This is a genomic window from Olleya namhaensis (genome assembly GCF_900114005.1).
Taxonomy (GTDB): Bacteria; Bacteroidota; Bacteroidia; order Flavobacteriales; family Flavobacteriaceae; genus Olleya; species Olleya namhaensis.
Map to the genome: position 1 here is coordinate 576,716 of NZ_FORM01000001.1, position 57,671 is coordinate 634,386.

At 33.0% G+C, this 57,671-nt stretch carries 57 protein-coding genes (1 of these 57 cut by a window edge); 39 read left to right on the top strand and 18 right to left on the bottom strand.

What is annotated here, in order from left to right:
• Positions 1–1,529 carry the 3' portion of a carboxypeptidase-like regulatory domain-containing protein gene (locus BMZ09_RS02505; protein WP_090837205.1) on the top strand. Its footprint begins 1,159 nt before the window's first position, so 1,529 of the gene's 2,688 nt are visible here — the last part of the coding sequence; its start codon lies off the left edge, out of view; it ends in the stop codon at positions 1,527–1,529.
• 393 nt (positions 1,530–1,922) lie between these two features.
• On the opposite strand, the gene BMZ09_RS02510 is transcribed toward BMZ09_RS02505, so the two are convergent.
• Positions 1,923–3,230 carry a phenylacetate--CoA ligase family protein gene (locus BMZ09_RS02510; protein WP_090837207.1) on the bottom strand — a complete coding sequence of 436 codons (1,308 nt, stop codon included), beginning with the start codon at positions 3,228–3,230 and terminating at the stop codon, positions 1,923–1,925.
• A 112-nt stretch (positions 3,231–3,342) separates the two neighbouring features.
• Between BMZ09_RS02510 and purD the strand changes: the two genes are divergently transcribed.
• Entirely contained in the window at positions 3,343–4,614 is a 1,272-nt protein-coding gene (gene purD, locus BMZ09_RS02515) for a phosphoribosylamine--glycine ligase (RefSeq protein ID WP_090837209.1), read from the top strand.
• A 3-nt stretch (positions 4,615–4,617) separates the two neighbouring features.
• Here purD and BMZ09_RS02520 read toward each other — a convergent pair whose 3' ends face one another.
• Entirely contained in the window at positions 4,618–4,845 is a 228-nt protein-coding gene (locus tag BMZ09_RS02520; RefSeq protein WP_090837210.1) for a DUF6341 family protein, read from the bottom strand.
• Positions 4,846–4,891: 46 nt separating this feature from the next.
• Between BMZ09_RS02520 and BMZ09_RS02525 the strand changes: the two genes are divergently transcribed.
• Positions 4,892–5,815, top strand: a complete 924-nt coding sequence (locus BMZ09_RS02525) for a DUF6427 family protein (RefSeq protein ID WP_090837213.1) — start codon at positions 4,892–4,894, stop codon at positions 5,813–5,815.
• On the opposite strand, the gene upp is transcribed toward BMZ09_RS02525, so the two are convergent.
• On the bottom strand, positions 5,804–6,463 hold the full coding sequence (gene upp, locus BMZ09_RS02530) for a uracil phosphoribosyltransferase (RefSeq protein ID WP_090837215.1): 660 nt from the start codon (positions 6,461–6,463) through the stop codon (positions 5,804–5,806). The genes BMZ09_RS02525 and upp overlap by 12 nt on opposite strands.
• Positions 6,464–6,574: 111 nt before the next feature.
• On the opposite strand from upp, the gene BMZ09_RS02535 reads away from it, so the two are divergent.
• Together BMZ09_RS02535 and BMZ09_RS02540 are read left to right on the top strand one after the other, a co-directional pair.
• On the top strand, positions 6,575–7,183 hold the full coding sequence (locus BMZ09_RS02535; protein ID WP_090837216.1) for a DUF4254 domain-containing protein: 609 nt from the start codon (positions 6,575–6,577) through the stop codon (positions 7,181–7,183).
• A gap of 36 nt (positions 7,184–7,219) precedes the next feature.
• Positions 7,220–8,245, top strand: coding sequence for a glycosyltransferase family 9 protein (locus tag BMZ09_RS02540; protein ID WP_245741077.1), 1,026 nt, complete (start codon positions 7,220–7,222; stop codon positions 8,243–8,245).
• Positions 8,246–8,869: 624 nt separating this feature from the next.
• Here BMZ09_RS02540 and BMZ09_RS02545 read toward each other — a convergent pair.
• Positions 8,870–9,925: a ferredoxin--NADP reductase gene (locus BMZ09_RS02545; RefSeq protein ID WP_090837219.1), complete on the bottom strand. Its 1,056-nt coding sequence runs from the start codon at positions 9,923–9,925 to the stop codon at positions 8,870–8,872.
• A 110-nt stretch (positions 9,926–10,035) separates the two neighbouring features.
• Here BMZ09_RS02545 and BMZ09_RS02550 point away from each other — a divergent pair, with 110 nt between their 5' ends.
• The 24 genes from BMZ09_RS02550 to BMZ09_RS02665 all read left to right on the top strand — a co-directional run bounded on the left by BMZ09_RS02550 (position 10,036) and on the right by BMZ09_RS02665 (position 31,294).
• A complete protein-coding gene (locus BMZ09_RS02550) occupies positions 10,036–10,374 on the top strand; it encodes a PadR family transcriptional regulator (protein WP_090837221.1) in 339 nt (112 codons plus the stop codon).
• Between the two features lies 1 nt (position 10,375).
• The gene (locus tag BMZ09_RS02555) at positions 10,376–10,999 is read left to right on the top strand and encodes a hypothetical protein (RefSeq protein WP_090837222.1); all 624 of its coding nucleotides are present in this window, start codon (positions 10,376–10,378) and stop codon (positions 10,997–10,999) included.
• A gap of 3 nt (positions 11,000–11,002) precedes the next feature.
• Positions 11,003–11,683 (top strand): hypothetical protein, encoded by a 681-nt coding sequence (locus BMZ09_RS02560; protein WP_090837224.1) that lies wholly within the window; start codon positions 11,003–11,005, stop codon positions 11,681–11,683.
• Positions 11,684–11,689: 6 nt separating this feature from the next.
• Positions 11,690–12,406 carry a hypothetical protein gene (locus BMZ09_RS02565; RefSeq protein ID WP_090837226.1) on the top strand — a complete coding sequence of 239 codons (717 nt, stop codon included), beginning with the start codon at positions 11,690–11,692 and terminating at the stop codon, positions 12,404–12,406.
• Positions 12,403–13,092: a hypothetical protein gene (locus BMZ09_RS02570; protein WP_090837227.1), complete on the top strand. Its 690-nt coding sequence runs from the start codon at positions 12,403–12,405 to the stop codon at positions 13,090–13,092. The genes BMZ09_RS02565 and BMZ09_RS02570 overlap by 4 nt, the downstream gene beginning before the upstream one ends.
• A gap of 53 nt (positions 13,093–13,145) precedes the next feature.
• Positions 13,146–14,624: a DUF5687 family protein gene (locus BMZ09_RS02575; RefSeq protein ID WP_090837229.1), complete on the top strand. Its 1,479-nt coding sequence runs from the start codon at positions 13,146–13,148 to the stop codon at positions 14,622–14,624.
• A gap of 37 nt (positions 14,625–14,661) precedes the next feature.
• On the top strand, positions 14,662–15,372 hold the full coding sequence (locus BMZ09_RS02580) for an ABC transporter ATP-binding protein (RefSeq protein WP_090837230.1): 711 nt from the start codon (positions 14,662–14,664) through the stop codon (positions 15,370–15,372).
• A gap of 123 nt (positions 15,373–15,495) precedes the next feature.
• Positions 15,496–18,042, top strand: a complete 2,547-nt coding sequence (porW, locus tag BMZ09_RS02585) for a type IX secretion system periplasmic lipoprotein PorW/SprE (RefSeq protein WP_090837232.1) — start codon at positions 15,496–15,498, stop codon at positions 18,040–18,042.
• 12 nt (positions 18,043–18,054) lie between these two features.
• Positions 18,055–18,441: a bactofilin family protein gene (locus tag BMZ09_RS02590; protein ID WP_090837233.1), complete on the top strand. Its 387-nt coding sequence runs from the start codon at positions 18,055–18,057 to the stop codon at positions 18,439–18,441.
• Positions 18,413–18,652, top strand: a complete 240-nt coding sequence (locus BMZ09_RS02595; protein ID WP_262496848.1) for an AtpZ/AtpI family protein — start codon at positions 18,413–18,415, stop codon at positions 18,650–18,652. Before BMZ09_RS02590 ends, BMZ09_RS02595 begins: the two co-directional genes overlap by 29 nt.
• Entirely contained in the window at positions 18,645–19,016 is a 372-nt protein-coding gene (locus tag BMZ09_RS02600) for a DUF6168 family protein (RefSeq protein WP_090837237.1), read from the top strand. The genes BMZ09_RS02595 and BMZ09_RS02600 overlap by 8 nt, the downstream gene beginning before the upstream one ends.
• A 183-nt stretch (positions 19,017–19,199) precedes the next feature.
• Complete coding sequence (gene atpB / locus BMZ09_RS02605; protein WP_394364786.1) at positions 19,200–20,267, top strand: F0F1 ATP synthase subunit A; 1,068 nt, start codon at positions 19,200–19,202, stop codon at positions 20,265–20,267.
• 40 nt (positions 20,268–20,307) lie between these two features.
• A complete protein-coding gene (atpE, locus tag BMZ09_RS02610) occupies positions 20,308–20,496 on the top strand; it encodes an ATP synthase F0 subunit C (RefSeq protein ID WP_090837241.1) in 189 nt (62 codons plus the stop codon).
• A 92-nt stretch (positions 20,497–20,588) separates the two neighbouring features.
• Positions 20,589–21,089, top strand: a complete 501-nt coding sequence (locus tag BMZ09_RS02615; protein WP_090837242.1) for a F0F1 ATP synthase subunit B — start codon at positions 20,589–20,591, stop codon at positions 21,087–21,089.
• A gap of 7 nt (positions 21,090–21,096) precedes the next feature.
• Positions 21,097–21,633 carry an ATP synthase F1 subunit delta gene (atpH, locus tag BMZ09_RS02620; protein WP_090837244.1) on the top strand — a complete coding sequence of 179 codons (537 nt, stop codon included), beginning with the start codon at positions 21,097–21,099 and terminating at the stop codon, positions 21,631–21,633.
• A gap of 42 nt (positions 21,634–21,675) precedes the next feature.
• Positions 21,676–23,256, top strand: coding sequence for a F0F1 ATP synthase subunit alpha (gene atpA, locus BMZ09_RS02625; RefSeq protein ID WP_090837245.1), 1,581 nt, complete (start codon positions 21,676–21,678; stop codon positions 23,254–23,256).
• 94 nt (positions 23,257–23,350) lie between these two features.
• A complete protein-coding gene (gene atpG / locus BMZ09_RS02630; protein ID WP_090837247.1) occupies positions 23,351–24,211 on the top strand; it encodes an ATP synthase F1 subunit gamma in 861 nt (286 codons plus the stop codon).
• 128 nt (positions 24,212–24,339) lie between these two features.
• Entirely contained in the window at positions 24,340–24,813 is a 474-nt protein-coding gene (locus BMZ09_RS02635; RefSeq protein WP_090837249.1) for a hypothetical protein, read from the top strand.
• Between the two features lie 64 nt (positions 24,814–24,877).
• Positions 24,878–26,305, top strand: coding sequence for an oligosaccharide flippase family protein (locus tag BMZ09_RS02640; protein WP_090837250.1), 1,428 nt, complete (start codon positions 24,878–24,880; stop codon positions 26,303–26,305).
• 35 nt (positions 26,306–26,340) lie between these two features.
• Positions 26,341–26,775, top strand: coding sequence for a dUTP diphosphatase (gene dut / locus BMZ09_RS02645; RefSeq protein WP_090837252.1), 435 nt, complete (start codon positions 26,341–26,343; stop codon positions 26,773–26,775).
• Positions 26,776–26,826: 51 nt separating this feature from the next.
• A complete protein-coding gene (locus BMZ09_RS02650) occupies positions 26,827–27,849 on the top strand; it encodes a sugar phosphate nucleotidyltransferase (RefSeq protein WP_090837254.1) in 1,023 nt (340 codons plus the stop codon).
• Positions 27,850–27,914: 65 nt separating this feature from the next.
• Positions 27,915–29,279: a tetratricopeptide repeat protein gene (locus BMZ09_RS02655; protein WP_090837256.1), complete on the top strand. Its 1,365-nt coding sequence runs from the start codon at positions 27,915–27,917 to the stop codon at positions 29,277–29,279.
• Complete coding sequence (locus BMZ09_RS02660; RefSeq protein WP_090837257.1) at positions 29,279–30,058, top strand: lipoprotein insertase outer membrane protein LolB1; 780 nt, start codon at positions 29,279–29,281, stop codon at positions 30,056–30,058. The genes BMZ09_RS02655 and BMZ09_RS02660 overlap by 1 nt, the downstream gene beginning before the upstream one ends.
• A gap of 3 nt (positions 30,059–30,061) precedes the next feature.
• Positions 30,062–31,294 (top strand): murein hydrolase activator EnvC family protein, encoded by a 1,233-nt coding sequence (locus tag BMZ09_RS02665; RefSeq protein WP_090837259.1) that lies wholly within the window; start codon positions 30,062–30,064, stop codon positions 31,292–31,294.
• A gap of 66 nt (positions 31,295–31,360) precedes the next feature.
• On the opposite strand, the gene BMZ09_RS02670 is transcribed toward BMZ09_RS02665, so the two are convergent.
• Both BMZ09_RS02670 and BMZ09_RS02675 read right to left on the bottom strand, forming a co-directional pair.
• Positions 31,361–31,870: an acyl-CoA thioesterase gene (locus BMZ09_RS02670; RefSeq protein WP_090837261.1), complete on the bottom strand. Its 510-nt coding sequence runs from the start codon at positions 31,868–31,870 to the stop codon at positions 31,361–31,363.
• A 136-nt stretch (positions 31,871–32,006) separates the two neighbouring features.
• Complete coding sequence (locus tag BMZ09_RS02675) at positions 32,007–32,942, bottom strand: HU domain-containing protein (protein WP_090837264.1); 936 nt, start codon at positions 32,940–32,942, stop codon at positions 32,007–32,009.
• 106 nt (positions 32,943–33,048) lie between these two features.
• Between BMZ09_RS02675 and dprA the strand changes: the two genes are divergently transcribed.
• Positions 33,049–34,152, top strand: a complete 1,104-nt coding sequence (gene dprA / locus BMZ09_RS02680) for a DNA-processing protein DprA (protein WP_090837265.1) — start codon at positions 33,049–33,051, stop codon at positions 34,150–34,152.
• Between the two features lie 9 nt (positions 34,153–34,161).
• Here dprA and trpS read toward each other — a convergent pair whose 3' ends face one another.
• A complete protein-coding gene (gene trpS / locus BMZ09_RS02685; RefSeq protein ID WP_090837266.1) occupies positions 34,162–35,130 on the bottom strand; it encodes a tryptophan--tRNA ligase in 969 nt (322 codons plus the stop codon).
• Between the two features lie 79 nt (positions 35,131–35,209).
• Between trpS and BMZ09_RS02690 the strand changes: the two genes are divergently transcribed.
• A complete protein-coding gene (locus tag BMZ09_RS02690) occupies positions 35,210–35,947 on the top strand; it encodes a lysophospholipid acyltransferase family protein (RefSeq protein WP_090837268.1) in 738 nt (245 codons plus the stop codon).
• A 64-nt stretch (positions 35,948–36,011) separates the two neighbouring features.
• Here the strand turns inward: BMZ09_RS02690 and BMZ09_RS02695 are convergent, their stop codons facing one another.
• The 4 genes from BMZ09_RS02695 to recA all read right to left on the bottom strand — a co-directional run bounded on the left by BMZ09_RS02695 (position 36,012) and on the right by recA (position 39,638).
• Complete coding sequence (locus BMZ09_RS02695; RefSeq protein ID WP_090837270.1) at positions 36,012–37,559, bottom strand: hypothetical protein; 1,548 nt, start codon at positions 37,557–37,559, stop codon at positions 36,012–36,014.
• Entirely contained in the window at positions 37,560–38,102 is a 543-nt protein-coding gene (locus tag BMZ09_RS02700; RefSeq protein ID WP_090837272.1) for an RNA polymerase sigma factor, read from the bottom strand.
• Between the two features lie 29 nt (positions 38,103–38,131).
• A complete protein-coding gene (locus tag BMZ09_RS02705; RefSeq protein ID WP_090837274.1) occupies positions 38,132–38,533 on the bottom strand; it encodes a hypothetical protein in 402 nt (133 codons plus the stop codon).
• Between the two features lie 100 nt (positions 38,534–38,633).
• Positions 38,634–39,638 (bottom strand): recombinase RecA, encoded by a 1,005-nt coding sequence (gene recA / locus BMZ09_RS02710; RefSeq protein WP_090837275.1) that lies wholly within the window; start codon positions 39,636–39,638, stop codon positions 38,634–38,636.
• 493 nt (positions 39,639–40,131) lie between these two features.
• Between recA and trhO the strand changes: the two genes are divergently transcribed.
• The 7 genes from trhO to BMZ09_RS02745 all read left to right on the top strand — a co-directional run bounded on the left by trhO (position 40,132) and on the right by BMZ09_RS02745 (position 47,749).
• On the top strand, positions 40,132–41,196 hold the full coding sequence (gene trhO, locus BMZ09_RS02715) for an oxygen-dependent tRNA uridine(34) hydroxylase TrhO (RefSeq protein WP_090837277.1): 1,065 nt from the start codon (positions 40,132–40,134) through the stop codon (positions 41,194–41,196).
• A gap of 186 nt (positions 41,197–41,382) precedes the next feature.
• Positions 41,383–42,705 (top strand): PSP1 domain-containing protein, encoded by a 1,323-nt coding sequence (locus BMZ09_RS02720; protein WP_090837278.1) that lies wholly within the window; start codon positions 41,383–41,385, stop codon positions 42,703–42,705.
• Positions 42,692–43,174 carry a gliding motility lipoprotein GldH gene (locus BMZ09_RS02725; protein ID WP_090837280.1) on the top strand — a complete coding sequence of 161 codons (483 nt, stop codon included), beginning with the start codon at positions 42,692–42,694 and terminating at the stop codon, positions 43,172–43,174. The genes BMZ09_RS02720 and BMZ09_RS02725 overlap by 14 nt, the downstream gene beginning before the upstream one ends.
• Before the next feature lie 65 nt (positions 43,175–43,239).
• Complete coding sequence (locus tag BMZ09_RS02730) at positions 43,240–45,591, top strand: penicillin-binding protein 1A (protein WP_090837281.1); 2,352 nt, start codon at positions 43,240–43,242, stop codon at positions 45,589–45,591.
• 89 nt (positions 45,592–45,680) lie between these two features.
• Positions 45,681–46,382, top strand: a complete 702-nt coding sequence (locus tag BMZ09_RS02735) for a CoA transferase subunit A (protein WP_090837387.1) — start codon at positions 45,681–45,683, stop codon at positions 46,380–46,382.
• Between the two features lie 47 nt (positions 46,383–46,429).
• Entirely contained in the window at positions 46,430–47,083 is a 654-nt protein-coding gene (locus BMZ09_RS02740; RefSeq protein WP_090837282.1) for a CoA transferase subunit B, read from the top strand.
• A gap of 42 nt (positions 47,084–47,125) precedes the next feature.
• Positions 47,126–47,749, top strand: a complete 624-nt coding sequence (locus BMZ09_RS02745; RefSeq protein WP_090837283.1) for a hypothetical protein — start codon at positions 47,126–47,128, stop codon at positions 47,747–47,749.
• A gap of 261 nt (positions 47,750–48,010) precedes the next feature.
• On the opposite strand, the gene BMZ09_RS02750 is transcribed toward BMZ09_RS02745, so the two are convergent.
• Complete coding sequence (locus tag BMZ09_RS02750) at positions 48,011–49,699, bottom strand: ABC transporter ATP-binding protein (RefSeq protein ID WP_090837284.1); 1,689 nt, start codon at positions 49,697–49,699, stop codon at positions 48,011–48,013.
• Between the two features lie 180 nt (positions 49,700–49,879).
• Here BMZ09_RS02750 and BMZ09_RS16035 point away from each other — a divergent pair, with 180 nt between their 5' ends.
• On the top strand, positions 49,880–52,540 hold the full coding sequence (locus BMZ09_RS16035) for a GEVED domain-containing protein (protein ID WP_143067779.1): 2,661 nt from the start codon (positions 49,880–49,882) through the stop codon (positions 52,538–52,540).
• An 87-nt stretch (positions 52,541–52,627) separates the two neighbouring features.
• Here BMZ09_RS16035 and BMZ09_RS02770 read toward each other — a convergent pair whose 3' ends face one another.
• From BMZ09_RS02770 to hemB, 6 genes are all read right to left on the bottom strand, one after another.
• Complete coding sequence (locus BMZ09_RS02770) at positions 52,628–53,341, bottom strand: 3'-5' exonuclease (RefSeq protein ID WP_090837285.1); 714 nt, start codon at positions 53,339–53,341, stop codon at positions 52,628–52,630.
• Between the two features lie 5 nt (positions 53,342–53,346).
• Positions 53,347–54,510 carry a serine hydrolase domain-containing protein gene (locus BMZ09_RS02775; RefSeq protein ID WP_090837286.1) on the bottom strand — a complete coding sequence of 388 codons (1,164 nt, stop codon included), beginning with the start codon at positions 54,508–54,510 and terminating at the stop codon, positions 53,347–53,349.
• A 52-nt stretch (positions 54,511–54,562) separates the two neighbouring features.
• Positions 54,563–55,000: a DUF4442 domain-containing protein gene (locus tag BMZ09_RS02780; RefSeq protein ID WP_245741078.1), complete on the bottom strand. Its 438-nt coding sequence runs from the start codon at positions 54,998–55,000 to the stop codon at positions 54,563–54,565.
• 80 nt (positions 55,001–55,080) lie between these two features.
• A complete protein-coding gene (locus BMZ09_RS02785) occupies positions 55,081–55,554 on the bottom strand; it encodes a methylated-DNA--[protein]-cysteine S-methyltransferase (protein WP_090837288.1) in 474 nt (157 codons plus the stop codon).
• A gap of 2 nt (positions 55,555–55,556) precedes the next feature.
• Entirely contained in the window at positions 55,557–56,630 is a 1,074-nt protein-coding gene (locus BMZ09_RS02790) for a CNNM domain-containing protein (protein WP_090837289.1), read from the bottom strand.
• A 30-nt stretch (positions 56,631–56,660) separates the two neighbouring features.
• Complete coding sequence (hemB, locus tag BMZ09_RS02795; RefSeq protein ID WP_090837290.1) at positions 56,661–57,650, bottom strand: porphobilinogen synthase; 990 nt, start codon at positions 57,648–57,650, stop codon at positions 56,661–56,663.
• Between the last annotated feature and the right edge of the window lie 21 nt (positions 57,651–57,671).

Sequence of the window (57,671 nt, forward strand, 5' to 3'; positions counted from 1 at the left end):
CTTTAGAGTATAAGCCAACCGTAAAAGAAGACCTAAATGTAAGCACGGTAGTAAAAGTGACTAATAACAAAGGTTTAGGGGTAATAAATACTATTAATCCATCACAGGATAATACCATTAGCACCACTAACAATGTTACAGGATTAAATCTAAAGCAAAATCTAAGTTATAGCAGGAAGCTATCTAAAACGCACACTGCAACGTTGCAAAGTACATATAGTTATCAAAACGATCAGCCTATAACTAATTGGTTGACGGACCAACAAATATTACAGGGTTTAATACCCTTGCAAACGGATATAAATTATAATATAAAGCAGACTAAAACAGTAAATACCAATAGTGTCAATACTATTTTAAAAGACTATTGGGTGCTAAATAATTTTAATCACGTTTACATGTCTTTGGGTATAAATGCAGCATTTAATAGTTTTAATACTACAGATTTACAACAGCTTAGTGATGGGACTATTAATAATTTTGAAACTGCCGGTTTTAATAATCGGTTGCATTATAATTTAATAGATACGTATTTAGGCTTGGAGTACAAGTTTCAAATAGGGATTGCGACATTTAAGCCTGCAGCATATCTTCATTTTTATAACTGGCAACTCAATGCCTTTTCCAATCGTAATGCTAACTCTAAAACGTTGTTATTACCGCAATTTACAAGTAAAATAGAATTTAGTAATTCTGAGAAAATAAGTGTAAAATACAAGCTAGATGCTACTTTTCCTGCTGTTAACAGGATCGCTAATAATTTTGTGTTAAACAATTTTAATAGCGTCTATAAAGGGGATGCTAATTTAAGCAACACATTATTCCATTCGGCAAGTATTAGTTATCATAGATTTAGTTTGTTTAGAGGGTTAAATTATAACCTAAGTACAACGTATAATAAGCGTATAAAAAGCATAAAAAACACAATACAATTACAGGGTATCGAGCAGTTTAGTACATCTGTTATGTTTGATCAGCCAGAGCAAACTGTTAATGTATCCGGTCGTATTTCTAAAAGTATTAAAAAGCTAAAGCTGAAATTTAATTCTAGATGGAGTTATAATGATTACTATCAAATTGTAAATCAAAATACTAGTTTAAATAGTTCTAAAGATTTTAATAATACGCTAAGCTTAGAAACCAATTTTAAAAACCATCCCAATATTGAGGTTGGTTATAAGTATGTCACTAGTAATTATAAATCTAGAGGAAATCTTACTCAATTTTTAAACACCAGTTTTTTTACCAATTTAGAATATGATTTTTTAAACAACTTTATTTTTAAAGCAGACTACAGCTTAGATACCTTTAATAACAAAACAACAAACAACACCAATCAATTTGATATGGCTAATGCCAGCTTGTTTTATCAAACCGAAGATAGTCCGTGGGGTTTTGAGCTTAGTGCTACTAATATTTTTGATGTTAAATTTAGACAAACCAATAACTTTAGTGACTTTTTGATTCAGGATAGTCAATCTTTTATTTTACCAAGAATTATCATGTTTAAAGTAGCTTACAAATTGTAGGAAAAACACAGTAATTACGGTTGTAAACACTTAAAAAACACCAAAGTGCGGTTTTTACCACAGCAAGAATTGAGCGAAACAGCATGTTTTCGACAAAAGGCATAAAAAAACCGATTAATTTATTAGCTATCTGTAAGAAAAAACATAGTTTAGCTTTGTCAATTAGAAACTCGTTTGATTTAGTCATTAAAAAACCAATTTTTGACGCATTTTAATTTTAACTAGCGCTAGTATTTTAATTTTTGGTTGACACACTGTGTTTATTTGATGTTTGATATCAAATTAAATACTGGTTAGACATGCTTTTATAGTACTTATGTATCATGTAAATACAGTTCAATAGCCCTAGAAGTATATTATCTGCTTGTGTTTTTATTTTCAATACCTAAGGGCTTAAAATCCAGACCTAAACTGTTTCAGTTTACCACTAACTTCCCGTTCTAAAACAGCTTTCTGTGCAAAAATCAAATTTAAATTAGGTTCCAAATACTTATCTACAGCTAATTGTACTGCTTTTTGCTGCGTTTTACTTAAGGCTTCGGTAGCAACATAATCAATTTTAAAGGTATCAATTTCAATTTGTTCAATTATAAACTCTTTTACATTAGCTTCTTTGGTCATGACGGTTTTAGTCACATAATAAAAGGTTAAGCCTGCTGCAATTTTTCCGCTTGGAAGCGAAATAAAGTCACTTGTACGTCCTGTTAAAGATTCTAAAATTGGATGCTGTAACGTGCTTTTTGCGGACAGTTGCCCTAAATCGCCTAGCTCGTATCTTATAAAGGGATGTGCACGGTTGTATAAGTCTGTAATTACTATTTTTCCGGGTTGACCAAAAGGTACTGGTTGATTGTTGTTATCTAATATTTCGATGTATAAATGGTTAGAGTTAACCATCCAATTGTCGTTTTTGTCTTCAAAAGCAATTAACCCTAATTCGGCTGCACCGTATTCGTTAACAATACTAATATTAAACTGTTTTTCTAACAATTTTTTGTCGTCTTCAAATAACATTTCAGAAGTGACAATACAAACTTTTAAAGTGGGACAAACGTCTTTTAAAATAATGTTTTTACGTTCTAGATATTTCGCAAATTGTACAATAGCACTTGTGTAACCGTTAATGTAATTAAACTTAGTACGCATAAATTTGTGCAGTACTTTGTCTAAAGCAGCATCGCTCAAATCAAATACTGAAAACCGAAACCGATTCCCTAACCAATCCTTTAACCGTTCTTTATAATATGCTTTTGTGTCTAACGGAATGCCATAAAAACGCGCCTGTTTAGAGGTGTTTAAGTCAATATTAAACCAACTATAGCGTTGCATAAACGTCACCCAAGTCATGGCATGTGCAAAATTATCTTTAGCAAATTCAAACGGGGTTCCGGAAGAGCCTGATGTTTTATGTTTGTGTACCGTTTTTACAGTGTATTTGTCAGACAAACGATCAGCCAAAGGCTGCTGTAAGTCGGTTTTAGTCAACACAGGTAATGTATGCCAATCTGAAGTGTTTATATCGCCACATAATACCTTGTAAAAAGGGGTGTGCTCTAAATGAAACGCAACAATAGCCTGCAACTGTTTGCTTAAATAGTTGGCATAATCAGCTTTGGTAAACCCATCAATAATAGCCTGTGTTTTTTTAGCTTCATTAACAGGGAATCCTTTTAACCGTAAAGACCATTCAAATTGTTTCAATGCAATATATTTTTTGTAAAATAAAGAAATAAAAAACTATTGGATTTAAAGTCAATCAAATTCTTTTAAATAATTATTTTTGTGGAAACAACAACAACACAACATTACTACGATGAATATTTTAATTTTAGGATCAGGAGGAAGAGAACACACAATTGCATGGAAGCTTAAACAAAGCCCAAAATGTAACTCACTTTTTGTAGCACCAGGAAACTCTGGAACAGCACAAATTGCAAAAAATGTCCCTGTTAGTGTAACCGATTTTCAAGCGATAAAAGATGTGGTATTAAACAACAATATTACCATGGTAGTGGTTGGTCCTGAAGATCCTTTAGTATTAGGTATTCATGATTTTTTCTTGGCAGATAAAGCACTTAAAAATGTGGCAGTTATTGGACCACAACAAGCAGCTGCAACTTTAGAAGGTAGTAAAGAGTTTGCAAAGGAGTTTTTATACAGACACAATATCCCGACAGCCGCTTACCAAAGTTTTAATAAAGAAACTGTGGAAGATGGGTATGCGTTTTTAGAAACTTTAAGTCCTCCTTTTGTATTAAAGGCAGATGGTTTGGCAGCAGGTAAAGGGGTTGTTATTTTAAATGATTTAATTGAGGCTAAAGCCGAATTAAAAAGTATGCTTGTAGATGCTAAGTTTGGCGAAGCAAGTACTAAAGTTGTTATTGAAGAATTTTTAGACGGGATAGAATTAAGTTGTTTTGTACTAACAGATGGTAAAAACTATAAAGTATTACCAACAGCTAAAGACTATAAACGTATCGGAGAAGGTGATACAGGTTTAAATACAGGAGGAATGGGAGCAGTGTCTCCAGTGCCTTTTGCTAACCAAGCGTTTTTAGATAAAGTAGAAGAGCAAGTGGTTAAACCAACGATTGCTGGTTTGCAAAAAGACAATTTACCATACAAAGGGTTTGTGTTTATTGGATTGATAAAAGTAGGTGATGAGCCTAAGGTTATCGAGTATAATGTGCGTTTGGGTGATCCTGAAACAGAAGTCGTTTTGCCAAGACTTAAAAATGATTTAGTTGAGGTTTTTCAAGCTATTGCTAATCAAACGTTAGATCAAATTACTATTGAGGTAGACCCAAGAGCAGCAACTACAATTATGCTAGTGTCTGGTGGTTATCCGGAAGCGTATCAAAAAGGAAAAGTAATTACAGGAGTAGAAAACGTAACCGATTCTATTGTGTTTCATGCAGGAGCACAAAATAAAGATGGCGCTATTGTAACCTCTGGAGGTCGTGTTATGGCTGTAACTAGTTATGGAAACACGTACGAAGAGGCCATAAAAAAATCTTACCAAAGCATAGATAAACTTAGCTTTGATAAGATGTATTATAGAAAAGATATAGGGTTTGACCTATAAGTTTTATAGATATGAGTGTGAAGAGATACTTTTGTCTTCTTCATTATTAGCTGCGTAACCTTTTAATTGGATCATCCAATATACAAAAGCTACAAATCCGATAGTGATAAAAATCCAAGACATAAAGTTTGCTGCCCACCAGTTTTCTAATTCTAATGCTTTTAGCATGTCAAAAGGAGCAAATAATACGTCAACAAATAGGCTTTGTATAGCTTCAAAAAAATCTTTCATAATTATATAATAGTATATTTATAATACAAAAATACAAAAAGAGTTAATGATTACAACTATTTTTAGCAAATCCAAACCAATTAATTTTTTAATTGTTTTTAGTATTACACTAATTGCTTGTTTATTGTTGCCTTTTAAGTACCCAAATGTAGTAGGTCAGGAACCTGTTATTTGGATTTTAGGAGGGATTTTTTTAATCGCTTTTTTGTCAATTTTAGTGCTTGATTTTATAGTATCTAAAAACCTATTATCACAACAAAATAACTACGAAATTTTACTATTTGCTTTGTTTTTTCTAGCTATACCTCAGGTGTTTTCGGATTACAAAATCATGGTATCTAACTTTTTTATATTGTTAGCCTTGAGGCGTTTAATTAGTGTTAGGTCTAAGAAAGAAGTTATTAAAAAATTGTTTGACACAGGTTTGTTAATTGGTGTTGCGACGTTGTTTTATTTTTGGGCAATTGTATTTTTTCCATTAATATTTATCGCATTATTATTGTTTTCTGAAACCACAGTAAAACACTATTTGGTTCCGTTTATAGGTTTGGCAGCAGTTGCTGTTTTGGCTATTTGCTATTCTATAATTTTTTATGATGATTATTTTTTAGCACTACACATTAACCCAGCAGTTAATTTTGATTTTAGTAATTATAACTCACTTCAGTTTATAACTGTTATAACCATGTTGCTTTCTTTTGGGATATGGTCGTCTTTATTTTATCTAAAAGATATTAGAAAAAAAATGCGAAGCTTCAGGCCATCTTATAAATTACTATTTTTTTCATGCATGTTTGCTGCAGCAATAACGGTATTTGCACCTCAAAAAAATGGTAGCGAATTTTTGTTCCTATTTGCACCATTAGCAGTTATTATTACCAACTACATAGAAACAATTGAGGAAAAATGGTTTAAAGAAGTCTTTTTAGGACTACTAATTATTATTCCAGTCGTGTTATTAGTGTTGTAATTTTGCACCAAACGCTAAGTCTCCAGCATCTCCTAAACCAGGAACAATATAGCCTTTGTTATTTAAGCTTTGATCTATTGCAGCAATCCATAGATTAGTGTCTTCTGGTAGATTTTCTTCTAAAAACGCGACACCAGGCTCTGCACCAATAGCAGCTACAATATGGACATTTTTTGGTTTTCCAAAAGGCTCTAATGCTTTATAAGTTGCAATTAAAGATTGTCCGGTAGCCAACATGGGATCTGCAAGAATTAGTGTTTTTCCTGTTAAATCAGGACACGCTAGATACTCAACAACAATTTCAAAACTTTCTGGACTGTCTAAATGATGTCTGTATGCAGATATAAAAGCATTTTCTGATTTGTCAAAATAGTTAAGTAGTCCATTGTGTAATGGGACGCCTGCTCTAAGTATAGAACATAAAACAACATCATTTTTTGGAGTTTCTGTTGTTATAGTTGCTAAAGGAGTAGTAATAGATCTCGTTTCAAATTCTAAAGCTTTGCTTAATTCATAACCCAAAACTTCACCAATACGTTCAATGTTTCGTCTAAAACGCATGCTGTCATTTTGGACAGAAACATCTCTGATTTCAGCAATAAATTGATTTAAAATAGAATTTTCTTTTGATAAATTATGAATATGCATGACTATTGGATCTTTAAAAAGTAAAGTTACTCTATTATTTAAAAAGCCAAAACACGTACCAACTAAAATTCATTTTAATTTATGTAATTTTACAGTCTTAAAAATTAGAGGATGTTTACAGATAAAGCAAATACCATATTTCAGGACGTTATAAAAAAGTACCATATTATTAATACAGTGGACCAACCGTTTACTAATATTTACGATAAAAGCACACATTTATTAGAGCACCTTTTATACCGTAAATGTTGGATAGATACTGTACAATGGCATTACGAGGATATAATTCGTGATCCACAAATAGATCCAGTTGCAGCCTTAACGTTAAAGCGTAAAATTGATGCTTCTAACCAAGATCGTACGGATATGGTGGAGTATATTGATAGTTATTTTTTAGAACAATATAAAAACGTAACACCTAAAAGTGATGCGACTATTAATACAGAAAGTCCGGCTTGGGGAGTTGATAGATTATCAATTTTAGCTTTAAAAGTATACCATATGGAAGAAGAAGCAACAAGAACCGATGCTTCTGAGACACATAAAGCAGCTTGTCAAATAAAATTTGATATTTTATTAGAGCAACGTGTAGATTTAAGTACTGCAATTGATACGTTATTAACGGATATCCAAAATGGAGACAAGTACATGAAAGTGTATAAACAAATGAAAATGTATAATGACGACGAGCTTAATCCTGTATTAAGAAATCAAAAATAATAAGACACACTTGTCTTTTATATAAGACGTTTCTAGATGTCAAAAACACTAAAACATATTTTAGTCATTCGTCTCTCAGCAATGGGAGACGTTGCTATGACTGTACCTGTGTTACGCGCTTTTAATAAGCAATATCCTGGTGTTAAATTAACAGTTTTAACACGTCCTTTTTTTGCACCTTTTTTTAGAGATTTAAAAAATGTTGAGGTGTTTGCTATAGATTTAAAAGACCAACATAAAGGTGTTTTGGGACTTTTTAAATTGTCAAAAGCAATACGTAAGCTAAAGGTGGATGCTGTTGCGGACTTGCACAATGTGTTAAGAACAAAAATATTAAAGTTGTTTTTAATAGGGAAAACTGTAAAACAGTTGGATAAAGGTCGTAACGAGAAAAAAGCATTAGTTTCTGGTGATTTATTTGCGCCTTTAAAAAGCACTCACCAACGTTATGCGGATGTTTTTGAGGCTTTAGGGTTTAAATTGGACTTAAGTAACCCTGAGTTTTCTGATAAGAAAGCCATTCCGAAAACTATTTTAGAAGCTGTTGATACGCAAAACAGGAAACAATGGATTGGTATTGCGCCTTTTGCTCAATACGCCTCTAAAATGTATCCTTTGGAGCAAATGAAGACTGTTATTGCGGAATTACAGAAAGATTACATTATTTTTCTATTTGGAGGCAAGGCTGATAAAGCACAGCTAGATACATTGCTGGTAGATAATAAAAGCGTTATTAATGTCGCTGGACAATATGGATTAAACCAAGAGTTGGATTTAATCTCTAATTTGGACGTTATGATTAGTATGGATTCTGGTAACGCGCATTTAGCAGCTATGCTAGGTGTAAACGTGGTTACTATTTGGGGGGTAACACATCCGTATGCTGGTTTTGGTGCGTTTAACCAACCAAATGCTAATAATGTAGTGCCAGATATAGAAGCCTATCCAAAATTGCCAACTTCTATTTATGGTAATAAATATCCCGAAGACTATAAAACGGTAGCGGGGACGATACAACCGTTGCAAATTATAGACCGAGTAAAAGCGGTGTTAAAAGCATAAAAAAAGCCTCAATTTACATTGAGGCTTTCTGATTTTAACTACTAATATGAAATTAATATTATCCCTTAAACTAACAAATTTTAGCGTTATAATCTGTTACAAATGTAGCCGATGTTCTGCTTATCGTCTTTATTGAAGGTCGGTTTTAAAGTGCTTTCGATTAAAAGCTATTAAAAGGGGTGAATAACTGTTTTTTGATTGTTTTCTATTCAAAAAGAAATTACTATCACGATTTAAACACTTATTGAATGCTAATTCAATACTAGATTGTCTAGTATAAATTGAAATGTTATATAAAGTCCTTGCCTGCGTAATTACGTTTTTTTTATTGATCTTATATATTGGTTTGCATTGCTAATATTGAAGTAGAGGATAAAATAATGGTCAAGTGGACGGAATTTTTTTATTGTAAATATAGGACACAAAAAAAAGCCTCAATATAAATTGAGGCTTCTGATTTTAACTACTAATATAAAATTAATATTATCCCTTAAACTAACAAATTTTAGTGTTATAATCTGATACAAATCTATGGGATTGACTACTTATTCTATTTTTTGAAGGTCGGTTTTAAAGTGCTTTCGATTAAAATCATTTAAAATCGACTAACTGCACAACTATGTATTATACGTCGTCATAATCCACAGTTAAAGCAGGTGTTGTAGGATGTGCTTGACAAGTAAGTATTAAGCCTTCTGCAACTTCTGCATCTGTTAATATGTTGTTTTGTCTCATAACTGCTTTACCATCTACAACTCTAGCAATACAACTACTACATACACCGCCTTGGCAAGAATATGGTGCATCTAAGTCTTGTTTTAATGCAGCTTCAAGTATGGTTTGTTTTTGCGACATGATAAACGTTTCAGACTCATCATCTACAGTAACCGTAATTTCAGAGTTGCCTTCACTTGTGTTTACAGTCTCAGTTGTTGCTTGTGTAGCGGCTGTAAATAATTCAAAATGAATACTGCTTTTGGCAATATCATTTTCAATTAACACCTCTTTTGCAGTGTTAATCATAGCTTCTGGTCCACAAAGGTAAAAGTTATCTATGGTAACATGTTTGTATTTGTTTTTAACAATTAAGTTAACTGTACTTTTTTCGATACGTCCAAATAAGGCATTCTCTTCTTGAGATTGGCTGTATAAAAACTGAATGTAAAAACGATCTACATATTTATGGTGTAGGGCTAATAATTCTTCTAAAAATATGGTGTCATTTTGTGTTTTGTTACCATATACCAGTACAAAGTGACTTTTAGGTTCTTGTTCTAAAACTGTTTTTGCAATACTTAATATTGGTGTAATACCACTTCCGGCAGCAAAGGCTGCAATGGTGCGTTCTTCTGTAGGTTTTGGTTCAAAAACAAAACGACCTTGAGGTTTTGCAACGTCTAAAGTGTCTCCAACTTTTAAACTGTTGTTAGCGTAAGTACTAAAGGTTCCGTTTGGTACTGCTTTAACCGCAACGGTAAGTTTTCCGCTTGACGGAGAAGAACATAATGAGTAATCACGTCTTACTTCTGCATCGTTAATTTTAGTTTTTAGTGTAATATATTGTCCAGCTTTAAACGCGTAGTCTTGTTTTAAGTGGTCTGGTACATTAAAAGTCAAAGTAACACATTGGTCTGTTTGACGTGTGATATCCGAAATAGTTAGTGTATTAAATTGAGACATGGTTTTAATTTTTATGTAAAAATAATGAAGCTTTACCGTTTTGCCCGCTGTTTAGAAAAAAATTAATACATAAGTTTATTATGCATAAGAAAATTATGTATGTTTGTAATATGGCAAATTCAAAATTATATAAGGGTAGTCTGACCACTATTATTTTAAAGCTTTTAAATGAAAGCGAAAAAATGTATGGTTACGAAATGACGCAAAAAGTGAAAGCAATTACTAAAGGTGAACTTAATATTACCGAAGGTGCTCTGTATCCTGCGTTACATAAGTTAGAGGCCGAAGGGTTGTTGGATGTCGAAGTTAAAAAAGTAGATAACCGTTTGCGTAAATACTACAAACTTACCGAAAAAGGTAATAAAGAAACGGTTAGTAAATTGGAAGAACTTAAGGATTATATTAAAACGATGGAGACCTTTATGAGTCCTAAATTTAGTTTAGATTAATATGAAGTTAAGTCAAGAAAACATACAGTTTATAGATAATTACCTGATTAAACTTAAGGTGAAATTTGTAGATGTTAGATTAGAACTTATTGATCATTTAGCATCAGGATTTGAAGCGTCAAATAAAGAAGAGCAATTAGTAGACTATCTTAAGTCTAAAATTGATTTTATAAAAGACTTTGAAAAGAAACGTCAAAAAACAATCCATTGGAGTTATCAAAGAGAAATGTGGCGACGTTTAGCGATGTTTTTTTATAAGCCTAATTATCTTCCCTTTACTATAGCATTTGGATTTGCAGTGTATTGGATGCAGCAATTGCAGCTAAATACAGCATTTACTTTAATACTTATAGTTAGTCTGTCAATTATACATTTTTGGGCGCTTATAACGGGTTATTCTCATCATAAAACCTTTAAAAAGTTGCAAATGGCACAGCCTTTATATTCAATAATGGCTTTACCTTCTTTATTTTTATACACTATGGGAGTAGCTAAACCATGGTTAGAAAACCAATATTTTTTTATCGCCTTTTGGTTTTTAGCAATTTTATTTAACATAGCTGGAGGCATCGAGTTACGTAACAAAAAGAATAAGATTTTAGAGTATTCAAAAACTATTATCTAAATAATGAAGTTAACCAAAGACCAAATACAATACATAGATACCTACGTTGAAAAAAGCGGTATAGAATGGTTTGATTTAAAAATCGAATTAGTTGACCACTTGGTTGATGCTGCTGCTCAAATTTTAGAAGACAATCCAAAGTTGCCTTTTGAGGATGCAGTAACAAAAGCGAAAATAGCTTTTGGGACAAAAGGCTTCAGACCGTTAATAACTAATAGAACTAAGCAAATTGAAAAATCTTTTTATAAAAGGGTTTTTAAGTACCTAATATCCTTTTTTAGTTTGCCTAAAATTATTATTACAGCAGCTTTAATGTATGTATTAATCACCCTTTTTAATGTTGTTGAGGTTAAAGTATACTTTTTTAATAGTTTAGTAGGTGTATTATTTGCTTTTACTATTCTTTCATTTTGGTGGTCTTATAGGCGTAAAACAATAGATAATAAAAAACATTTGTCATTAAGTTATATGCAATCCGTTTCGCAGTTTGTAAATATGTTGACTCAGTTATTTAGTTTTTCTCTTACACTTTTTAAATCAAGTTTTGTTGAAGGTCAAGGCATACTTTGGTTTATTGTTTTATGGGTGATTTCTTTTCTGTTTTGTATTGCGTCAGAAGTTGTGTCAAGACAAATTTATAAAGACCAAAAAGCACTGTATTATCAATATAAAATAGCAGCATAATTTTTAATGAAGTTAACCAAAGAGCAAATACAATACATCGATAATTACCTTATTAAAAATGAGGTAAAATACTGGGATGTACGATTAGAATTGTTAGATCATATTGCATTGTCAGTAGAGGATTATATGAATATTAACGGGATGTCTTTTGATAAAGCCTTACTGGTAACCCACCAAGCGTTTGGTAACCAAACTAAAGTACATGGTATTTATCATGGTAAGTTAATGAAACAAGGTTTGTATGCCGACAACCAGGGCTTTAAGGATTTTGAAAAACAAAAGCAAAAAGACATTGGTAAAAAGTATAGACGGTTACATTGGCAAGGGTTAAAACAACTAATTAAATCGCCAAAGTTTTTACTAGAGTATCTATTATTTTGTGTGATGTTTTACCTCTGTTTTATTTTAAATATTAAGGCAACTTTGATCTTAGGATTTATAATTTTAACAATACCTACTTTTTATAGTGGTTACCATTCGGCTATAAGTAAAATGGCAAGACGATCTTTAAATATTGTATTATCTATTGGGATAATTGGATTACCATGGAATATTTACAATTTGGTATTGTTATCATTTAATGGTTTTTATGATGATCAAGCCAGTAAACCCTATTACATTTTATTTATACTAACCATTGTGTGCTATCCATTAGTGCGATCAGGTTTGAAAGTATATTTAGAAATTTTTAATGATTATAAGCAACAGTATAATTTAATATGAAGTTAACCCCACCTCAAATAGAAAACCTATATGCCTTTACAAGGCAACATTACGTGGAGCATTACGATTTACAAACCGAATTAGTAGATCACTTAGCTAACGATATTGAGTCTGTTTGGCAAACGCAAACCAGCTTGTCTTTTGAAGATGCTAGAGATAAAGCTTTCAAAAAATTTGGAGTCTTTGGCTTTATGGACGTGTTAGAACGTCGTCAAAAAGCAATGAATAAACGCTACTTTAAATACTTATGGACAGAACTTAAGCAATGGTTTACGTTTCCTAAATTAATTACTACGCTAGCTTTATTTTTTGGTATTTATTTAGGGTTGTCTACCATTTTTGCAAAATCGTTTTTAATTGGTCTTTTTGTAATAATATGTGTTTTTACAATCTATAAAAGCACACAGTTAAACAGACAATTTAAACAGCGTAAAGCATTGTCCAATAAAAAATGGATGTTAGAAGAAATAATATTTAAACAAGCAGGTGGATCTGCCATAATACTGTTAACCCAATTACCACAATGGTATAATTTTTCGGACAACATTTTTGATAATCCGTACATTGTTTTTGCTGTCTCTATTTTCTCTACACTGTTTTGTTTGTGGATGTATATTAGTTTTGAGGTTATACCAAACAAAGCAGAACAACTTTTAAATGAAACCTATCCAGAATTTTGTTTGTAACATTTTTACACATTTGTATACTTATCTATTAAACCAACCAAACATTAACCACTATGATTAGTAAATTTTTAAGTCTAGAATGGAAATCTTTTATACGGTCTTCCAACTTTGGTAAAGGCTTAGCTATAAAAATATTGATGGGGTTTTTTGCCTTATATTTTATAGCTGTCTTTTTGTCTTTAGGTGTTTTTATTTATCCAGCGCTTAAAAATACGTTTCCAGACAAAGATCCTTTTGTGGTGGTCAATACATTATTGTTTTTCTGGTTTTTAGCAGATTTAATGCTACGCTTCTTCTTGCAAAAACTTCCAGTTATGAGCGTAAAACCTTTATTAACCGTGCCAATTAAAAGGCGTACAGTGGTTAATTATGTTTTAGGTAAGTCTGCGTTATCTTTTTTTAACTTTCTGCCTTTATTTGCAATTGTGCCATTTAGTATTGTTTTAATAACTAAGGATTACGATGTTACTAGAGTTATTACATGGTTGTTAGCGATGCTATTACTAACGTTGATTAATAATTTTTTAAATTTTATTATTGAAAGTTTCTCGGCAGATACAGAGTTTTCGTTCCTTCCAATCATACTTTTTGCAGGAGCATTATTTGGGTTAAACCATTTTAATATTGTCAATTTTGCTGACTTATTATCATCAGCCATGTTAGCTATTACTAATAATCCTTTGTATTTATTGGTGCTTTTGGCGATATTAATTGGGCTATTTGTTTTTAATCATAAAATACTGATCAAAAAATTATACTTAGACAATTCACTTAAAACAAAAATAAAAGAAGTCACGACTTCAGATTTAGGTTGGACTAAACGTTTCGGAGAGGTTGCACCATTTATGCAATTAGATTTAAAACTAATCTGGCGTAATAAACGTCCAAGGTCTGCAGTGTTTATTTTGGTAATTGGACTTTTGTATGGATTGTTTTTTTACCCACAACCAATGTACAGAGATATGCCAATAATGTATGGTTTTATTGGTGTGTTTGTAACAGGGATATTTTTAATCAACTTTGGGCAATTTATTCCTGCATGGGATAGTGGTTATTACAAAATGTTAATGAGCCAGAACATCAAGTATGAGCAGTATTTAAAATCTAAATATACCTTAATGATGTTAAGCGTTATTATCATGTTTGTGTTAAGTATACCGTATGTGTATTTTGGATGGAAAATCTTAGTTGCACATTTTGCAGCAGCCGTCTATAATATTGGTATTAATACTTACGTAATTATGCTTGGTGGGTCTTTTAACCGAAAAAAAATAGACCTAAACCAACGCGCAGCTTTTAACTACCAAGGGACTGGAGCAGTACAATGGATTATTGGTATTCCGTTGTTATTAATTCCGCTAGCCATTTTTGGATCGTTAACCTATTTTGTAGGTTTTTATGCAGGTATTTCTGCACTAATAGCTTTAGGATTAATAGGTATTATATTTCATCAAAAAACAATGCGCTTTATTACCAAAAAGTACTTGGCTTCTAAATATGAGATGGTCAAAGCTTTTAATGAAGACAATTAATCAATTCAATTAAATCAACCTTTACAACTACTACATCATGATAACAACAACAAATCTTTCAAAAAAATATAGCGGAAAAGAAGTATTAAATATTTCTAGTTTAGACATTCCTAAAGGTCAAAGTTTTGGGCTTGTAGGTAATAATGGAGCAGGAAAAACAACCTATTTTAGTTTGCTTTTAGATTTAATAAGACCAACAACAGGAGATATTAAAAACAATGGTATTTTAGTAAGTCAAAGTGAAGACTGGAAACCGTTTACTTCTGCATTTATAGACGAAAGTTTTTTGATAGGCTATTTAACCCCAGAAGAATACTTTTATTTTATCGGTGATTTACGTGGTCAAAACAAGCAAGATGTAGATAATTTAGTGGCTCAGTTTGCAGATTTCTTTCATGGCGAAATTCTTGGTCAGAAAAAATATCTTCGTGATTTAAGTAAAGGAAACCAAAAAAAGGCAGGTATTGTTGCTGCGCTTATAGGTAATCCTGAAGTGATTATTTTAGACGAACCTTTTGCTAATTTAGATCCAACAACACAAATTAGACTAAAGGAAATTATTAAAGATTTAGCGGAGACAAAAGGAGTAACAGTGTTGGTATCTAGTCATGATTTAATGCATGTTACAGATGTGTGCGAGCGTATTGTTGTGTTAGATAAGGGGCACGTAATTAAGGATATACAAACTAGTGAGGCTACTTTAAAAGAATTAGAAGCACACTTTTCGGGTGCGGTAGACGTGGCTTAAAAGTAAGTTTCAGTTCATTTTTTCGAAAAAAGTAAAAAAGATGCTTATTTTTACGGACTTGCAGTCTGTATTAATACTATTTTCTGCATTAATTAGTTATGTATTACACAAAATACAACCGCATTGAAGATAGCATTAAAAATTTGTATAGTTTCGGGATTAATCTTAGCAACAGTCACTAGTTGTTCAAGAAAAAAAAACAGCTTCATAAATCGTAGTTTTCATGCAGTTACTGCAGAATATAACGCTTTGTTTAATGGTTTTGAAGCCTTAAAACAAGGTCGAGATAATCTAAACAACGACTACAAGGACAACTATTGGGAGATTTTACCGGTAGAGCGTATGCAAGTTAGTGAAGAGATTGTATTACCTGGTCAATCAAAAAATCAAGATTTTACAAAAGCAGAAGAAAAAGCGGTAAAAGCAATTCAGAAACACGGAATGAATATTCAGGGTAAAGAATATAACCCGCAAATTGACGAAGCTTATTTATTGTTAGGAGAAGCAAGATATTTTGATCAACGTTTTGTGCCAGCATTAGAAGCTTTTAATTACATCCTTTACAAATATCCAGCGTCAGATAAGATTAACACTGCAAAGGTATGGAGAGAAAAAACCAACATGCGTTTAGAAAATGACGAGTTGGCTATTACAAATCTTAAACGTCTTATCGAGCAAGAAGAGTTAGAAGGACAAGAATTAGCAGATGCGACTTCAATCTTAGCACAAGCTTATATTAACACAAAATCTTTAGACAGCGCATTAACCCAAATTAAAATTGCATCAAAAGCAACTAAAGTTAATGACGAAAAAGGACGTTTCAACTTTATAAAAGGACAACTTTACAATGTGCTAACTTATAAAGACAGTGCTAACCTTGCATTTGATGAGGTTATTGACTTAAACCGAAAAATTCCACGTCGTTACTTAATGGCGGCTCAAATAGAAAAAGCAAAAAACTTTGATTACGATAAAGGTGATAAAATAGCATTTTTAAAGCACTTAAGTAAGTTAGAAAAAGATAGAGAAAATCGTCCATATTTAGATAAGATTTATCATCAAATTGGCGAGTATCATTTAGCTAATAAATCAGATTCTTTAGCGGTTGCGTATTACAATAAGTCTTTAAGAGAAAAATCTAAGGATAGAATTTTAGTTGCTAAAAACTATGAGACTTTAGGCGATTTTTACTTTGACAGAAACAACTACAAATTTGCAGGTGCGTACTTTGATAGTACAATGACAAGCATGGTAGAAAACAGTAAGCCATTCCGTACTATTAAGCGTAAACGCGAAAACTTAGATGATGTTATTTATTACGAAGGTATTGCTGAGGTTAATGACAGTATTCTTAGACTAGTAAAAATGCCGGAAGCAGAACGTTTAGCGTTTTTTACAGACTACACCAATACATTAAAACAGCGCTTAGAAGCAGCAAAAGAAAAATTAGAAATAGAAGCACGTAAAAGTGGATTAGCAACAAATGACAATTTGTTTAATAATACAATCACACCAAGAGGTGGTTTGCCAGGAGCGGGTTCTAACTTTTACTTTTATAATCCAAGTACTGTTGCATATGGTAAAAACGAATTTTCACGTATTTGGGGAGAACGTAAAAACGAAGACAATTGGAGATGGTTTTCTGCCAGAGCAGGAGGATTTGCTAATCAATCGGATTTAGATGTCTCTGCATTGGAGGATGAAGATAATGTGTTATTAAATCCTGACTTTTATATGTCGCAACTACCTTCAACAGAAAAAGAGTTAGACAGCATTAAAAAAGATCGTAATTATGCGTATTACCAATTAGGGTTAATCTATAAAGAGAAGTTTAAAGAGTATAACTTGTCTAAAAGTAAATTTTTAAACTTATTAGATAGTAATCCAGAAGAGAAATTAGTCTTGCCATCAAAATATAATTTGTTTAAGATTTACGAGATCTTAGGACAAAATGATGAGGCTTCTATCGCCAAAGCAGACATTATTGCTAATCATGCAAATTCTAGATATGCTGAGATTTTGAAAAACCCAGAATTAGCAGCAACAAGAGATGATAGTAGTCCGGAAAGTTTATATGAAGACACTTATAAGTTATTAGAAGGACAAGAATACCAGCAAGTCATTACGCGTTCTAAAAAGTACATGTCCTTTTTTGATGGTGATGGTATGGTTCCTAAATTTGCATTGCTTAAAGCAACTGCAGAGGGAAGATTAAACGGATATCAAGCCTATGTTGATGGGCTTAACGATGTTGCTTTAACATTTGCTAATACAGAAGAAGCCATTCAGGCGCAATCTATTATAGCTAGCTTAAAATCGGTTAGTGATAAAACGTTTAAGCCAGATACTGAGTCTACTAAGTTTAAAGTTGTGTTTCAGTTTAGTAACAATGAGTTAGAAGCTATTAGTAGCTTCAAAGAGATTTTGGATGAGGTAACGCAAAAAATTACGTATTATAATATGTCAACGTCTGTAGATATATTTAATGCAGAAACAACATTTGTTGTTGTGCATGGTTTAAAAAGTGTTGAAGGCGCAAAAGGCTTTGCAGATATATTGAAAGCAGAGGATAAGTATAAAATTAGCAGACCTTATTTTGGAATTTCGTCTGATAACTATAAGACGCTTCAAATACATAAAAATCTAAACGAATATTTAGCAATTAAATAATTTCCCTTTAAAATGAAAAACAAGCAGCAAGAGCAGTTTTCTATTCAAAATATAATAGCAAAAGGCACAAAAATAGTAGGAGACTTTTTTAGTGATGGTGATATAAGAGTTGACGGTACAATAGAAGGTAATATAGAAACTTCTGGAAAAGTTGTTATTGGTAAAGAAGGAGAAATAATAGGAAAATTAAAGTGTAGTAATGCGTATTTTGAAGGTAAACTTACCGGTACTTTAGAGCTTACAGAAACACTTACGTTAAAATCTACAGCGTATATCGAAGGGGATGTAATTACTCAGAAATTAGCGGTAGAGCCTGGGGCAACTTTTAATGTGTCTTGCGTTATGAAAACCACTGTAAAAGATCTAAATAGTGGCTCGAAAACCAAAAAAACAGCTTAATCCTTATATTAGGTTTACTTCAATAGCATTCCAAATGGGAATTACCATTTGGCTAGGAAGTCTATTGGGTAGTTGGTTGGATACTAATTATGGTAGCGACAATCAATTTTATTTTAAAACAATAACATTAATAGCTGTGTTTATAGCCATGTATGCGGTAATCAAACAAGTTATAAAAATCACTAACAATCAAAAAAACAAAAATGAATAAACGTATTTTATATGTCGTTGCTTCAATACTTGTAATATTAGTAGTAGCCTATAATCTTCAAAGCTACTTAACGGACGATAACGTACCGTACTCTTTACAAAAGCTTTATATCTTTCATGGTATTGCTGTTTTAATAGTCTATTTAGGTATCGAGATTATACACGATAAAATGCCTAATCAAATAGGGACAGCTTATCTTACATTGATGTTTTTGAAAATAGGAACTTTTATATTATTATTTAAAAGCACCATCTTTTCAATCAAAGATTTGACCTTAACAGATCGTTTAGGCTTAGTAATACCGTTTTTTTTGTTTTTAATAGTAGAAACAGCTTGTATTGCCAAATTATTAAAAAGCAAGTAAGTGTGTGAAGTATAGTGTTATAGCGATAAGGTTGGACATAAAAAAAATCTAATTAAAAAAAGCGTTTACCTTTTTAAATTATTACTTACATTTGCACAAAATTTACAGACCATAAATTTATTAGTTACAAAAAGTATGATGTTGGCAAAAAAATCTATCAATTTTATAACAATATTAGTTCTAATGTTATTTTCAGTCTCTTCTTATGGAGACGATACTAAACAAGAACCAGGGAATCAAGTGAACACTGCTCAAGAAATTAAGGAGTATATCAAACATCACTTAAAAGATTCTCACGATTTTCACTTTTTCACTCATAATGAGTCTGGAACGCATTATAGTTTTCCATTACCAGTTATCGTTTGGACTAAAGATGGTTTAAAAACATTTATGTCTTCTGCTTTTCATCATGATGATAGTGGAAGCGAAATTGTAACTAAAGGAGATACACGTTTAGTAAAACTACACAGTAAAATATACGAGTTGGATGCAGGAGCAACAACAGTAGCTTTTGATGAGAAACATCATCCAACAAATGCACATAAAGTTATAGATTTTTCAATCACAAAATCTGTAGTTGGAATGTTATTAACTGGAGTTTTAATGTTATTAGGTTTTAGTGCATTAGCAAGAGGGTATAAAAAAGGACATTCAGTACCAAAAGGTATTAGTAGAGTTTTAGAGCCTTTAGTAATATATGTAAGAGATGATATTGCAAAGCCAAATATTGGAGAGAAAAAATACCGTAAATTCATGGGGTTTTTACTAACTGTATTTTTCTTTATCTGGATCTTAAACTTATTAGGATTAACACCAATAGGATTTAATGTTACAGGTCAGATCGCAGTAACAGCATGTTTAGCAATTTTTACAGCAGTTATATATTTATTTAGTGCAAGTAAAGATTTTTGGAAGCACACATTATGGATGCCAGGTGTACCTGTAATTTTACGTCCAATATTAGCAGTAATAGAGTTAGTAGGTTTTATTTTAATTAAACCTTTCTCATTATTAGTTCGTTTATTTGCAAACATGACAGCAGGTCACTTTGTTGTAATGAGCTTAATAGCATTAATGATAACAATGAAAGAATCATTTGGAGCTGTTGGATCAACAGGGATGTCTTTAGTGTTAGCATTATTTATTTCGGTTATTGAAATTTTAGTAGCCTTTTTACAAGCGTTTATTTTCACGATGTTATCATCGTTATTTATAGGAATGGCAGTCGAAGAACACGACGATCATCACTAACAAGAATTTGTTTAATTAATATTTATAAAACCAAATTAGTATGTACAATTTAATTGGAGCAGGGTTAATCGTAATCGGTGGAGGAATCGGATTAGGTCAAATTGGAGGAAAAGCAATGGAAGGTATTGCTCGTCAACCTGAAGCAGCTGGAAAAATCCAAACTGCAATGATCATTATCGGAGCCTTATTAGAAGGTTTAGCATTCGGTGCGTTAATCTTAGGAGCATAATCCTAAAACAAAAAGAAACAGCTTTCTGCAACGGTTGGTTGCAGAAACTGTTTTAAATTAAACAAAAAGACAATTATAGTAATCTATATAGTATGGAAACTTTATTAAACGATTTTTCAGTAGGCTTGTTTGTAATGCAAGGTGTTATCTTATTAATATTAATTATATTAATGAGAAAATTTGCATGGAAGCCTATTCTAGACGCTTTACAAACTCGTGAAGACGGTATACAAAATGCATTAGACTCAGCTGAAAATGCTAAGTTAGAAATGCAAAATCTTCAAGCAGATAACGAGAAGTTATTAAAAGAAGCACGTGCAGAACGTGAGTCTATGCTTAAAGAAGCAAGAGAATTAAAGAATAAAATGATTGAAGACGCTAAAACGGAAGCTCAAGCACAAGCAAACAATATGATTGCTCAAGCACAAGCTGCTATTGAAAGCGAAAAGAAAGCAGCTATGGCAGAATTAAAAGGTCATGTTGCAGGTTTATCTTTACAAATTGCAGAAAAAGTAGTAGGTCAAGAATTATCTAACAAAGACAAACAACTACAATTAGTAGAGTCTATGTTAAATGATGCTAAATTAAACTAGTCAAAACATGGCAGGAGAAAGAGCAGCAATACGTTACGCAAAAGCGGTTTTAAGTTTAGCTACAGATAATAATATAGCTGAGGCTGTAAATACTGACATGGAGCTAATAAATAATACAGTAGCGCAAAGTAAAGACTTAAAAGACATGCTTTACAGTCCTGTAATTAGTGCAAGTATTAAAAAATCAGCGTTATTAGAAATTTTTAAAGGTATTAACCAGGCAACGGTTAATTTAATAGATACCTTAATTACTAATAAGCGTGTAGACCTATTACCACATGTAGCCTCAAAGTTTATAACTTTGTTTGAGCAACAAAAAGGTAGTCAAATTGCAACCGTTACTACAGCAGTGCCTTTAACAGAAGCTTTAGAAGCTAAAGTTTTAGCAAAAGTTAAGGAGCTTACAGGTAAAGAGGCAGCAATTAAAAATATAGTAGATGAAAGCATTTTAGGTGGTTTTATTCTAAGAGTTGGAGATACACAGTATAATGCTAGTATCGCTGACCAATTAAGCAAGTTAAAAAGAGAATTTACAATAAACTAAGACTTACCCTGAGTTTGTCGAAGGGTCTAAATATCAATAAAGATGGCAGAAGTAAAACCAGCTGAAGTATCAGCAATCTTAAAACAACAACTTTCAGGTTTTGAAGCTAGCGCTTCATTAGACGAGGTTGGAACAGTATTAACAGTAGGTGATGGTATTGTACGAGCTTACGGATTAGCTAACGCACAATATGGTGAATTAGTAGAATTCGACGGTGGATTAGAAGGTATCGTACTTAACCTTGAAGAAGATAATGTAGGTATTGTACTTTTAGGAACTTCAGTAGGAGTTAGAGAAGGATCTACAGTAAAACGTACTAATCGTATCGCATCTGTTAAAGTAGGTGAAGGTATTGTTGGACGTGTTGTAGATACACTAGGTAACCCAATTGATGGTAAAGGACCAATTACTGGAACAACTTATGAGATGCCTCTAGAGCGTAAAGCACCAGGAGTTATCTACAGAGAGCCAGTAACAGAGCCATTACAAACAGGAATTAAAGCTATTGATGCTATGATCCCAGTTGGTAGAGGGCAACGTGAGTTAGTTATTGGTGACAGACAAACAGGTAAAACTGCAGTTTGTATTGATGCTATCTTAAATCAAAAAGAATTTTACGATGCAGGAGAACCTGTATATTGTATATATGTTGCAATTGGTCAAAAGGCTGCAACAGTAGCACTTATTGCTAAAACATTAGAAGAAAAAGGAGCATTAGCGTATACTACGATAGTAGCAGCTAACGCATCAGATCCAGCAGCAATGCAGGTATATGCACCGTTTACAGGAGCATCTATTGGAGAATATTTTAGAGATACTGGTAGACCAGCTTTAATTGTATTTGATGATTTATCAAAGCAAGCAGTTGCTTACCGTGAGGTATCTTTATTATTAAGACGTCCACCGGGACGTGAGGCGTATCCTGGAGATGTATTTTATTTACACTCAAGATTATTAGAACGTTCTGCAAAAATCATTAATAATGATGCAATTGCAAGAGAGATGAATGATTTACCAGATTCATTAAAACCAATCGTAAAAGGTGGTGGTTCTCTTACTGCTTTGCCAATTATTGAAACACAAGCAGGAGACGTTTCGGCATATATCCCTACTAACGTAATTTCTATTACAGATGGGCAAATTTTCTTAGATGGAGATTTATTTAACTCTGGTGTTCGTCCAGCAATTAACGTAGGTATTTCTGTATCTCGTGTTGGAGGTAATGCACAGATTAAATCAATGAAAAAGGTGTCTGGTACTTTAAAACTTGATCAAGCACAATACCGTGAGCTTGAAGCTTTCGCTAAGTTTGGTTCAGATTTAGATGCAGTTACTTTAAATGTAATCAACAAAGGAAAACGTAATGTTGAGATTTTAAAGCAAGCACAAAACGATCCTTTTAAAGTTGAAGATCAAGTAGCAATTATTTATGCCGGTTCTAAAAACTTATTAAAAGATGTTCCTGTTGAAAAAGTTAAAGAATTTCAACGTGATTATTTAGAGTTTTTAAATGCTAAACATAGAAATATATTAGATAGTTTAAAAGCTGGAAAATTAACGGATGAAGTTACAGATGTGTTAACAGTTGTTGCTAAAGAATTATCTGCTAAGTATAGAGCATAGTATTCTTCCTATCTCTTTTTAAAGAGAAACGAGAGTTTGTAAAGTATAACATTTTAAAAAGTCCTTTTTTAGGAAAGGACTTAGGATAATAAAAATGGCTAATTTAAAAGAAATACGTAACAGAATAGCTTCAGTATCTTCAACGATGCAGATTACTAGTGCCATGAAAATGGTATCTGCTGCTAAATTGAAAAAAGCTCAAGATGCTATTACAGCAATGCGACCTTATTCGGACAAGTTAACTGAGCTTTTACAAAGTTTAAGTGCAACTTTAGATGAAGATGCAGGAAGTAAATTTGCTGAACAACGCGACGTTAATAATGTATTAATTGTATCTATAACTTCTAATAGAGGTTTATGTGGTGCTTTTAATTCTAACATTATTAAGCAAACACAAAACTTGATTTCTAATGTGTATGCAGGTAAAAAAGTATCTGTTTTAGCAATAGGAAAAAAGTCTAACGATGCATTTTCTAAAAAGGGACTTGTTATCGAAAATCAAAGCAGAATATTTGATGATTTAACATTCAATAACGTTGCTGATATTGCAGAGATGTTAATGAATAAATTTAATGAAGGCGAATTTGATAAAATTGAAATCGTTTACAATAAATTTAAAAATGCAGCAACTCAAATAGTAATGACTGAGCAGTTTTTACCAATTATTCCAATGGAAGGTGAAGTTGATGCTAATTCTGATTATATCTTTGAGCCATCTAAGCTAGAAATTATTGAGGAGTTAATACCAAAGTCACTTAAGACTCAATTATACAAAGGTATAAGAGATAGTTTTGCTTCAGAGCATGGTGCGCGTATGACAGCAATGCACAAGGCAACAGATAATGCTACTGAGTTAAGAGATCAACTTAAGTTAACTTACAACAAAGCACGTCAAGCCTCTATTACTAATGAGATCCTTGAGATTGTTGGTGGTGCAGAAGCATTAAATAACTAAGATAATAGGAGCACATAGTATACTAAGTGTTTTATTTTATAATTTTATTAAAACCTTATTCAATTTGAATAGGGTTTTTTTATGGAATACGTTTTGATTAAGTACCTTTATACTAAATACAATTTATCATGCAATTTTTTAAATATTTAAGTGTTTCTGTTTTAGCTAGTTTGTTTTTTGTACAGTGTAGTTCTGCTCAAAAATTAGAGCAAGACGCACCCTTTAAAACTAGTAAGGCGTATTACCAAAAATGGATTGCAGGTATTCAAGGTGGTGGTTCTGGTATAAATGTATTTATTCCTGTGACAACAGCATTAAACTCTGTAAAATTAGATAGCTTATATTTTAGAGGACAAAAAGTAATATTGCAATCACAACCAAGTAATGGTAGTTTGTTTATGGGACGTATAATTACAGAAACCAATCAAAGGGAAGATTTTAAAGCTAGTACTACAGAAATGCCTTTTGAGTTAAATGATAATCAAGCAGTAATTAGTTATATAGAAAATGGTATAACCAAGTATTTTAAAATAGATAATATTGTTGAAAAGCAAATGGAACAATATCCAAGTGCGCCACCAAGAAACCGTAATAAGCAATAACTAGTATTTAGCCTTTATTTTCTTGGTTTCAAACAGACTCTTTTAATTCAAATTATAAAACACATTGAGCGTTCTAAAAAAGTTTTTTAAAGACACAATAATTTATGGTTTAGCTACGGTTTTACCTCGTCTGATGAATATCCTTTTGGTCAGACTACACACAGGTAAATTAGAAACAGTTAGCTATTCAGATACGACAGAGTTTTATGTCTATGCCTCTTTTTTTAATGTATTGTTAACTTATGGGATGGAGACCGCTTTTTTTAGATTTTTTAGTAAATCTCAAGAGAAGGATAAAATTTTTTCGACTACATTTATTAGTTTAATAGTCACTACAGTTACGTTTCTTGTTGTGGTATTGTGTTTTAGTTCTCAGTTAGCAAATTGGTTAGATTTAAATCAAACGTATTTTAATTTATTAATTGGTATTTTGGTTTTAGATGTATTGGTAGTCGCACCGTTTGCTTACTTACGTGCAACAGGACGACCAATGCGCTTTGCAGCTGTTAAGCTTAGTAATATTGTGATTTTTGTAGTGCTAAATTATTTTTTCTTTTGGGCTATACCCAAGTTTGGTATAAACTTCCCTAATTATGAGCCATCCAATTTAGTACAGTATATTTTTATTTCTAATTTGGCGGCTAGTGCAGTTACTTTGTTATTACTTATACCTTATTTTTTTAAAGTAAAATTACAGTTTAGTAAAACTATATTTAAGCAACTACTTGGTTATGGATGGCCTATTATGGTTGCAGGTTTAGCCTATGTGGTTAACGAAAATTTTGACAAATGGATTATTCCTCACTTACTAGATAAGGATATTAATGGTGCTTATAGTGGTTGTTATAAAATAGCAGTATTTATGACCATTTTTATACAAGCTTTCCGTTTAGGAGCAGAACCTTTTTTCTTTTCTCATGCCAAGGAGAAAAACGCAAAACAGACCTATGCGTTAATAATGAAGTATTTTGTAATTGCAGGTAGTCTAATGTTAGTATTTATAATTGCTTATTTAGACATTTTTAAAGCGTGGTTGGTAAAAGATTCAAGTTATTGGGAAGCGATGCAGATTGTTCCTATCGTATTGCTTGCCAATTTATGTTTAGGTATTTATTTTAACTTAGGTATTTGGTATAAGTTGACGGATAAGACTAGGTACGGTATGTATTTGTCAATTATTGGTGCAATTGTAACCATCAGTTTCAATTTAATTTTGATACCAAAATTTGGTTTTATGGCAGCAGCTTGGGTAACATTGGCGGCGTATGGAACTATGATGGTTTTGTCTTATCTTTTAGGTCAAAAGCACTATCCAGTACCTTATAATCTAAAACAGATTCTTGGCTATTTATCCATTGCAATAGTATTGTCTCTAGTTGCTTTAAGTACCGACGCTAATTATTATATAAATACTATATTAGTTTTAGTATTTTTGGGACTAATAGCGCTTTTTGAAAAAAAAGAAATAATACGATTATTAAAAAGTAATTAAACGGTTCTGTACTACAGAGCAAATTCAATATTATTATGCAAATTAAAATAATAAATAAGTCCAGTCATGCATTGCCACACTATGAAACCATAGCGTCTGCAGGATTAGATTTAAGAGCCAATATAACAGAAGCAATACAATTGCAACCATTAGAACGTACAATCGTTAAAACAGGCTTATTTATAGAGTTACCAATAGGTTTTGAGGCACAAGTTAGACCAAGAAGTGGTCTAGCAGCAAAAAACGGAGTAACAGTATTAAATGCACCTGGAACTGTGGATGCTGATTACAGAGGAGAGATTGGTGTGATTCTTGTTAATCTATCTAATACAATGTTTACTATTCAAAATGGAGAACGCATCGCACAACTTGTAATTGCTAAACATGAGCGTGCAGAATGGCTAGAAGTAGAAACATTATCTGAGACCTCTAGGGGTGAAGGTGGCTTTGGAAGTACAGGAGTAAAGTAGATTGAATAACACAATAAAAAATAACTGCTTTAGCAGTAAATAAGATATATTATGAAAATAATAGTACCTATGGCAGGACGAGGATCTCGTCTAAGACCACATAGTTTAACAGTGCCAAAACCATTAATTCCAGTAGCAGGACAACCAATTGTACACCGTTTGGTAAAAGATATTGCTAAAGTTTTAAATCAACCAATTACAGAGATTGCTTTTGTTTTAGGCGATCCAGCTTGGTTTGGAGAGGATGTTGTGGCTAGTTTAAAAGCGTTAGCAACAGGTTTAGGTGCCAAAGCATCTATTTACAGACAAGACCAACCTTTAGGGACAGGTCATGCAATAATGTGTGCAAAGGACTCATTATCTGGTCCAGCAGTAATTGCATATGCAGATACGTTAATTAGGGCTGATTTTAATTTAGATCCAGACGCGGATGCAGTTATCTGGGCTAAACAAGTAGAGCAGCCAGAAGCCTATGGTGTTGTTAAATTAAATGATCAAAAAGAAATTATAGAACTGGTAGAAAAACCAGAACAGTTTGTTAGCGATTTAGCAGTTATCGGTATTTATTATTTTAAAGAGGTAAGCCAACTTAAGGACCAACTTCAAATCGTGTTAGATAATAATATTATACATGGTGGAGAATACCAAATTAACGATGGTATTAAAGGTATGATGGCTGAAGGTAAAGTCTTTAAAACAGGAGTAGTTAGTGAGTGGATGGATTGTGGTAATAAAGCCATAACCTTAGAAACTAACCAACGTATGTTAGGATTTTTGAAAGCAGATGGAGAAGAGCAATTAATAGCATCTACTGTTAATAATACAAATTCAACAATTATAGAACCGTGTTATATTGGCGAAAACGTAGTGCTTAAAAACACAACAATTGGACCATTTGTATCTGTTGGAAATAACTGTGTTATAGAGGATTCAACAGTTAAAAATAGCCTAATACAAAACCATACTACTATAAAAAACGCTAATTTAGACGAAGCTATGATTGGTAATCATGTTAAGTTTGATGGTAAATTCACTAAAATTAGTATTGGAGATTACTCAGTATTAGAATCATAATAATGTAATACTACAGACTATTACGTAAACCACGTCATTAAGAGCATAGCGAAGAATCTTTAAAAATGAAAAGACAATTTTACATAGTACTTATTTGCTTCGGGACACTTTTGTTTCCGCAAGTTAGTAGTGCGCAAGAGGATTTAAATGCTAAACCTGATGACGATTTAGGTGATGTGTCTGATGCATATCAAGAACATTTTTTTGAAGCTTTAAAACAAAAAGGGATTGAGAATTACCAACGCGCAGTAGATAATTTACTGGAGTGTATAGAGATGGACGATTCTGATGCTATTTTGTATTTTGAATTAGGTAAAAATTATAATAACTTAAAAAACTTTGGTGCAGCAGAAGATGCGCTTAAGATTGCTGTCAGTAAAATTCCGGATAACGAGTGGTTTCTGGATGAGTTATACTCGACTTACATTCAGCAAAAAGAATACAAAAAAGCCATTAAAACGGTTAAGCAATTAGTTAAATATCATCCTAGTTATAGAGAAGATTTAGCTAATATCTATATGCAAACCGGCGATTTTAAAGAAGCCTTAAAAGTACTTGACGAGTTAGATGAGGAGTTAGGTATTACTAAAGATCGTGATATTTTAAGAAACAGAATTTATAATGCTACGGGTCAAAAAAAGGATCAAATAGAAAATCTAGAAGAACGTGTGGATAAGCATCCAGATTCTGAAGACACTTATTTAAGGTTAATATATCGCTATAGTGAAAGTGGCGAACTTAAAAAAGCATTTGAAACTGCTAAAAAACTTTTGGAAGTTAATCCAAAGTCAGAGTTAGTGCATTTAGCGCTTTATAAATTTTATCTTCAGGAAGGTAGCAATGATAAAGCAATCAAATCCATGAAAATAGCTTTACAAAGCAGTCAGATCAATCCAGAATCTAAAATTAAGGTGTTGGCTGATTTTGTCAAATTTGTGGCTAAAAACCAACAATACGAACAGGACTTGGTAGATGTAACATCTATGTTGACTAAAATTGAATCTAGTGGTAAGACTTTAGTCGAATTAGCGCAGTATTATTTACTTAAAGGTGAAAAGCAAAAAGCACTTAATTTTTACGAAGAAGCACTTCAAAAGGAAGAAGAAAATTTTGGTATTTTACGAAACATTATACTGTTGCATATAGATTTACAACAGTTTACCCAAGCAGAACAAAAAAGTGCTGAAGGATTAGAGATATTTCCATCGCAACCTGTTTTGTATCTAGCTAATGGTGTTGCTTTAAATTATTTAAACCGTCCAAAGGATGCTATTAATAGCCTAGAAATGGGATTAGATTATATTATTGAAGACACAAAAATGGAAATAGATTTTTATAAGCAATTAGCTAAAGCCTATACCGCAAACAACAATTTATCTAAAGCAAAAACGTTTACAGATAAAGCTAACAAATTAGAAGGATCAAATTAATGGCATTAAAAACCCGCATATCTTTTGTAATACTGCTTATAGCCGTAATATTTACTGGCTGTAAAGGGGTTAAAACAGTAGTGTCTAATGGAGAGATAAATACTAAATTAACCGCTAAACAACTTATTAAAAATAGCACCAAAGCAGGTATTGATTTTACAACGTTATTAGCAAGACTAAAAATAGAGGTTATCCAAAAAGGAAAATCGCAAAATCATACCGTTAGTCTTAAAATAGAAAAAGATAAAAAAATATTAATTACGTCTACACCTGTTAGTATTGTTAGGGCGTTAATTTCACCAACTAGAGTAGCGTTTTATAACAAATGGGACAACACTTATTTTGATGGCGATTTTGCTTATTTAAGTGATCTTTTAGGTACAGATTTAGATTTTGATAAAGTACAAAATATGTTATTAGGTCAATCTCTTTTTGATTTAAACGATGATAAATACGACCTATCTGCAAACGATAAATCGTATATACTACAACCTAAAAAACAACGCGAGTTGTTTGAGTTATTTTTATTTGTAAACCCAAGTCATTTTAAAATGGACTCTCAAGAAATAGCGCAACCTCAAGAAAAGCGTATTTTACATATTGATTACTTAACGTATCAAGAAGTAGATAAAAAAACAATACCTGAACAAACCAAAATACTAGCTATAGAAGACCAAGAACAACTAGAGATTAATCTTGAGTTAAAATCGGTTAAGCTAAACGAGAAGATTCGTTTTCCGTTTACTATTCCTTCTGGTTATAAAAAAATAGAGTTGTAATTTATGAAGCTTCGTTTACTCCTTTTGCCAGTTTTCTGTTTTATAGTGCTTGGCAGTACTTCCGCTTTAGCGCAAAAAAATAAAATAGATCAACTAGAAGCACAGCGTTTAGAGATTAAAAACCAGATTAAACAAATTAATAATTTGTTGTTTTCAAATCAATCAAAACAGAAAAGTCAGACGTCTTTAATAGAGGATGTTAATTACAAATTAAGCGTTAGACGTAACCTAATTAAAGTCACAAACCAACAAGCTAATTTAATTACACGGTCTATAAATACCAATCAAAAAAAGATTTCTAGTTTAAGAGATGAGCTGACTATTTTAAAGGATAATTACGCAAAAACAATCCGTAATACTTACAAAAATAAAAGCAATCAAAGTCGTGTGATGTTTTTACTATCGTCTAATAATTTTAGACAAGCCTACAAACGTTTACAGTACATGAATCAGTACTCTAAATACCAAAAGGAACAAGGCGAGAATATTAAAGAGAAGACGTTAAAATTGCAGTCATTAAATCTAGAATTAGGCCAGCAAAAAGCGGACAAAGACAAACTTATTGCAGAAAACAGAGAGGTGCAAAAAGCATTGGAAGTAGATATGAAGCAGCATGAAACTATCATGGCTTCTATTAAAAAGGACCTAAATAAATATACCGCACAAATTAAAGAAAAGCAAAAAGAGGCTAGAGAGATTGATCGTGAGATTGACCGTATTATTAAAGAAGCTATTGCTAATTCTAACAAAAAAGCAGGCGCAAAAAACACTACAGCTAAATCGTCCACAACATTTGCTTTAACACCTGAGGCTAAAATTTTGGCAGCAGATTTTTTAAGTAATAAAGGAAAGTTAGTTTGGCCTGTAGAGAAAGGTCTGGTTAAAGTAAGGTATGGTGTGCAGCGTCATCCTACAGATGCATCACTATCAATAAATAGTACTGGTGTGCGTATTGCTACCGAAGAAAATGCAATTGTAAGAACGGTATTTAAAGGCGAAGTTTTAAAAATTATAGTTCAGAAAAGAGGAAATCCAACGGTTTTAATTAAGCATGGTAATTACATTACGGCGTATCATAACCTAAAGAAAATATCTGTTAAACCCGGTGATAAAGTGGTTTCTAAACAAGAGATAGGAGAGGTGTTTACCAATGGAGATGGCGAAACTATTTTATGGTTTAGTTTATATAAAAACGACAAATCTGTAAATCCTGCAGAATGGATTTATAAGATGTAACAGGATTGTATTTTACAACATATTAAACAATAAAAAACCCAATGCATTGCATTGGGTTTTTAGTTTCTATTCAAACAAAGCTTTAAGCTCTGTAGCATCGTTAGGTTTTATTTTTCCTGCTAATAGTAAACTTAATTGTTTACGTCTTAAAGCAGCAGCGTATCGTTCTTTTTCTAAATCTGTTTCAGGTATTAACTCTGGTACAGCAACAGGTGTTCCGGTTTCGTCCACAGCAACAAACGTATAAATAGCTTCGTTGGCTTTAGATCTATTTCCAGACTCTCTGTCTTCTACCCATACATCAATATATATTTCCATAGAGCTTTTAAAGGCTCTAGAGACTTTAGCGTCTACAGTTACAACACTTCCTAAAGGGACAGCTTTGTTAAATGCGACGTGGTTTACAGAAGCGGTTACAACAATACGTCTAGAGTGTCGTCTAGCGCTAATACTAGCAGCACGATCCATTCTAGCTAGCAACTCGCCACCAAAAAGGTTGTTTAAAGGATTAGTTTCACTAGGTAAAACTAAATCGGTCATTACTGTTCTAGAGTGTTCGGCAGTTCTTGCGTTCATCATAATTTTTTCTTTTCAGCCACAAAGGTAAGCGGATTTAAATATCTAGATTGCAGATTTTACAATTTATTAAGAAATAAAAAACCTCAAAGATTTAAAAATCTTTGAGGTTTTTTATATAAAATAAGGGCTTCGTTTAGTCTATTGCTTTAATAAGCAACCAAGCATCTTTGTTTTGTTCTTTTCTAATACTGTTTAAAGCTTTAAAAGCATCTTCTCTAGACGTATAACTGGCATAAGCTACTTGGTGTAGTCCATGTCTGTTTTTACCTATCTTACGTGCTTTAAATCCTTCGTCTTGTAATTGTACTACTTTTTTATCAGAGTTTTCTTCTTCTCTAAATGCACCAGCTACAATATGGTAATTACCACTTTGCTTGTTTACATGTAATGTTATAGCAGGTAATGGATTGCTAATTACAAAAGTAGCTTCTTGTATTTTGCTGTCTAATTGCGCGTTAGCTTCTTCTTGCGCCATTTGATTATGTTGGTCTACACTATTAATATGGTTGTTAAAGCCAAAACCAAATAACCCTAAAGCAACAACTGCTACAGCTGCATATTTTAAATATGATCTGTTATTACGTTTTTCTGGAGTTACAGTAAGTGGTATAACTTTTTCAATAGCTTCTACTTCTTCTTTGTAAACTTCTCTAGTAACTGCAGGAGATACAAATTGAGATAAACCAAAAGCATCCGTTAAATAATTAAGATGGTATGATGGGCTAAACTCTATTTTACCTGCTTCATTAAATACTAAATCACCAATGTTTTCAAAACTTAATGTTTCACCTTCCGTTAAATAAGACTTTAAAGACTTAACACGTTTAGATAAGTTTTGTAAAGCAGTTTCAAAAGGTATTTTTTCGACATCTGCTATATAACGTACTAACACCCCATCGTTAGTTTGTATTTGTTCGTTAAAAGACAAGGTTTTTTTTGGTGGATAAAACGCATTGGTATTATCATGTACTTGCGCAGATTGACGTTGTGTTAAAAACGACCCAAATTCTGGAATCGTAACACAGTCATATCTGTATAATAAATCGCTTATGTAATGTTCTAATTGCATAGAAACAAAGTTAGAAAATTTTGAAAACCAATAAAATTTTGACGGTATTAGTTATTAACAGAGTTAAATTTCTTTTCTTGTAGATTCAAAATCAGTGCAATAAACAATGAATGACGATCAATTACGGTATAATTTAGCCCTACAACACGTTTCTAAAATAGGAGATACAACAGCAAAAAAGCTAATTAACCATTGCGGAAGTGCAGAAGGTGTCTTTAAAGAAAAAAAACAAAACCTATTAAAAATTGATGGTATAGGCGAAATTATTTTAAGTGAACTCTACCAATCTAATCATTTGGAAGCAGCAGATAATGAGTTAAAGTTTATTAAGGATGAAAACATAAAACATCATCATTTTACAGACGAAACCTATCCTGAAAATTTAAAGCATTGTATTGATAGTCCATTAGTATTATTTGAAAGTGGAAACATTAATTTAAATAACAAACATATTATAAGTATTGTTGGTGCAAGAAAAATAACAACATCGGGGATTGCTTTTTGCGAAAAACTAGTAGAAGAATTGGCTATTTATAAGCCTATTATTGTTTCTGGTTTTGCTTACGGTACGGATATAACAGCGCACAAAGCTGCGGTAAAAAATAATTTACAAACTATAGGCTGTTTAGCACATGGTTTAAATCAAATTTATCCTAAAGTGCATAAAAAGTATGTCGCAGAAGTAGAAAATAACGGTGGTTTTTTTACTGATTTTTGGAGTAGTGATAATTTTGACCGGAATAATTTTTTAAAACGAAACCGCATTATAGCCGGAATAAGTCAGGCAACTATTGTTATTGAGTCTGCCGAAAAAGGCGGGAGTCTAGTTACTGCAGACATTGCAAACTCTTATAATAGAGACGTTTTTGCTGTGCCAGGACGTGTTACAGATAGTCAAAGTATTGGTTGTAATAACTTAATAAAACAGCAACGTGCCCATTTGTTGTCTACACCATTAGATGTCCCTTATATCTTAAATTGGCAATTAGAAAACTTGCAAAAAGCACCAGTGCAAAAACAGTTGTTTATCGCGTTGGAACCTGATGAAAAATTGGTTTACAATTATCTAAAAGATAAAGAAAAGGAACTGTTGGATACTATTGCTATTAATTGCAAAATGCCAACGTATAAATTAGCTGGCATTTTACTTAATATGGAATTAAAAGGAGTGATTAGACCACTTCCTGGTAAATTGTTTGAGGTTATTTAGGTCCTAAAATTAATACCCAAGTTTTTCTCTTACTCTAACTAAAACGTCGTTAGCTACTTTTTTAGCTTTTTCAGCCCCTTTTGCTAAGGCGTCATCTATTTCGTTTAAATTAGACATGTAATGGTTGTAGCGTTCACGCTCAGTTTCAAAAGTAACCAAGATTAATTCGTATAACGCTTGTTTAGCATGTCCATAGCCGTAATTACCGTTTTCGTAATTAGCTTTCATAGTTGCTATTTCGCTCTCAGAAGCTAATAATTTATATAAAGCAAAACAGTTACATGTAGACCAATCTTTTGGATCTTCTAGAGCTGTACTATCCGTTTCGATAGACATTATTTGTTTTCGTAATTTTTTTTCTGGTAAAAAGATATTAATAGTGTTTCCTTTACTTTTACTCATTTTAGCACCATCCGTACCAGGAATAAGCATGTTGCTTTCTTGAATTTTACCTTCTGGGATTACAAAAGTTTCTCCTAATTTGGCATGAAATCTTGATGCAACATCACGTGTCATTTCTATGTGCTGTAATTGGTCTTTTCCAACAGGAATTATATTTGCATCATATAATAAGATATCTGCAGCCATTAGCATTGGATAGGTAAACAATCCAACGTTTACATCTTCTAAACGGTCCGCTTTGTCTTTAAAACTATGTGCTAAAGTCAAACGTTGAAAAGGAAAAAAGCAACTTAAATACCAAGATAATTCAGTAGTTTGAGGAATATCACTTTGTCTATAAAACACTGTTTTTTCTATATCTAATCCTAATGCAAGCCAGGTTGCAGCAGTAGAGTAGGTGTTGTTTCTAAGTGTTTCAGCGTCTTTAATTTGAGTTAAAGAATGCATGTCTGCAATAAATAAAAACGATTCGTTTTTAGCATCATTAGATAATGCTATTGCAGGACGTAACGCGCCCATGATGTTTCCAAAATGTGGTGTTCCTGTGCTTTGTATTCCTGTAAGTATTCTTGGCATAATTATAAATATGTTCTAAGTAGCAAAGGTAATTTTTTTAGTAGAATACCTCAATTAATTTAGTTAGTTTTGACGTATAATGATTGTATTTAAATATATTTTTTGGACATTATACCGTATTTGGTTCTACATCTTAGTAGCATTACCAATTATTATCATGTTCCCGTTTTTGTTAGTTTCTATTTTAAAAGAATCTTGGTATCCTTATTTTTTTAAGTTAGCACGTATTTGGGCTAGATTTATTTTAATTGGTATGGGGTTTGTTACAAAGACTGAATATCTTCAGAAACCAGAAGCTAATAAAAGTTATATGTTTATAGCGAATCATACCTCTATGGTAGATATTATGTTGATGCTGGTTACCGCCAAAAATCCATTTGTATTTGTTGGTAAAGCAGAGTTGTCTAAAATACCATTGTTTGGGTTTTTCTATAAAAGAACCTGTATTTTAGTAGATCGCAGCAGTGCGCAAAGTAGACAAGCTGTATTTTTAAGAGCTCAAAAACGTTTAAAACAAGGATTGAGTATTTGTATTTTTCCTGAAGGTCTTGTTCCTGATGAGGAGATTTTATTAGGCGAATTTAAAGACGGTGCTTTCCGTTTAGCGATAAACCACAATACGCCAATAGTACCAATTACTTTTGCTGATAATAAAAAACGTTTTTCATATACTTTTTTTAGCGGAGGACCAGGTGTTATGCGAGCAAAGATGCATCATTTTATTCCAACAGAAGCTTTAGCCAAAGAGGATACTAGAGCTTTAAACGATAAGTCTAGACAAGTTATTTTAGAGCAACTAAAAGCGTTTCAAAAATAGAAAAGCCACTCTTGGCACAGAGCAGCTTTTCAATATACTTCCCTAAATATAGGGCACTTAAAAATTAAAATCTATAATTTAACCCGGTATATAAACCAATAATGTAAGGGTTAAAGTCGCCTGAGGTATTGTTAAATGTATTTAACTGATATTTAAATGTTGGCTCTACATTAAAAATCACTGTATCACTAAACCTAAAATTTAGTCCAATTCCTATATTGGTACTAAAACTAACGGGATTGATGTTGTTGGCTTCTCCAATTTTAACATTTGATCCATTTAATTCAGAAACCACTTGATTGTCATTTAAAACAAAAGTACTTAATCCGCCTATTAGATGTAATCCAAAACGCTTGTCAAGTAATTTATATTCTAATTCTAACGGAATCTCGTAATAGCTCATGCGCTGACTTATAGCCGCATTAAGGCTTCTACTTACTTCCATTGTGTTTACGTTGCTTGCGCTAATCATACTTAATTGTTGTCCAGAAGGTATGGAAACGAAATTAACATTTTTTAAATTTGATTCGTTACCTATTGAGGTTATGCTGTTTGACGAACTAAATTTTTCGTAAACAATAATGTCGTCCGTATCATAACTAAGGTTAAGACGGTTAACACCTGATCTAATAGTTAGTTTTTTGTTTAAGGCATACCCAACTTTAACACCATAACTAGAATTGATTTCACCAGATTTGTTATTGTCGTTAAATTGTTCATCTAAGTGGGACCCTTCTCCCATAATGTTATAATACACAGGAGCAATATTGGCGTTAACAACCCATTTATTGCTATTTTTTTCTTCGTTATCAACGTCGTCTTCCTTTGCAATGTTTTCTGCAATAGCATCTTCAATAGATGGTTTTTGTGTTTTTAATGTATCGGTAATTGTTTGTGTTGGAGTTTCGGATACAGTAGTGTTTGATACAATACTTTCTTTGTTGTTAAGTAGTGTCTTAGTTGTATTTTGAGTTATAACCGTGTTGCTTTGGTTTTCTGTTTTTGTTGTGTTTTCACGAATAACTGTAGTTGGTTTTGTTGAATTTTTTACCGTTGTTGCGTAAGTGTTTTTTGCTTCACTTTGTGTCGACGGGTTTGAGTGTTGTGCAGCCTTTAAGCTATTGTTGTTGTTATAAGAAGATTTTTTAACCGCACGACTACTTACGCTATTAGTATTATTGCTAACTTTTTGATCTGTTGGTAATTTATTTTTGTCTGTAGATTTGGGTGTTGTTATTGTTTTTGAAACTGCAGTTTTATAAGTTTTTGAGTCGTCTTGACTAGTTTTTATTTTGTCGTCAAGAGTAGTATTTAGCGTTTGATCTATTTCTTCTTTACTCTTTGTTTTGTTTAATTTTTCAGTATTTACTACAGTTGGTGTAATTGTATTTTGGTCTGTATCAAAAATACTTTTTCCAATAAACATTAGTAATAATGCGCTGGCAGCAATACCCGATAATTTTAACCAAAATGGAAGGATAAACACTGGTTTGTCTTCCTGTTCTTCGTTTAATTCAGATTGAATTTTTTGCCAGACTTTTGGGTCTGGTTTAACATCAAAGTCTTTAAACTTTTCCTGAAATAGTCTATCTATGTTCTTCTTGTTACTCATTTATAGTGATTGAGAGTTTAATCCCATTTTGTGTGCTAATATTTTCTCTTTTAATAATTGTCTAGCTCTTGCCAAGTTGGATTTTGTGGTTCCGGTGGTTATGGATAGTAGTTCTGCGATTTCTTTATGAGAATAACCATCTAAAACATAAAGGTTAAATACTAGCCGGTATCTATCTGGTAATTCTTGTATGTATTGCAATAGATAATCAATACTAACAGCATCATCATCTATATCTATTTCTTCGTCTACTATAGCTTCTTCGTTAATTATTTCAAAAACCTTTTGACTTCTATAACGTTGTAAAGCGGTGTTAATAGTGATTCGTTTCAGCCAACCTTCAAAGCTACCTTTGTTTTTATATTGTTTTATTTTTTTGAAAATAGTAATAAATGCATCCTGCAAATTATCTTCAGCTTCGGCATAGGAGCTTGAATACTTTAAGCTAACCGAAAATAATTTGCTTGAAAAAAGCTTATATAAATCGCTTTGTGCTTTAGTATCATTGGACTTGCAGTTGTGTATGAGTTGGTCTAAACCCAATTTTGGATATCGTATTAATTAGTATTTTATTATTGTACAGGTATTTCCATGGTTAAATAAATATCATTTCCTTCATCATCTTCTCCTTGCCAAAATTTAAAAACATAGGTTTCGGAATTGTTAACTACAAAATTAAACGACTTTTCCATTTCTAAATCAACCGTTTCGCAGCTGGTATTATCAAGCACAGAGTTAATAACTGCAACAGTTCTAGTATTGCCATCCTTGACATAATATAAGTCGTAAAAGGAGTGACACGTTGTTGGTTTTGTGTAATTTAAGTCTATTTGATAAGTTTGTCCTTCTTGGAAGTATTCAGGCATGGAGGCGCTATCTATTGGTAGGGTCTCCAGGTGCATATTTTGCTCTTGGTCATCTAAGCTACAGGACAAGACAATTAACATTGTCAAAGCGGTTAAAAGCTTTTTCATTTTTTGTAAACTAAATATTTGTTATTAAATAGATGCTTAAATTATTAAAAGGTTGCGTCTTAAACCAAAAAAAATCCCGATATAATCGGGATTTTTAATTTTAGATACTTTCTTTAATAGCTATTTTAATTTTTTCTTCCAGCTCGTCAAACAGTTCTGGATTGTCTTTTATAATTAGTTTAACAGCATCACGTCCTTGACCTAATTTGGTCTCTCCGTAACTAAACCATGAACCACTTTTTTTAATGATTTCTTTTTCTACAGCAACATCTAATATTTCACCTACTTTACTAACACCTTCTCCATACATGATGTCAAATTCTGCCATTCTAAAAGGTGGAGCAACTTTGTTTTTTACAACTTTTACTCTAGTTTTATTACCTAATACAGCTCCGTTACTATCCTTGATTTGTGTAGATCTTCTAATATCTAATCTTACAGAAGCATAAAACTTTAAAGCGTTACCACCCGTTGTTGTTTCTGGATTACCAAACATTACACCAATTTTTTCACGTAATTGGTTAATAAATATTACTGTACAATTAGTTTTGCTAATAGAGGCAGTTAACTTTCTTAAGGCTTGAGACATTAAACGTGCGTGTAATCCCATTTTAGAGTCTCCCATTTCGCCTTCAATCTCTGCTTTTGGAGTTAATGCAGCAACAGAATCGACTACAACAATATCAATTGCACCCGATCTAATTAAATTGTCAGCAATTTCTAAAGCTTGCTCTCCGTTATCAGGCTGAGAAATAATAAGATTATCAATATCAACACCTAATTTTTCAGCATAAAATCTATCAAAAGCATGTTCTGCATCAATAAATGCAGCAATACCTCCAGCTTTTTGTGCTTCTGCAATGGCATGAAGCGTTAATGTTGTTTTTCCAGAAGATTCTGGACCATATATTTCTATAACTCTACCTCTTGGGTAACCACCAACTCCTAATGCAATATCTAAACCTAAAGATCCCGATGGGATAGCCTCTACATCAACAACAGCAGCATCACTCATTTTCATTACCGTACCTTTTCCGTAGGCTTTGTCTAATTTGTCTAAGGTTAATTGTAATGCTTTTAGCTTTGCTTCTTTTTCTTTACTCATACGTCAAGTTTTATTAAAAAAATTTTTCTATGCTAAAATACTACTTTTTTAAAGAATTTTAATTTTCTCACGCAACCTTTTTAAAGTTTTTGCATCTACTTATTGAAGTGGAAAAGATATGCTATGAAAAAGAAAATTTAATCCGCTTTTAAAAATGTTAATCCTTTAAATTTTAAGGGTATGAAATATTTAAAAAAGTTAGTACACACAAAAACATTAGGCGTTTCAGTTGCTATTTTTATTAACAGCAGCTGTAAAGCCGATGGTGGTTAGCTCGGGATATTGTTTAATACATTAAATTAAATAGTAGTAACGAGTTAGTCTATTAAAAGTCCTTTGCAAAGCGTAAAGGACTTTTTTTTTGCCTTTTTTATCAAAATAAGATATTTGATGTCGTGTTTTAAATGGCTATAAGTGGTTAACAACTTGCTTATTTCAACAAAAACAATACCTTTGCAAAAACTTTTTATTAACACTTAAAACTAAGTATAGCATGCAACTGTACAACAAATTAAGCGCTATTGAAAGAGCAGAACTTATTGAAAAAGCTGGGAAAGACCGTTTGACGTTGTCTTTTTATCAGTATGCTCGCATTAGCAATCCACAAGAATTAAGAGATCAACTATTTATCAAATGGGATAGTCTAGACGTTTTAGGACGTATATATATCGCAACGGAAGGGATTAATGCCCAATTGTCTTTACCGGCAGATAGTTTTGACGCTTTTAAAATCCATTTAGATAGTATTGATTTTTTAAAAGATGTTAGACTTAACATTGCTGTAGAGCAAGATAACATGTCTTTTTTAAAGCTTAAAGTCAAAGTTCGTGATAAAATAGTAGCGGACGGTTTAAATGATGACACGTTTGATGTTACCAACAAAGGGGTACATTTATCAGCAAAAGACTTTAATGAGATGTTAGCTAATCCAAACACGGTGTGTGTGGATATGCGTAATCATTACGAAAGCGAAATTGGACATTTTGATGGTGCAGTAACACCAGATGTAGACACTTTTAGAGAATCTTTAGATATTATTGAAGCGGATTTAAGAGAACATAAAGAGGGAAAAAACCTGCTAATGTATTGTACAGGCGGTATCCGTTGCGAAAAAGCAAGTGCCTATTACAAACACAAAGGTTTTAAAAACGTGTATCAGTTAGAAGGTGGTATTATTGAATACACTAGACAGGTAAATGAAGAAGGTATAGACAATAAATTTATAGGTAAAAACTTTGTTTTTGACGAGCGTCGCTCAGAAAAAATCAGTGACGATGTTATTGCTAAATGCCACCAATGCGGCACGTCATGCGATGCACATGTTAACTGTGCCAATGATGCCTGTCATTTATTATTTATCCAATGTGATAATTGTAAAGCAGAAATGGATAATTGTTGTTCTACAACCTGTAAAGAAATACACGCATTGCCTTTTGAAGAGCAGAAAGAATTAAGAAAAGGACAAGGTAATAGTAATGATATCTTTAAAAAAGGACGTGCAGATCATTTACCGTACAAAAAGGATTTACGTAATATATTTGAGACTTTTAAAAAGTAAAAACATAACGATATAGGCTAAAAGCGTGATAATTTTTATCACGCTTTTTTTATGTTTTAAAGTCAGACAAATAATCTTATCTTTACAAATTAGCAAGAGTTGAGGTTTGCTTACGCAGAAACAACTAATTATTAATCTTCATCTTTAGGGTAACACCTTAAGATTCAATATATACACATAAATAGTATGGCTTGTCAAAGTTGCGCTACAGGAAAAGACGGACAACCAAAAGGTTGTAAAAATAACGGAACATGTGGTACAGATAGTTGCAATAAATTAACCGTTTTTGATTGGTTAGCAAATATGTCTGTTCCAAATGGCGAAAAACCATTTGATTGGGTGGAGGTTCGTTTTAAAAACGGACGTAAACATTATTATCATAACGCAGAAAATTTAACCTTAAGTATCGGAGATATTGTTGCCACTCAGGCGCAATCAGGACATGATATTGGTATGGTTACCCTTACGGGCGAATTAGTGCGTGTTCAAATAAAACGTAAACGAATAGATACTAAAAACGATATTTTAAAAATCTATCGTAAAGCCTCTCAAAAAGATATAGATATCTGGAGCCAAGCACGTGACAAGGAAGAGCCTATGAAGGTTAAAGCACGTCAATTTGCTATCGATTTAAAACTTCAGATGAAAATCTCTGATATAGAGTTTCAAGGTGATAGTAGTAAAGCAACCTTTTATTACACAGCTGAAGAGCGCGTGGATTTTAGAGAGCTTATTAAAATATACGCAAGAGAGTTTAGAATACGTATAGAAATGAAACAAGTCGGTTTCCGCCAGGAAGCGTCTAGACTTGGTGGTATTGGTTCTTGTGGTCGCGAATTATGTTGTTCTACTTGGTTAACAGATTTTAGATCTGTAAGTACAAGTGCCGCACGTTACCAACAATTATCACTTAATCCTCAAAAATTAGCGGGGCAATGTGGTAAGCTAAAATGCTGTTTAAATTACGAGTTGGATTCGTATTTAGATGCCTTAAAAGCATTTCCAAAAGCAGACACCAAATTATATACAGAAAAAGGAACTGCAGTTTGTCAAAAAACAGACATTTTTAAAGGGCATATGTGGTATGCTTATGAAGGAGAATGGATGAATTGGCACCTAATTACTACAGATCAAGCTAGTGAAATTATTGCAATTAATAAAAAAAGAGAAAAAGTTGCAAGCCTTGAAGAATACGCGGTTGACTTGGTAGAAGACGAGAAAACAGAGTTTGAAAATGTAGTTGGTCAAGATAGTTTAACACGTTTTGATAGTCCAAAAGGCAATAAAAAACGTAAAAACAATAGAAGCCGAAATAAAAAGCCGGTTCAGAACAAGGTTGAGGCTAAAAATAACAACACGAATGCTAGTAAAGGGAATACTGCTAATAAAAGCAATACGCCAAAAGCTAAAAATCAAGCCAATAGTGCAAAGCCTAAGCCTAGGCCAAAACGTAAACCAAACAAAAGGAAACCAGAAAACAATAACAATAAACCTAATGAGAGTAAGTAGAATTGTAGTTGTTTTACTTTTGATTGTATTGTCTTCTTGCGATTCTAAAGCAGTCTTTGACGAGTATAAAAGCGTCTCTACTTCTTGGAATAAAGAAGATGTAGTACAGTTTAAAATAAACGCACCAGACTCTATTAAACCGTATAATTTGTTTGTAAACGTTAGAAACACCAACGCTTACAAATACAATAACTTATATTTAATTGTTCAAATGGATTTTCCTCACGGTAAAACAGTAACGGATACATTAGAATATAAAATGACAGAGAAAAATGGCGAATGGCTAGGTCAAGGTTTGTCTGCTGTTAAAGAAAACAAGTTGTGGTATAAAGATGGGGTTGTTTTTAACGAAGACGGGACGTATACTGTAAGCATCCAACAGGCTATGAGAGGTAGTGGAGAGGTTAATGGTGTTGTTAGTCTAGAAGGTATTACAGATGTTGGGTTTAGAATAGAAAAAACAGAGTAAAATAGTGTCACACACAGACATAATTTAGTCAAAGTGTATATTTAAAAGAGATATTAAAAGTTAGTATGGCAAAAGCAAAAAAAGCAGAAGTAGTAGGTTTCGAAAAATATATCAGATGGTTTTGGATATTATTTTTAGGAGGTATACTGTCAATAGTGTTGTTCTTTTTATTAGCATCTTGGGGTGCTTTAGGTAAATTACCAGATCACACACAATTGGAAAACCCTAAAACAAATTTAGCTACAGAAATTATTTCGTCTGACGGAAAAACATTGGCTAAGTTTTATTTTAATGATAATAGGACGCCTGTGCCTTTTAATGAGCTGCCTAGCCATTTGGTTGAAGCTTTAATAGCTACTGAAGATGCAAGGTATTATGAGCATTCTGGTATTGATGGACGTGGTACGCTTCGTGCAATTTTAAAGCCAGGAAGTGGTGGTGCAAGTACAATTTCTCAGCAGTTAGCAAAGCAATTGTTACATGGTGAAGGGTCAACTAATATTTTTACGCGTATTATTCAAAAAGCTAAAGAGTGGGTTATTGCAATTCGTTTGGAACGTCAATACACTAAAGAAGAAATTATAGCACAGTATTTTAATATTTATGATTTTGGTAATAACGGTGACGGAATTCGTTCTGCTTCAAATATTTATTTCAACAAAGAGCCAAAAGATTTAAGTATTAAAGAGTCGGCAATGTTAGTTGGGATGTTTAAAAATTCTTCGTTTTACAATCCAATTCCTTCAAGAAATCCAGTAGGTGTAAAAAATAGACGAAATGTGGTATTGTACCAGATGGAAAATTATGGTTTTATTTCTAAAGAAGTAAAAGATTCGTTACAAAAAACAGAATTAGATTTAAGGTTTTCGCCGCAAACACACCGTACAGGAACTGCAACTTATTTTAGAGAATATCTAAGAGCTTTTATGAAAGATTGGATGAACGATCCAAAAAACAGAAAGCCAGATGGAAGTAAGTATGATATAAATAGCGATGGTTTAAAAATCTACACAACTATAGACTCACGTATGCAAAAATATGCAGAGTTAGCGGTTGCTAGGCATATGCCAAGATTGCAAGCAGAATTTTTTGTGCAAAACACACCAGAACGTAATAAGACTACGCCATTTTTAGATTTAGATAATGACGAGATTGATAAGCTTTTAAAAACAGCTATGCGTCGTGGAGAGCGTTGGAGACTCTTGAAAAAAGCGGGTAAAAGCGTTAAAGAGATTGAGGCTTCTTTTTACGAACCAACGAAAATGACGGTTTTTAAATGGGAAAAAGATGGAAGACCTAGTGAGGTTGATACAATCATGAAGCCTATAGATTCTATGCGTTATTACAAGTCTTTTTTACATCCAGGAATGATGAGTATGGATCCGCAAACAGGACATGTTAAAGCATGGGTTGGGGGTATGAATTATAGACACTTCCAATATGATCACGTAAAACAAGGGAAGCGTCAAGTGGGGTCTACATTTAAGCCTTTTGTTTATGCAACTGCTATTAACCAATTACACATGTCTCCATGCGATAAATTACCATTAGCGCCAATAACTATTGAGGCTAACAAATATGGTAATCCAGAACCGTGGACACCAACAAATGATGGTGGTGATTATGATGGAGAGGTAACGTTAAAGAAGGCTTTAGCAAACTCTGTTAACACAATTACGGCAAGATTAATGAATAAAGTTGGTCCACAGCCAGTAGCAGAATTAGCTAAAAATTTAGGAATTACTTCAGATATTCCATTAGTACCATCTATTGCTTTAGGGACGCCAGATATTAGTGTTTACGAAATGGTAGGTGCATATTCGGCATTTGCTAATCAAGGAGTTTATACTAAGCCGGTTATGATAACCACAATAGTGGATAAAAACGACACCGTTTTATATCAATTTGTTCCAGAGACTAAAGATGTATTAAGCGAAGAGTCGGCGTATGTAACTGTTAAGCTAATGCAAGGTGTGGTAGAGTCCGGATCAGGTAGTCGTTTAAGAGGTAAGTGGCGTGCAAATTTGCCAATGTATAAAGAAATTATTACGGGATATCCATATGAGCTTAATAATCCAATAGCTGGTAAAACGGGGACCACTCAAAATCAATCAGATGGTTGGTTTATGGGTATGGTACCAAATTTAGTGACAGGTGTTTGGGTTGGTGCAGAGGATAGAGCGGTTCACTTTAAAGGGATAAGCTATGGTCAAGGGGCATCTATGGCGCTTCCTATTTGGGGGATGTACATGAAGAGCTGCTATGAAGATGAAACTTTAGAAGTATCTAAAGCAGATTTTATCAAACCTAAAGATTTAAGTATTGAAGTTGATTGTGAGAATTATAATCCAGATGAAGGAGATGGTGAAGAAGGAGTATCACCAGAAGACGATATTCCAGACGAACTAGAGTTTTAATTACCTTTTTAGTTAAAAAAATAAAAGCCATTCATAACAGAATGGCTTTTTTATTTCTTAAATTTAAACCACAAAAAATTAGAAAAATAATGATTCTAAAAACAGTTAATTCAGTTTCAGATGCGCTAGAAGGTGTACAGGATAATATGACGTTTATGCTAGGTGGTTTTGGGCTAAGCGGTATTCCTGAAAATGCTATTGCAGAGCTTGTAAAGCTTAATGTTAAAGGCGTGACTTGTATTTCAAATAATGCAGGAGTGGACGATTTTGGTTTAGGTTTATTGCTTCAAAAGAAGCAAATAAAAAAAATGGTATCGTCTTACGTTGGAGAAAATGATGAGTTTGAAAGACAGATGTTGTCAGGAGAATTGGATGTGGAGTTAATTCCGCAAGGGACTTTGGCAGAACGTTGTCGTGCTGCTCAAGCAGGTTTTCCTGCTATTTTTACACCAGCAGGTTATGGGACAGAAGTGGCAGAAGGAAAAGAAACTAGAGAATTTGATGGTAAAATGTATGTATTAGAGCATGCGTTTAAAGCCGATTTTGCTTTTGTAAAAGCTTGGAAAGGAGATGCTGCAGGTAATTTAATTTTTAAAGGAACTGCAAGAAATTTTAACCCGTGTATGGCTGGAGCAGCAAAAATTACAGTCGCTGAGGTGGAGCATTTAGTGCCTGTTGGCGAATTAGATCCAAATCAAATTCATATTCCAGGGATATTTGTACAGCGTATTTTTCAAGGTGAGAAATATGAGAAAAGAATCGAGCAAAGAACGGTTCGTACTAAAGAATAAATTTTATTAATTTTCTGCTTAAGCAGAAATTACAAAAAGAAAACAACATGCTTGACAAAACAGGAATAGCAAAACGTATTGCGCAGGAAGTGCAAGATGGCTACTACGTTAACCTAGGGATTGGAATCCCAACTTTAGTGGCTAATTATGTACGTAACGATATAGAAGTAGAGTTTCAATCTGAAAACGGAGTATTAGGTATGGGACCTTTTCCTTTTGAAGGCGAAGAAGATGCTGATATTATAAATGCAGGTAAACAAACCATTACAACGTTACCTGGTGCTAGCTTTTTTGATAGCGCGACTAGTTTTGCAATGATACGCGGGCAACATGTAGATTTAACTATTTTAGGAGCAATGGAAGTTGCTGAAAATGGAGATATTGCCAATTGGAAAATACCGGGTAAAATGGTTAAAGGTATGGGTGGTGCAATGGATTTAGTAGCTAGTGCCGAAAATATTATTGTGGCTATGATGCATACTAATAGAGCAGGCGAATCAAAATTACTTAAAAAATGTAGTTTACCTCTAACGGGTGTTGGTTGCGTAAAAAAAGTAGTCACTAACCTAGCAGTGCTAGAAGTAACAGATAAGGGTTTTAAGTTGTTAGAACGTGCGCCTGGTGTATCTGTAGAGGATATTCAAAACGCAACAGAAGGAACATTGATTATTGAGGGAAATATTCCTGAAATGAATTTGTAATAGTAGTAACATTGTTATTACATTTTAATACAAAATAGATTTATGCGCATAAAAACATTAGCCAACCAATATGTAGATTATAATTATGTTGCTGATAGGAATCATGGTTTAATTGAAGATCGTTTTTTAAGAAATACAACAATTGCATTAGACTTTTTAGTGAAGACTAGTGCGCTTACCATTACGTTTGAAGAAGACGAACAAGTACATAGGGTTGACGTTATTGATGTTTTAGTAGCAGATGTAGTAAATAATATAACAATTATTCCGGCTCAAAAAAACGCATATAGTCCTAGTCATAATACCGTTTTATTTTATGATACACATGGTGTAGTTTTTAGAAAAAATCATAAAAAGAAATGGTTTACACGTAATAAAGGATATAATTCTCCGGTCTCTTTATTATCACATGAGCTAATACATTGCTATAATGAGTTGTATGATACGGAAGATTATCATCACAGAAAAAAGGATCATTCTTCTAAAGGAGAAAAAGTTGATATGGATGGACGCGACTTGTCGTTTCCAAATGCAGAGGAGGTCTTTGTTATAAAAATGACCAATCAAGTGGCTTCAAGATTAGGTGAGGATAGAAGATCTAACTATGGTAGAAGTTATTATCCAACACGTGGCGTATTAACGATTAAGAAAGCTAAAAAGGGTTAAATGTTAAAATAAAGTGTATTTAATCGAATAATTACGCTTTTTGACTGATAAATTTAAAAAGAGATTGTATGTTTACAATCCCAAACCAAACCATTAAAACTAACCAAAGTCTAAAAGACCAAATCTGTTTTTAATACTTTTTTGTTTCAAATTTATCAAAAACCTAACCTACTTATGTTTTTCAAAAATTTTAAAAGTGGATTAAAAAATGCTGTTAATTTTACTAGCAGCATTTTTTATTTAACTAAAAAACTATTTATGCTATAAGCCTTTAGGGATTGCATTAATTAGCTTTTTTGTATATGCTTTTTTAGGTGTGTTGTAAATGATATCAGCATCATCTAATTCTTCAATTTGACCTTGACTCATTACTAATAGTTGGTCACTCATATATTTTACTACTGCCAAATCATGAGAGATAAATATATAAGTAAATCCAAAGTTGTCTTTCAAATCGTTTAAAAGATTTAATACTTGTGCTTGAACTGATATGTCTAATGCGGACACAGACTCATCACAGACTATTAATTTAGGTTGTAATGCAATAGTACGTGCTATTCCAATACGTTGTCTTTGTCCTCCAGAAAACTCATGTGGATATCTGTTAAAAGCAGTGTCGTCTAAACCAACACGGTTTAATATTTCTAAAGTTTTATCTCGTCTTTCTATTTCTGAAGCATATAATTTATGGACCTTCATAGGTTCCATAATGGCATTTCCAATGGTTATTCTTGGATTTAAGGAAGCGTAAGGATCTTGAAATATAATCTGTATATCTTTTCTAATGGCTATAGTTTCAGCTTTAGTTAAGTGGGTTATATCTTGTCCTTTATATAATATTTGACCTTTTGTTGCTTTGTCTAGTAATAATATGGCATTTCCTAAGGTAGATTTACCACAGCCAGACTCGCCAACCAAGCCAAGTGTTTCGCCTTCATATACATTAAAACTAACGTTGTTTACCGCTTTAAAAGTTTCCGCTTTAGCGAAAAAACCAGATTTAGAGAGGTATTCTTTTTCAAGATTAATAACTTGAAGTAAGGGTGGTTTTGAATATATTTTTTCATGCTGTACTTTCCGCATGTCACTAGTAATTATAGTATTAGAAACGGTGTTGTTTAATACGTCTGTAATAGTTGGTAACGTTTTTAGACGCACATGTAATGATGGTCGCGACGATATAAGTGCTTTTGTGTAGCTATGTTCTGGATGTTTAAAAATGGTATCTACTGTATTTTGTTCTACAATTTCACCTTTGTACATCACTAAAACGCGATTTGCAATTTCAGAAATTAAACTTAGATCATGAGTTATAAAAATAATACTCATTTTGGTTTCTGCTTGAAGCGCTTTTAGAAGACTAATAATTTCTTTTTGTACTGTTACATCTAAAGCAGTTGTAGGCTCGTCAGCGATAAGTAATTGTGGTTTACATGCAATTGCCATAGCAATCATAACACGTTGTTTTTGACCTCCAGAAATTTCATGCGGATAGGCTTTATAAACCCGTTCTGGATTTGGTAATTTTACTTTTTCTAATAAAAAGAGTGTTTCTGCTTTAACTTGTTTTTTTGTTAATGTGGTGTGCTTAAATAGGATTTCTTCTACTTGCTTTCCGCAGGTCATCGATGGGTTTAAAGAACTCATAGGTTCTTGAAAAATCATTGCTATTTTTTGTCCTCGAATGGTTTGGAACTGCTTGCTGTTTAATTGGGTTAAATCTTGGTTATTAAACGTGATGCTTCCTGATGTGATTTTAGAAATACGTTTTGGCAGCAAGCCTAATATGGCTAAAGATGATACGGATTTACCAGATCCTGACTCGCCAACAATACCAACAATTTCATTTTTGTATACTTGATAAGAAATGTTTTTAATGATGGTTTTGTATGACTTTTCGTTTTTAAAGTCAATAGAGAGGTGCTCTATATTTAGTAAAATGTCGCTCATATAGGGTAAAAGTAATTAATTTCTTTCAATTGATTGTGGGTTAAACCACACATAAAGTCGAATGGTATTTTTTAGGTTGTTTTTAATCGAATAATTATTAACACGATGTTTTATTGTTTAAATTATTATAATTTTCACAATAATTTAACAGTATATAGTCTAATCCATTAAACTATTAATATGAAAAAAACAATTACTTTATCATTATTAAGTTTTTTATTGACATTTTCAGTTTTTGCTCAGCAGAAACGAAATTGTTCTTCCATGGAAAACTTAGAATACAGAAAACAGCTTGATCCAAATTTAACACAAAGAATGGATCAAATAGAAGCTTTTACTCAGCAAAAAATTGCAGAAAATCAAAATGCGAGAGTAGACGGCAGTATAATTACTATTCCAGTGGTTATTCATGTCCTTTATAGAAACAGCACAGAAAATATTAGTGTGGCCCAAATACAGTCACAATTAGATGTGTTAAATGAAGATTTTAGACGTACAAATCCTGATGCAGATAATACGTGGTCACAGGCTGCAGATACGCAAATTGAGTTTTGCTTATCTACTGTGGATCCAAACGGAAATACAACAACGGGTATAACCAGAAAGCAAGTGACACGCCAAGATTGGGGGACTTCAGACGATATGAAAAGGACGTCTACAGGTGGTGTAAATCCATGGGATACTACGGAGTATTTAAATATGTGGATTGTGCCTCAAATGCTTAGCCAAGGAGGGACTATTTTAGGTTATGCACAATTTCCTGGAGGTAGTACTGCTACTGACGGTGTGGTTATGGCTTATAATTATTTTGGACGTGTTGGTAATGTGTCTGCTCCTTTTGATGGAGGACGTACAACAACACATGAGGTAGGGCATTATTTAAATTTACGTCACATTTGGGGTGACTCAAACTGTGGTAATGATTTTGTAAGTGATACGCCAACACATCAAACTTCAAATGGCGGGTGTCCTACAGGACAAGTGTCTTGTAGCTCTACGGATATGGTTCAGAATTATATGGATTATACTAATGACTCTTGTATGAACTTATTTACGCAAGGACAAAAATCACGTATGCGTGCTGTATTAGATGCAGGAGGTGTAAGACGCGCTTTAGCATTGTCTGATAAGTGTGGTGGAAGTGTAACAACGCCTACATGTACAGATGGTGTTCAAAATGGAGATGAAACTGGTGTTGATTGTGGTGGTTCTTCTTGTACACCATGTAGCACAGGACCACAATATTGTGCGTCTCAAGGAAACAGTGTCAATGACGAATATATTAGTCGTGTGCAAGTTGGATCTATAAACAATACTTCTGGAGCTCAGTTATATTCAGATTTTACAAGTGTATCTACTAACCTTATCAAAGGGGCTACAAATACAATTACAATTACGCCAACTTGGACAGGAAGTACTTATGCAGAAGGATATGCGGCATGGATAGATTATAATAATGATGGAGACTTTACAGACTCAGGAGAACAAGTGTTTTCTAAAGCGGCGTCTTCAGTAACACCTGCAAGCGGAACATTTACAGTGTCTACAAGTGCAGTTACTGGAAGTACTAGATTACGTGTGGCTATGAAGTATAATGGTGTACCAACATCATGCGAGGCTTTTTCGTATGGAGAAGTAGAAGACTATACGGTAAATATCGTTGCTGGAGTTACAGATACGGTTAAGCCAGTTATTACACTGGTGGGTGCGGCAACAATTAATTTAACAGTTGGTGATGCTTATAGTGAGCTTGGAGCAACTGCTTCAGATAATATAGATGGAAATTTAACGTCTAGTATAGTTGTTACAGGGACGGTTAATACAAATTCGGCAGGAACTTACACAAGAAACTATAATGTAAGTGATGCAGCAGGGAACCAAGCTAATCAAGTATCAAGAAGTATTGTTGTAAGTCCAGCGACTACAACAGGATGTTCTGGTGCAATTACTTCTTTTCCTTATTCTGAAGGATTTGAATCTGGTTTTGGATCTTGGACGCAAGGTAGCGGTGATGATTTTGATTGGACAAGAAGAAGTGGATCTACACCTTCAAGTAATACAGGACCATCAAGTGCTAGTGAGGGATCACAATATGTATATATGGAGTCTTCTGCGCCAAACTTTTCTACAAAGCGTGCTATTTTAGAATCACCTTGTTATAATTTATCAGGGGTTACTAATGGTAGCTTTAATTTTAAATACCACATGTACGGAGCAACCGCAATGGGGAGTTTGAGTTTAGCGGTAAGCACAAATAATGGTGCCTCTTGGACAACTATTTGGTCATTATCTGGTAACCAAGGAAATGCTTGGTCAGATGCTACAGTAGACTTATCATCTTATTCAGGTAGTACTATTAAATTAAGATTTGATGGTACAACGGGGACAACTTGGCAAGGAGATATGGCAATAGATGCTGTCTCATTATCAAACGGAACAACATCTGCAGATAAATGTGCAGGAGTTTCAGAATATGTAAGTGGACAGTCTTATAGTACAGGAGATCAGGTAACGTATTTTGGTACTTTGTATGAAAGAACAGCAAGTGGATGGACTAATTTAGGAGCTTGTGGTACAGCAAGAGCTATAGATGGCGGTTTTGTACAACACTTAGGTGTTTCTCTATCTGTGTATCCAAATCCTGTAAAAGGTGAAATATTATTTGTTAAGGCCAACATAGATAACTTACCTTTTACGGTAGTAAATATGCTAGGACAACAAGTAGTAAAAGGTATTACATCGTCAAGCGGAATTAGTGTCGGAAAGCTAGAAGCGGGATTATATTTAATTCAGTTTGAAGTGAATGATACTATCGAAACTAGAAAATTTTTAAAGCAGTAATAATAATTAATCCCTTTAATCAACCAATTGTATTGTTAAAAGGCCTCAACGAAAGTTGAGGTCTTTTTTTATAGGCTATTATTTATTTTACACATGTATAATTTCATCATCAGTGAGAATTGAATCACCTCGTAAGCGTAAAAATATTTGTGCTACAGCAATTGTGTCTTTTTCGCAATAAATAATAATGCGATTAATATCGTTGTCTTCGTAATACGTTTTATAAACTTCACTACCATCAATATCATCTTTAGGAGAAGGGATACCTAAAACGTTGGTCATTAATTTTAAAGACGTGTAGGTTTTATAATCACCAAACTTCCATAGTTCCATGGTGTCCAAATGTGGTATTTCCCATGGTTTTTTACCAAAAAGGTTTAATTTATAAGGTAATTCTATAGTATGGATAATCATACGTCTAGCTATGTATGGAAAATCAAATTCCTTACCATTGTGCGCGCAAAGTAAATGCTTGGCTTGGCTAAAGTGCGAAATTAATAAATTTTTAAAATCTATTAATAGCTTGCGTTCTTCTCCATAAAAAGACGTTGTTCTAAATAATCTTGTATCCCCTTGAAAAGTAAAGTATCCAACAGATATACAAACTATTTTTCCAAACTCGGCCCAAATACCAGCACGGTCATAAAATTCTTCTGCTGTAAACTCTTCCTTACGTTGATAACGTGATTTAGCATCCCAAAGGTCTTGTTTGGTTTTGTCTAAATCAGAGAAATGTTGTGTTTCTGGAACTGTTTCTATATCCAGAAATAATATGTTTTCTAGGTTGAGTTTGGTAATCATCTTATTTATTTTTTTGTTGACATATCCAACATTTTATAGGCCTCATCTATATATAATGAAATATCATTTGTAAACACGCCAATACCTGCATCGGCTGATTTTTGATGCCCTAAACGTACAATAATAACATTGTCTTCTGGTTGCACAATAACGTATTGCCCAAGGTGTCCACGCATCATATAAAAATCTTTGTTGTTTTGGTTTTTTAACCACCACCCGTAACCATATTCAGGACTAGATGGAAAACGTGGTTTTAAAGATTTTGCTACAAAAGCCGAGTCTAATATTTGTTGTCCATTCCATTTTCCATGATCTTTATATAGTTTTCCAAATCGCGCAAAATCTTTAGCATTACTAGCTATACAACAATAGGCTTTGACTAAATCGTCTTCTGCACTATCTAATTGCCATAATGTTGGGTTTTCACTACCTAAAGGCTTCCAGAAGCTTTCAGTTAAATAATTATACATTTTTTTACCCGTTGCTTTTTCTATAACCATAGCTAACATTTGTGTGTCTCCACTAGCGTATTTAAAAGCTTGACCAGGCGCCGTAACCACTTTTAAGCCATTCATTACCTTTTGTAGATCATCGTCAAAGTAAGCACGTGTTGTAATAGATAAAGGTGAGTAGTAGGCCTCGTCCCAATTAGTTCCGGATGCCATACTTGATAAATCACCAACTGTCATTTTTGCAGCATCACCATCGCAAAAAGCAGGTAGAAAATCGCACACCGGTTGGTCTAAACTTTTTATGTAACCGTCCATTATAGCCTTACCCATTAGGCCGGAAACATAACTCTTAGCCATAGAAAAAGAGTTGGATTTAGAATCTTTTTTATAGCCATCATAATAGTTTTCAAACCAGATACTATCATTTTTAATAATTACGTAAGCTACTGTTCCGTAATCTTTATTGGCTTTTTGCAATATTGAAGTTTCTGTTGTTGTATTATAGTTTTCATGATTTGGCCAAGGTTGAGGTGTTCCGTTTTGAATAACTTGGTTATCAAATTTTTTGTAATCGTCCAAAAAAGCAGTGGTATGTCCACGCATATAAATGGTGCGTACAGCTTTAATTAGGTAGTCTGTATCTGTTATGTAAAGTGTTGCGATTACTATCCCAAAAAGTACGGCAAGTACTTTTAAAAGCTTTTTTATAAATTTCATTTAGTTGTTTAGTTTAGAAACTAAATATAATCAAAATATAAATTACAGCTAATTACTTGGCTTGTCTTGAGGCTTGTTTTTGTTTGTAGTAAGCTTTTTCTGCCACGTATATTGTTTTGGAGAACTCGGCAATAATTTCCGCTTTAGCGTTAACTAATTGCATAGTTTTCTCTAAATCAAATTGTTGCTTGGTTTTAACTTGTTGTTTTATGTCTTCTATTTCTTCAGGAGTAAAAACAAATTCGCCATAAATAGTTCCTTTTCCGGGACGTTTATATTTTGCAGTAACTGCTTTGTCCCAAACCACATAATCGTTACCTAATATTTGAATTAGTTGTATCATGTAAATAGGGTCCGTTGCAGATAGCATGCTTCCGCCAAACATTGAACCAGCGTAATTACGGTTTTTCCAATTTAGTTTTAATCTGATTTTTACGTAATGTAAATCATCACTAACTTCAACCAGTTTAGCAGTAGTACGTCTATACATTGGCGACCAGTTAAACCCATATTTATAGATGTTTGCGGGTTTTATAAAACGAGTTAAAAATGTGGTTGCAACCTTATACATTAAAAAAGGGATTGTTGTTTATATGGACTTTCGTGATCTAATAACCATTGTTTACGGTGTAGTCCTCCGGCATAGCCTGTCAAGCTGCCATCAGTGCCAATCACACGGTGACAAGGTATAATTATCCAAAGTGGATTTTTGCCATTAGCATTGGCTACAGCGCGTATTGCTTTGACGTCTCCTAATTGCTTGGATAGTTTAAGGTAGGATGTTGTTTTACCATGCGGAATGGTTTGTAAAGCGTCCCAAACACGATTTTGAAACACAGTGCCTTTTGGGTTTAGCTTTAAGCTGAATTGTTCTCGTGTGCCTTCAAAATATTGGTTAAGTTGAAGCACGCAGTCAGCGAGTGTTTTTGGTATGTATTTGGATATTTGTTCTTCAGAATTTAAAACAATAACTGATGCAATACCATCTAAATCACCTGTAATTTTTGTAAAACCTAAAGGTGATTTGATGATGCATGTTTCCATTGCTATTCTGGACTGTTTTCGTCAATAATACCTAGTTTTTTAGCACGTGCTTCCCAGCTTTTTCTAGCTAAATTTTGTAGGTCACTTACGTTATCACTTTCGTCCATAATTTCCATACCTAAAAGTGTTTCAATAACATCTTCCATGGTTACAATTCCGCTTACAGAACCGTATTCATCTACTACTAAAGCCATATGGTTTCTAGTCTCGACAAGTTGTTCAAATAAGGTTGGGATTGCTAGATTTCGGTCTACAATTATAATATCTCTTTTTAATTCGATTAACTTTTTAGAGCCATTACCTAAGGCCATTTCCTTAAACACTTCGTCTTTTAAAACTAATCCTTTGATATTGTCTTCTGTTTCAGAATACACAGGGATTCTTGAAAAACGAAGGTTCATGTTTCTATTAAAAAAATCTTCGACTGTCGTGCTTTCGTTTTCAGATAACATTACCGTACGTGGGGTCATTACATTTTTAGCAAAAACTTCTTTAAAGGTTAGTAAGTTTTTAATTATTCGGCTTTCATTACCTTCAAAAACACCTTCTTCGTGCGCCATGTCTGCCATAACTAAAAAGCCTTCGCGACTTAAAACACTACCATGACCTTTACCACCAATTAGTTTGGTTGTTAATTGCATTAACCACAATAAACCGGTCCATTTTAAAGGAAAAATTAAGATATTAAGTGCGGTTGTTGTAAAACCGGCTAAGCTTTTCCAGTAGGTTGCACCAATTGTTTTTGGTATAATCTCAGAAGCTACTAATATTAAAATGGTCATTACAGCCGAAACTATAAAAACACCATAACCATCACTACTTCCATAAAGTCCTTCAGCTTCCTTACCAACTAAAATTGCACCAACAGTGTGGGCAATTGTGTTTAGTGTTAATATAGCAATTAAAGGTCTGTCAACATCTTTTTTTAATTCTTCCAAATTAGCTGCAAATGCTTTGCCTTCCTGCTTTTTAAGATTTATAAATGTAGGTGTAACACTTAGTAATACGGCTTCTAAAATAGAGCATAAAAAGGAGAAAAAGATAGATATAACTCCGTAAAATAGTAATAATCCCATGGATTGGTTTTTAATTAATGTGTTGCGAATTTACGATAATAATTTAACAACATCCTTTGCAAAATAACTTGCAATTATGTCTGCTCCTGCGCGCTTAATAGCTGTGATTTGTTCCATCATAACCGCGTCGTGGTCTAGCCAACCTTTTTCGGCAGCAGCCTTAAGCATAGCGTATTCTCCAGAAACTTGATACACGGCTACTGGTACATCAACTTCGTTTTTAATTTCGCGTACAATATCTAAATAGCATAATCCTGGTTTTACCATAACGATATCTGCACCTTCGTCAATATCCATTTCTGTCTCGCGTAGTGCTTCAAAACGGTTAGCGTAATCCATTTGGTATGTTTTTTTGTCTTTTGGGATATCTTGAACATCTACCGGAGCAGAGTCTAAAGCATCTCTAAAAGGACCATAAAAAGCAGAGGCATATTTAGCAGAATAACTCATAATCCCTACATCTGTAAAACCATCGTCTTCCAAAGCCTCACGAATAGATAAAATACGACCATCCATCATATCGCTTGGCGCTAGAAAATCTGCACCAGCTTCTGCGTGAGACAATCCCATTTCTGTTAATACATCTACACTATCATCGTTAACTACTTTTCCGTTTTCTATAATTCCATCGTGTCCGTAAACCGAGTAAGGGTCTAGTGCCACATCTGTCATTACTAACATTTCTGGGCAAGCATTTTTAACGGTTTTAATGGCGCGTTGCATTAATCCGTCTGGATTTATAGCTTCAGTCCCTTTATTATCTTTTAAATTATCAGGTACTTTTACAAATAGTAACACGGATTTTAAGCCTAATTTCCAAAGCTCTTTAACTTCAGCTTGTAATAAGTCTAAACTATACCTGTAATAATTTGGCATAGATGCTATTTCTTCTTTTATACCTTTTCCTTCAACCACAAAAAGTGGTACTAAAAAATCGTTTGGAGAGATAATCGTTTCTCTAACTAAGCTTCTGATGGCTTCGTTTGTTCTTAATCTTCTATTTCTCTTAATTGGATACATAATTTTTGTATAAAATTCCTG

Excerpts from the sequence above, each read along its gene's own strand:
- BMZ09_RS02575 (WP_090837229.1), top strand. The coding sequence starts at position 13,146 with ATGATTAGTAAATTTTTAAGTCTAGAATGGAAATCTTTTATACGGTCT.
- BMZ09_RS02590 (WP_090837233.1), top strand. The coding sequence starts at position 18,055 with ATGAAAAACAAGCAGCAAGAGCAGTTTTCTATTCAAAATATAATAGCA.
- BMZ09_RS02735 (WP_090837387.1), top strand. The coding sequence starts at position 45,681 with ATGATTCTAAAAACAGTTAATTCAGTTTCAGATGCGCTAGAAGGTGTA.
- BMZ09_RS02745 (WP_090837283.1), top strand. The coding sequence starts at position 47,126 with ATGCGCATAAAAACATTAGCCAACCAATATGTAGATTATAATTATGTT.
- upp (WP_090837215.1), bottom strand. The coding sequence starts at position 6,463 with ATGCATATTCATAATTTATCAAAAGAAAATTCTATTTTAAATCAATTT.
- BMZ09_RS02635 (WP_090837249.1), top strand. The coding sequence starts at position 24,340 with ATGCAATTTTTTAAATATTTAAGTGTTTCTGTTTTAGCTAGTTTGTTT.
- BMZ09_RS02565 (WP_090837226.1), top strand. The coding sequence starts at position 11,690 with ATGAAGTTAACCAAAGAGCAAATACAATACATCGATAATTACCTTATT.
- BMZ09_RS02525 (WP_090837213.1), top strand. The coding sequence starts at position 4,892 with ATGATTACAACTATTTTTAGCAAATCCAAACCAATTAATTTTTTAATT.
- atpE (WP_090837241.1), top strand. The coding sequence starts at position 20,308 with ATGTACAATTTAATTGGAGCAGGGTTAATCGTAATCGGTGGAGGAATC.
- BMZ09_RS02730 (WP_090837281.1), top strand. The coding sequence starts at position 43,240 with ATGGCAAAAGCAAAAAAAGCAGAAGTAGTAGGTTTCGAAAAATATATC.
- atpH (WP_090837244.1), top strand. The coding sequence starts at position 21,097 with ATGGCAGGAGAAAGAGCAGCAATACGTTACGCAAAAGCGGTTTTAAGT.
- BMZ09_RS02545 (WP_090837219.1), bottom strand. The coding sequence starts at position 9,925 with ATGTCTCAATTTAATACACTAACTATTTCGGATATCACACGTCAAACA.
- BMZ09_RS02600 (WP_090837237.1), top strand. The coding sequence starts at position 18,645 with ATGAATAAACGTATTTTATATGTCGTTGCTTCAATACTTGTAATATTA.
- BMZ09_RS02650 (WP_090837254.1), top strand. The coding sequence starts at position 26,827 with ATGAAAATAATAGTACCTATGGCAGGACGAGGATCTCGTCTAAGACCA.
- BMZ09_RS02720 (WP_090837278.1), top strand. The coding sequence starts at position 41,383 with ATGGCTTGTCAAAGTTGCGCTACAGGAAAAGACGGACAACCAAAAGGT.
- BMZ09_RS02780 (WP_245741078.1), bottom strand. The coding sequence starts at position 55,000 with ATGTATAGACGTACTACTGCTAAACTGGTTGAAGTTAGTGATGATTTA.
- BMZ09_RS02725 (WP_090837280.1), top strand. The coding sequence starts at position 42,692 with ATGAGAGTAAGTAGAATTGTAGTTGTTTTACTTTTGATTGTATTGTCT.
- BMZ09_RS02665 (WP_090837259.1), top strand. The coding sequence starts at position 30,062 with ATGAAGCTTCGTTTACTCCTTTTGCCAGTTTTCTGTTTTATAGTGCTT.
- dut (WP_090837252.1), top strand. The coding sequence starts at position 26,341 with ATGCAAATTAAAATAATAAATAAGTCCAGTCATGCATTGCCACACTAT.
- BMZ09_RS02540 (WP_245741077.1), top strand. The coding sequence starts at position 7,220 with ATGTCAAAAACACTAAAACATATTTTAGTCATTCGTCTCTCAGCAATG.
- BMZ09_RS02570 (WP_090837227.1), top strand. The coding sequence starts at position 12,403 with ATGAAGTTAACCCCACCTCAAATAGAAAACCTATATGCCTTTACAAGG.
- BMZ09_RS02660 (WP_090837257.1), top strand. The coding sequence starts at position 29,279 with ATGGCATTAAAAACCCGCATATCTTTTGTAATACTGCTTATAGCCGTA.
- BMZ09_RS02695 (WP_090837270.1), bottom strand. The coding sequence starts at position 37,559 with ATGAGTAACAAGAAGAACATAGATAGACTATTTCAGGAAAAGTTTAAA.
- BMZ09_RS02770 (WP_090837285.1), bottom strand. The coding sequence starts at position 53,341 with ATGATTACCAAACTCAACCTAGAAAACATATTATTTCTGGATATAGAA.
- BMZ09_RS02615 (WP_090837242.1), top strand. The coding sequence starts at position 20,589 with ATGGAAACTTTATTAAACGATTTTTCAGTAGGCTTGTTTGTAATGCAA.
- BMZ09_RS02705 (WP_090837274.1), bottom strand. The coding sequence starts at position 38,533 with ATGAAAAAGCTTTTAACCGCTTTGACAATGTTAATTGTCTTGTCCTGT.
- BMZ09_RS02740 (WP_090837282.1), top strand. The coding sequence starts at position 46,430 with ATGCTTGACAAAACAGGAATAGCAAAACGTATTGCGCAGGAAGTGCAA.
- hemB (WP_090837290.1), bottom strand. The coding sequence starts at position 57,650 with ATGTATCCAATTAAGAGAAATAGAAGATTAAGAACAAACGAAGCCATC.
- BMZ09_RS16035 (WP_143067779.1), top strand. The coding sequence starts at position 49,880 with ATGAAAAAAACAATTACTTTATCATTATTAAGTTTTTTATTGACATTT.
- BMZ09_RS02560 (WP_090837224.1), top strand. The coding sequence starts at position 11,003 with ATGAAGTTAACCAAAGACCAAATACAATACATAGATACCTACGTTGAA.
- purD (WP_090837209.1), top strand. The coding sequence starts at position 3,343 with ATGAATATTTTAATTTTAGGATCAGGAGGAAGAGAACACACAATTGCA.
- BMZ09_RS02550 (WP_090837221.1), top strand. The coding sequence starts at position 10,036 with ATGGCAAATTCAAAATTATATAAGGGTAGTCTGACCACTATTATTTTA.
- BMZ09_RS02670 (WP_090837261.1), bottom strand. The coding sequence starts at position 31,870 with ATGAACGCAAGAACTGCCGAACACTCTAGAACAGTAATGACCGATTTA.
- trpS (WP_090837266.1), bottom strand. The coding sequence starts at position 35,130 with ATGCCAAGAATACTTACAGGAATACAAAGCACAGGAACACCACATTTT.
- dprA (WP_090837265.1), top strand. The coding sequence starts at position 33,049 with ATGAATGACGATCAATTACGGTATAATTTAGCCCTACAACACGTTTCT.
- BMZ09_RS02775 (WP_090837286.1), bottom strand. The coding sequence starts at position 54,510 with ATGAAATTTATAAAAAAGCTTTTAAAAGTACTTGCCGTACTTTTTGGG.
- BMZ09_RS02520 (WP_090837210.1), bottom strand. The coding sequence starts at position 4,845 with ATGAAAGATTTTTTTGAAGCTATACAAAGCCTATTTGTTGACGTATTA.
- BMZ09_RS02535 (WP_090837216.1), top strand. The coding sequence starts at position 6,575 with ATGTTTACAGATAAAGCAAATACCATATTTCAGGACGTTATAAAAAAG.
- atpB (WP_394364786.1), top strand. The coding sequence starts at position 19,200 with ATGTTATTTTCAGTCTCTTCTTATGGAGACGATACTAAACAAGAACCA.
- BMZ09_RS02555 (WP_090837222.1), top strand. The coding sequence starts at position 10,376 with ATGAAGTTAAGTCAAGAAAACATACAGTTTATAGATAATTACCTGATT.
- atpG (WP_090837247.1), top strand. The coding sequence starts at position 23,351 with ATGGCTAATTTAAAAGAAATACGTAACAGAATAGCTTCAGTATCTTCA.
- BMZ09_RS02785 (WP_090837288.1), bottom strand. The coding sequence starts at position 55,554 with ATGGAAACATGCATCATCAAATCACCTTTAGGTTTTACAAAAATTACA.
- BMZ09_RS02675 (WP_090837264.1), bottom strand. The coding sequence starts at position 32,942 with ATGCAATTAGAACATTACATAAGCGATTTATTATACAGATATGACTGT.
- BMZ09_RS02655 (WP_090837256.1), top strand. The coding sequence starts at position 27,915 with ATGAAAAGACAATTTTACATAGTACTTATTTGCTTCGGGACACTTTTG.
- recA (WP_090837275.1), bottom strand. The coding sequence starts at position 39,638 with ATGAGTAAAGAAAAAGAAGCAAAGCTAAAAGCATTACAATTAACCTTA.
- BMZ09_RS02690 (WP_090837268.1), top strand. The coding sequence starts at position 35,210 with ATGATTGTATTTAAATATATTTTTTGGACATTATACCGTATTTGGTTC.
- BMZ09_RS02790 (WP_090837289.1), bottom strand. The coding sequence starts at position 56,630 with ATGGGATTATTACTATTTTACGGAGTTATATCTATCTTTTTCTCCTTT.
- trhO (WP_090837277.1), top strand. The coding sequence starts at position 40,132 with ATGCAACTGTACAACAAATTAAGCGCTATTGAAAGAGCAGAACTTATT.
- atpA (WP_090837245.1), top strand. The coding sequence starts at position 21,676 with ATGGCAGAAGTAAAACCAGCTGAAGTATCAGCAATCTTAAAACAACAA.
- BMZ09_RS02750 (WP_090837284.1), bottom strand. The coding sequence starts at position 49,699 with ATGAGCGACATTTTACTAAATATAGAGCACCTCTCTATTGACTTTAAA.
- BMZ09_RS02580 (WP_090837230.1), top strand. The coding sequence starts at position 14,662 with ATGATAACAACAACAAATCTTTCAAAAAAATATAGCGGAAAAGAAGTA.